Origin of the sequence: Parazoarcus communis SWub3 = DSM 12120 (assembly GCF_003226565.1) — a bacterium.
Classification (GTDB): Bacteria; Pseudomonadota; Gammaproteobacteria; order Burkholderiales; family Rhodocyclaceae; genus Parazoarcus; species Parazoarcus communis.
This window is the reverse complement of the sequence record NZ_QKOE01000001.1, coordinates 510,868-568,538: the sequence shown is the minus strand read 5'-3', so window position 1 is coordinate 568,538 and position 57,671 is coordinate 510,868. Positions and strand designations below refer to the sequence as shown.

Here is a 57,671-nt window from a genome sequence, read left to right as displayed (position 1 = left end):
ATGGTGTTGATGTCCAGGTTGTTGGTCGGCTCGTCGAGCAGCAGGATGTCGGGGTTGGCGAACAATGCCTGACACAGCAGCACGCGCAGCTTCCAGCCCGGGGCGACGTTCTGCATCGGGCCGTTGTGCAGTTCGGTGCCGATGCCCACGCCCAGCAGCAACTCGCCGGCACGCGCTTCGGCGGTGTAGCCGTCGTATTCGCCGACCTTGCCTTCGAGTTCGGCGGCATGCATGTAGTCGTCTTCGGTGGCCTCGGGGTTGGCGTAGATCGCGTCCCGCTCCTTGATCGCAGCCCACAGCTCTTCGTGGCCCATCATGACGACGTCTAGCACACGCATGTCTTCGTAGGCGAACTGGTCCTGGCGCAGGTAGGCCATGCGCTCGTGCGGATCCTTGGAGACGTTGCCTGCACTGGGCTCAAGTGCGCCGCACAGGATCTTCATGAAGGTGGACTTGCCGGCACCGTTGGCACCGATCAGGCCGTAGCGGTTGCCGTCGCCGAACTTGACGGAGACGTTCTCGAACAGGGGCTTGGCCCCGAACTGCATGGTGATGTTGGCGGCGACGAGCACGGTGGGTCCTGATTTTCAGATAAAACAAAGCCTTGCATTATAGCGCAGAAGCACGGCATCGGTGCCGCGGCAAACGCGCAGCGGAGGCTATAGCGGGCATTGCATGAACAGTGCCTGCCCCGCCGCCGGGTCGAGTTGGTAAGGGGCGAAGCCGGCTTGCTGGTAGGTGCGCAGGGCGGCCGTGTTGTTTGACAGCACCTCCAGCGTCAGCTTGCAGCAGTTGCGACGGCGGGCTTCGTCGGCTGCCGCGGCCAGCAGTTTGCGGGCGATGCCCTGGCCCCTGAGTTCGCGCAGCACGACGATATCGTGGATGTTGAGCAGCGGGCGGGCGGCGAAAGTGGAGAAGCCTTCGAAGCAGTTGATCAGGCCGCAGGGTTGTTGACCGTGAAATGCAATGAAGCCGACGAAGTCGGTGCGCTCGCGGAGCCGCTCAACCAGATGGTTACGCGCTTCCGGCTTTAGTGGATGCCCACCGCCCATCGGGTCTTGAGCATAGTGGTCCAACAGGGTCAGGAAAGCGGAGCTGTGTCGATCCGCCAATAGGTCGAGCCTGTCGATGGTCAGGGAGGAGGGCGTGTTCATGGGTGGGTCCGGCTGCTATACGCGGTTGATTGGGTTCGATGATGCACGCTTGAGGGGCAGGGTCGGCGGGAAATGCGTTCCGAGGTTTCCGAACCGGCCTGCGGCGCATAGAATGAAAGCCCCTGGTCTCTTCGCCGCATCATGCCTCGTGTCGCTCTGAAGCTGTATCTGCTTGAGGCGGTCCTCCGCGTCGTGTTCCCCTTGCTGGGGACTGCGCTGCTGGTGGCAGGCGTTTCGGGGGCAATCCATTTCGGCATCCTGCCCTTGCTGGATGCAATGCAGAGTCGCCAGTGGGAGGCGGTGGAGGCTAAGGTCGTGTCGGTCCAGACCGTGCCGGCAGACCTGCTGTTCAATCGCCCCTTGCCCCGGCTGGAGGTGAGTTTTCAGTATGAGCGTGCTGGCGTGACCTTGCTGGCGTCGCGTTATGACCTTCACTACGGTTTTGACCACAAGGAGGCGCTCGTACGCAAACGGGCCGATTTGGCGCCGGGTGCGTCGGTCACCGCCTGGGTCAATCCCAAGGCCCCTGGCGAGGCCATGCTCGAGCGTTCGATCAACTGGCCACTGCTGGCCCTGATGGTGCCGTATGCGGCGATCGCCCTGGTCGGTGGCTTGCTGTTGCTGGGGGGGATGGTTGCGTGGAATGACGCCGGCCCATTTCGCCGGCGCATCCTGCAGTCGCAGCGCGAGGATTGAAACCCGCGCTTGCATGCTTACAGATAACGGGCAATGAAGCAGGGTTGGCTTGAGTCGGCACCGGCCGGCAGGGGGAGCCACACACGGCGTCCGCTGCCGGGCACCAACGGTAGCGAGGTGCCGTCGGCCTGCTCGATACGCTCGATCGTGGCACTCAGGTTCCCGGAAGGCAGCAGAAACTCCAGTTTGTCGCCGACTGCGAAGCGGTTCTTGACTTCGACCTCGGCAAGTCCGCGAGCGTCGTCGAAGCCGATCACCTCGCCCACCAGCAGGCTGCGCCCCGATTCGGAGTGGCCGCGCAGGTAGTTCTGGTGTTCCGGCGTGTGGTGACGCTGGTAGAAACCGTCGGTATATCCGCGGCTGGCAAGACCCTCCAGCTCGCCCAGCAGGCGGGTGTCGAAGGGGCGGCCGGCTACGGCGTCGTCAATGGCGCGCCGATATCCCTGGCTGGCGCGGGCGACATAGTAGGGGCTCTTGGTGCGGCCTTCGATCTTCAGTGAGTCAATTCCGATCTCGACCAGACGTTGCACATGCTCGATGGCACGCAGATCCTTGGAGTTGAGAATGTAGGTGCCGTGTTCATCCTCTTCGATCGGCATCAGTTCGCCCGGGCGGCTACCTTCTTCCAGCAGCCACACCTTGCTGCCTCCGATGTGGCGTGGACCACCGCCCAGTGCACTGCCCAGCGCAGTGCCGACGGTGCCGAAATCGGTGGGGTTGCCCAACGGCGTGTTGCCGCAGGATTGCACGTCGCCGGCTGCGTTCTCGCCCGCTTCATGAAGCTTGTAGTCCCAGCGGCAGGAGTTGGTACAGCTGCCCTGGTTGGGGTCACGGTGGTTGAAGTAACCCGAAAGCAGGCAGCGGCCGGAATAGGCGATGCATAGCGCGCCATGCACGAAAACCTCGAGCTCCATGTCCGGGCAGGCGTCGCGGATTTCGGCGACTTCGTCGAGCGACAGCTCACGTGACAGGATGATGCGCTTGACGCCCATCGATTGCCAGAACCGCACTGAGGCGTAGTTGGTGGTGTTGGCTTGCACCGACAGGTGGATGTCCATATCCGGCCAGCGCTCGCGCACCATCATCATCAGTCCCGGGTCGGCCATGATCAATGCGTCCGGTTTCATGTCGATGACCGGGGCCATGTCCTCTTCGAAGGTGCGGATCTTCGAGTTGTGTGGGTAGATGTTTGCCACCAGGTAAAAGGCCTTGCCGGCGGCATGGGCTTCGGCAATGCCGGCAGCGAGTACGTCGAGCTTGCCAAAGCTGTTGTTGCGCACGCGCAGCGAATAGCGCGGCTGGCCGGCATAGACGGCATCGGCCCCATAGGCGAAGGCGGTACGCATCATGTCGAGCGAACCCGCGGGCGCGAGCAGTTCGGGGCGGCGGTGAGAGGTGTTCATGGCTGCTGCTTGTGCGGACAAAGCGGCATTTTACGCGCAGCCTGGGTTTCCTGCCTTGTTGCCGGAATAGCGGGAGCAGGGTGGGTTCAGCGGGCGTCCAGGGTTTGCAGCCAGTTCATGACACCGTGCCCTGCGACCAGTCCGCTGGCGAAGCAGGCGGTCAGCAGGTAGCCACCGGTTGGCGCTTCCCAGTCCAGCATCTCTCCGGCGCAAAACACGCCGGGAAGGTCATTGAGCATCAGGTGGCGGTTCATCGTCTCGAAGCGCACCCCGCCGGCAGTGCTGATTGCTTCGTCGATCGGGCGTGGTGCGCTCAGCTTGATGGGTAGCGCCTTGATGCCTGCCGCCAGTCGTGCAGGGTCGCCAAGGATGTCGGCAGGCAGGCACTCGCGCAGCAGGCCGAGCTTGACGCCTTTGAGTCCCGTCTGACTCTGAATGTGGCTGGACAGCGAGCGGCTGCCCCGAGGGCGGCACAGATCTGCAGACAGGCGTTCCAGGCTGCGTGCAGGGGTCAGGTCCAGCGTCAATACGGCGTGACCTTGTGTGCGGATTGAGTCGCGCAGCGGCGCCGACAAGGCATAGATCAGCCCACCCTCGATACCGGTGGCGTCGATCATGCATTCTCCGCTGCGTTCATGGCGCCGGCCCGCAGGGTCGGTCACCATGGCGCGAACCGATTTGACCGGTTGGCCGGCAAAACGCTCGCGGAAATGGGCGCTCCAGCCGGGGGTGTGGTTGGCGCTGTCGATGCGCTCGAAGCCACAGTTGGCAGGCTGCAGGTCCGCAACATCGATGCCGAGCGCCCGTAGCGGGCCGACCCAGGCGCCGTCCGAACCCAGACGGGCCCAGCTGCCTCCGCCCATGGCCAGGATGACGGCCCGGGCGTGCACGTGTTGTTCGCCATCCGGACTTGAAAAGCGCAGGCACTGTTGCGAAGAACGGGTGTACTGCGTCCAGCCCAGCCAACGATGTCGCACGTGGATGCGAACCCCCTGCTTGCGCAGCCGGCTCAGCCAGGCGCGCAGCAGCGGAGCGGCTTTCATCTCGGTCGGGAACACGCGGCCTGAGCTGCCGACAAAGGTTTTCACGCCGAGCGAGGCTGCCCACGCGCGCAGGGCGTCCGGGCCAAAGACGTCGAGCAAGGGAGCGATTTCGGTGGCGCGCTCGCCGTAGCGCGACTTGAACGCGTCGACGGGTTCGCTGTGGGTCAGGTTGAGCCCGCCGCGCCCGGCCAGAAGCAGCTTGCGTCCGACCGAAGGCATGGCATCGTAGAGCGCAACCGGCAGTCCTTGCGCGGACAGCACCTCGGCGGCAATCAGGCCGGATGGTCCGCCGCCGACGATGACAACGGGCAGATCGACTTCAAGTGGCATCGACAAAGCGCTGGCGGAAGACTTCGGGGACCGGCGCAATACGGCGGGCCTGGTAGTCGAAGAACACAATGCCGGTCTTGCCGCGGGCAATCTCTCGACCGCTGTCGCGTTCGCGCATCCGCCACATCAGATCGCAACCGTATTTGTTGAAGTCCTGCGGTGCGATCTCGACGATGACGGTTTCACCGTGAAAGGCTTCGGACAGATATTGAAGGGCGGCATCCGAGACGATGACGCCGCGACCGTCTACGTCGAGTTCCTTGTGACCCATGGAGGCAAAGAAGCGGCAGCGCGCTTCGGAAACCAGGGTCAGCAGCAGGGCGTTGTCGAGGTGGCCTGCCGCGTTCATGTGACTCAGGTAAAGCGTCAGTTCGGTCGAGAACGGAAAGGCGTCGGGAAGTTCGATCTGAATGCGGGGCATGGGTAGGTCTGATTGCGGTGGGCGGGCTGCAGCGTAGCGCGCCGGAATGCCGAGTTCAAGCCATGCCCTTGCCGAGAGCCGTTTGTGTCGGCGACAGTGACGTCAGGAGGATGACAATGTCGCCGCGGCAAGTACTCAGGCCTGAGGTGGAATGCGCAGGACCTGACCGGGGTAGATCTTGTCGGGGTGGCTGAGCATGGGCTTGTTGGCTTCGAAGATCGCCATGTACTTGTTGGCGTTGCCATAGTGAGCTTTGGCGATGGCAGACAGGGTGTCGCCACGCACTACGGTATGGAACTTTGCTTCGGGTTCAGCCTTGAGCACCGTCATCTGGTCCTCAACCTGCGAGACGCCCTGGACGTTGCCTGCGGCAAGCAGGATGCGTTCTTTGGTGGCCTGATCGGGGGCACTGCCGCCAACCGTCACCGTGCCCGAGGCGCCTTCGAAGCGGATCGTCAGGTCAGGTGTGGCCAGCTTCAGTGCATCGATGTAGTTGCGGATCGCTTCGGCGGCCTTGGTGTTGGCCAATGCGGTACTTTCTGGTGTCGGTGCCTTTGCGGCGGCGTCCTGGGCGGCCTTGGCTTCGCCACTACCAAACAGCTTCTCGCCAGCATCCTTGATGAAACTGAACAAACCCATTTTTCTGCTCCCCTTTGACTTGAAGGCTGATGACGTGTCGACATTGCTCCGACGGTGAATATTGGCACAAATTGATCAGCAGGGGCGGGGTGTGTGAGTCAGTGTGACGATTCGGGAGGCTTGGGGCGTCGTCGTGCTGCGGCCAGCAGAAGTTTGTCGAGCTGGCGCGCGAAGGCTTGACGGTCTGCCTGACCGAATGCGGGCGGGCCACCGGTGTCGACGCCGGTGCTGCGCAGGGTGTCCATGAAGTTGCGCATGTCGAGCAGCTGGCGGATGTTCTCCTTGCCATAGCATTCCCCGCGCGGGCTCAAGGCTTGCGCATCGCGCTCGACCACCGCGGCTGCCAGCGGGATGTCGGCTGTGATCACCAGGTCGCCTGGCTGGACGCGGTCGGCGATGTACTTGTCGGCCTCATCGAAACCGCCCGGCACCTGGATCATGCGGATCGTGGGTGAAGAGGGGGTGCGCAGGAACTGGTTGGCAACCAGGGTGAGTGGCAGGCCGGTGCGTGCTGCTGCACGGAACAGCATGTCCTTGATGACGGCAGGGCAGGCATCGGCATCCACCCAGATATGCATCGTGTTCATGGCGGGTGTTTCCACTTCGTATCCAGGAAAAGCAGCAGCCCCTGCCTGTAAGGGCAAGGGCTGCAGGTCATGCGTCCGGAGCTGGTGCTTAGCGGCGGCGGGCGGCGGGCGGCGGGGGCGAGCTGCCATCGCCGCGGCCCGGCAGGTGACGGAAGGTGATCCGTCCCTTGCTGAGGTCGTAAGGCGACATTTCGAGTGAAACGTTGTCGCCGGCGATGATGCGGATGTGGTGCTTGCGCATCTTGCCACCGGAGTAAGCGATCAGGGTGTGACCGTTGTCGAGGGTGACGCGATAGCGTCCGTCGGGCAGGACTTCGGTAACCGAGCCGTGCATTTCAATCAATTCTTCCTTGGCCATTTTCGGGCTCCTGATAAGTGTGCCGGTTGCCCCGTTGGCCGGGGCTGAGCCGGGTCTCGCCGCTGCCTTGACGGGCTGCATGTCAAGATCTGCCGGACCTGCACTGTGCAGACAGGCCAATCAGATCCGGCTGAGCGAGCATCTGTGTAATCGGTGACGACCCCGGTGCAACAGGGGGCGGGCAGGGTAGTGATGGTATTGCCACCCCGCACTGGGGCGATCGATGATGCATGATCGCAACGGTGTTGCTTGCCGGGCCTGTTCGGCGCGCAAGCTTGGGTCCGGATGGTTGCTGGGTCGGCCGATTGCACCGCACAGGCTGCTCGGGGGCCGGATGTGGACCGAAAACCGGGCGAACAGCAAGAAACAAAAATAGCCAGACCGATGTCCAGCTATCTCTTGATGATTCGGGTGGGTGCCGCGATGGACGCTGCGACCGGGAAACGAGAGTGTGACAGCCTGTGACGCCGGGTAGCCGGCAAATATAAATTTTTCACCGTTGGCTACAACGCCCAATAGTATAGCGGGTTGACTTGCCTTGATTCAAGGCGCCAGCAGGATTGTGGTAATAAAAACAAAAAGGGCTGGAGATCAACTCCAACCCTTTGATTTTCGTGGTAGGCCGTGCGGGATTCGAACCTGCGACCAACGGATTAAAAGTCGTTAAACCAATAATCTGACAGGCGAAGACGAAAGCAATTCATCTGAAAAAACAGCGCCTTACCCGTGTTCGTCCGCGGTAGTCCGTAACCAACCGAAAACCCGTCTGCCTCCCAATCTGCCTCCAGGTGACCAACGGATTCTTCGAACGGACACAGTCAAACACAACCGCAGATTATCCACAGTTGGCCCGACTCGGTCAACAGAGCCTAGGGCTGCTTCAGGGATAAAACAGCATGGCTATCCATTGATGTCTATCAACCCGACACAAGAGGTCATCATGGAAGTCATGAACAAGCAAGCAGTCGCAGCCTACCTCGGTATCTCCGAGCGGACCCTGGAAAACCTGGTGAAGTCACGTAAATTGCCCGAACCGGTGAGGCTCGGCAAACAAGCGTTCTGGGCGGAGGAGGTTGTACATCGGTATCGAGCCGGACTGTTTGAGAAGCAACTGCAGTTCAACCCGGTATTGGGGCTCAGAATGCCAGTCGGCACTCGCCTGGCACAGAAGAGACGGAGCGAAGGTGTTGCGGCCTGATTGAGCAGGAAACAATCTGATTGCACTTGAGATGGGCTTCGGGGGGCGTGTGACCTCCAGAGCCCATCTTTGCGCGGGGTTTACGGAGAAACTCACGACAAAGGGGCCAGGGTGTGTCACGCGATGGGCCAGATTGCATCTTCGGACCAGGAGCGTGGGACTCATCGAGCCACAGATGTCAGCGTCATCAGGTGACTGAACGTGGTGCCCGAGTTGGGCAGTCGTTGCACATATCGCTGTCTGTTGCTCAGCGCTGGCACCGTCACCCCGTCGGGCCGGCGGCGCTTCCACTCCACACGAAAAAGCGTCTTCACCTTTTTCACTTGCTCACGCACTCCAGCAAAGCCGGGCGTCGCATGAATCGACGCGATGAACTGCTGCACCTCGAAGTCATTTCCTTTTCTGCAAACTTCGAGTGCGCGCAGGCGCCAACCTTCGTACGCCTCGTTCGTCAGCCGCCATGTCCAGGCGGCGCGGTCGCTACCGGTGCGAGGTCTTTGCAACAATTCATAGTCGCCAAGCGTCAGGCGCGAGTCTCGGGCGAAGGCATCCTGTAGCTTCTCCAAGCTGCGGGCCGCATGCGGCCCGGGTGTGACAAGCAGGCAGAATACGATAGTGTCTGTATGCGGCTTCCACAGGAGCAGGTCTGCGGACGCGAGTCCGCTCGCACGCTCGCGCAGCTTCTGATTGCGATGCAAATGGACGTTGTAGAGCCGCGCGAACTTCGCCACGAGGGCTTTCGCGCGGTCCAGTCGGACCTCGCCCACGGCATACCAGCGGTAGCCACGGCGGACCTGGTCCGCGATTCTTTGCATGAAAACGGTCTTGCGGTCGAAAACCAGGGGGTCGTAACGCATCTCTCGCTCCTGAAAATGGGCCTCACGGTGCGTGCGCAAACAAGCGAAGCGCTCCGCGAAGCGGGTTTCAGGCGTATAGCGACAGCGAAACGTGCGAGAGCATATAGGTTTCCAAAAAGGCGACAGCCAAATAACAAACGCACGGCAGAGCCGTGCGTTTGTTCGCCTGAGGCACCATCAATGAGGAAGGCGAGTCTGTTCAAGCAGCAAGACGTTGTTCCCGGCGATGGCGTCGGACAGCCTGCATCACCGCAAGACGCACCTCAACGAGGGGGTAGCGCGAGAAAGCCTCGAGTGCCTCGGAAAGCGGAACTGCGCTTCGCAGGGGGTCGATGCCGACGCGCTCGCACCAGTTGAGGATTCCCGCCTCGCAACTGCCTGAACTGCGGGCGTCGTTCAGACTGACCATGCAGTCGTGCCGACTGTAGCGTTTGATAAATGCAGCCACGTCCATATCCAGCGCGGATTGTATGGTCCGTCGAGGTTGCCCCGTTTGGGCAAGCTTGCGCCGCAGTCCTGCCAGCGCCTTTGCTGCAGTATCCGCGTGGTGGGTCATCTCCCCCTTTCGGGCGATGAATCCGTGCTCGGTGATGACTGAATAGCCTTTGCCCTGACGCGCCCAGATGGCTTTGAAGAGCTTGACCTCGGGCATGCCGGAAGCGATTTCACACGCATCCAGGGTCATCAAACCATCCAGTTCAGCGAGATTGCTTCGAAGGATTCGTGTCATCCATCGCACCGGAAGCGTAACCTCGTGGTGGTCTTCGTTCGCTCTCCACTCCTTGAACCGGCCACGATAGGTATCCCAGTTCGCCCCGATGGAGACGGTGTATCCAACTTTCTCCCAGGCGTCAGTGAGTTTGACCGTGAAGGTTGTACCGCCTGCCGCGCCGGAACGGAACAGCGAAAAGGCAACGTCCTCCACCTGGCGTCGACGGTATTCAACCAGCCGGCTAGCGGGGGTTCCGGCGGGAAGCACGACCGGTTGTTGCGAAGCCTTTCGTGCCCTTGTCGGCCAAGATTTCCCGGTGTGGGCGATATTCCTGCGTTTCTGACGATTCTTGCGCTGGGTCTCGTGTTCCTCACGATTGTTGAGTACGGCCTCGACGTACTCGTCTCGACCGGGTAGGCCTGCTTCGCGAATCGCTGTCCGGATTGCTTTCTTTGTATCGAGCGCCTCGTTGGCAGCCAAAAGGTGAAGGATTCGGGTGATGCCGGTAGCAGCGATGTTGTTGCGTTGACTGGTACGAACTTTAGACATGATTGACCTCGCGGTTTGGTTGGTTGCGAGGCGTCTAGGAAGTCCGTTTATATTTTTCAGGGGCTCCTTCGATTTGTTACAATATGTTACATATGGCCTTGTGACATGAACATTTCGCATACGGACGAAGCGAGTGCTGCCGAGGACAAATCAGGATGGACGTCCGGTATTAGGCGGGTTTCGAACGGGCGACAGCCCCACAACGAAAAAACGCCTGCCAGGGGCGGGCGTTTCACACTTCTGTGTCCGGTCCCCCGGAGACACCGGAGGGCAGATGGTCAGGACCTGTGCCGGAGGATGTATTCGAGCGCACGTGCGTACGCTTCGTTGATGAAGAGGTTGTAGCCGTGTGCCCGACTGCCTACGAAGACCTTGCCGACTGCCGGGCAGATACGATGGGCCGCGGAGGCATGGGCTGTGCCCCACAGAAGCTTGAGCGCATGGCGCGCGGGAACACTTTGATGTTGAAACGCGATGCCTTTGACACGCCAACAAACCTCACGGGTCACCGACCATGGAAGACCGAGCGGTCCCATGAACGCGTCGAGCAGGTCCTCAGCCTCGTGTCCTGCATGGTGAAGCTCATACTCGAAGTGGGCAATGCGAAGTGAGCCGAGTTCGGTCAGTACAGACAGGTCGGGGACCGGAATACTGTCCGCGAGTGCGCGCGAGAGCGGGGCGATGTCGCAGTCGTCGAGGTTGTTCTTCCCATTGAGATGTCGAAACCCGCTTTCGATTCGCTGATGAAAGCGGCTGATGGCAATGTCGATGAGGGGGTGTGTGCCTCCGCTATCGAGATTGACGGTTTCGACCCGACTGGCCCGTGGCAGCCCAGGCTGAATGACGAATGTTGCAAGGTGTGTTGAGTTTTGGGTGTCGGATGGTTGCGGCATGTTGGCGCTCCTCGGCGATTTGGAGCTTCGTTTAGGCCGCGGTTTTATATGCGGATGACGATTCGTCGTCTGCGGAACGAGGTCAGCTACCTACGGATAGCACGCGGGCTGTGCTGCCGCAAAGCCAACATCCGTCGTTCCTCCTGCTTCAAAGTCAGTTCGACACACATCGACTCCGTTGTCTGTGACGGTTTGCCGCAGGCACCGCTTCACGTGGCTATACGTGACGACACTCGTGTACTGCTAACACGAGCTGGACGACCTGCCAACACAGAACCGTGTCGGGGGCCGCCAGCCCCGCGACACGATTGCCACAAGCCGGATGGCTTGATACCTCCAGTTGCCAGCTGGAGCAGACTGCGGCAGCTGCTTGCTCTTAATCGAGCTCGAGCACGCAATAGGCCAGAGTGATTTCTGGTCTCGCAACGGGGCGCTTCGGGCTGCAATGCCCGATTCGACCCCAATCAAGAAGAGAGATGGGTTTGGGCGACGTGGACATGTGGCTGTCGGGAGGAAATGCCCGACAGGCCTGTCATAGAGAACGTGGGTAACCAGTCCCACCTCGGGGCTGCTCGAAAGGGTAGAACCGGGAGGCGCCGTGGTCAGGTGAGGCCGCCGTAATGCGGCAGGGGTATGAGCGAGAGTGGAGTACCCAGGCGCGGCGGGCGCAAGCTCGCAGCCTTCCTGATAGCTGAAGCGGATAAGGGCTCCGAAGAGGAGTCTTGCTGGGTGTGATGCATGTGGGCGGCCAGGGGCCGTTTAAGCCAGTGTTGATGAGCGCTATCGAGCGTACCGGAGCCGTCCTGGAAACCTGGGCCCGGAAAAACCTGCTCCTGCGTTACGCGGGAGGGGTGAGTGGGGAGACCCCGCAGAGCATTCGATGGCGTGAGACAGCATGCTAAGCACAAAACTCTATGACTAACACGGGAAACACCGATTCCGGCGCATTGGCAATGCGCGTCAACGGAAGGTGTGGGAGACCGACTGAGTAGCGATAGCACCTGAAGGTGTGAGTCGAGCCCTACTTGCTGACTGGCTGATGAGTGAGTCAGGGCGAAAGGTCGGAGCAGTCGAAGGTGGCAATTTTTCACCGTGGCAGGTGATGTCGTGATGATTTCCGGCGATGAGGTGGCACTCATTGTCGGCCCGCCTGGCAGCGGGGTTACAAGGCAGTAGAGCGTGCGGTCGCAGGTCTTGCTGACGCCGTTCATTGAGTCGCCCCCGGTTTTCCCCGGGGGCTTTTTGTTGCACGGATTCTGGTTCAACCTTGCGGACTCAAAGTGCTTCGCTGGTGGTGGTGAGGATAACGCCAGTAAATTGCCACGATGGACGCGGCGGTGACCGAGGATAGTCCGGAATTTCAACGTTGAAACCGCGGCCAAACGATGCCCCACCTCTTCCTGTGGATGGAGGTAACAGCGGTAACGGGCACAGCGATTTCAACGTTGAAATCGTCGATTCCCTGCCAGGCGACGAAGCGAATGGCCAAGAGCCCTGCCATCTGGAAGGAAGGGGCTGCGGCCGCAGCATCAAGCGCGGCGCAAGCCCTTAGTTTAGAAATAGTAGAGATGCCGCTCTGGCCCGCAAACTCAAGCTGCACAAGGGTTCAGGCGAGGGCGCCTGTCGTCGATATTCCGAAGGGCTGTCGCCGCTTTTCCGAGGATGTGGCGTTGTCGGTGCGCTTGCTCGACCCACGGCGGATGCGATAGACACGTTTGCCGTCCCTGCCAGGCGTCACCGAGACATCCCACCCAGCCAGACCGCCCAGCGCGCTGAGTGCTGAGCGTAGCTTGGCGAAGCGGTTCCTCTGCGTGCTGCCTTCGGCGTTGATGCCCCACACCATCCTTTCCAGGCTCTCCACGCGAAAGCGCAACTCCCGGCCCTCGCGTATCTGGGCAGATAGGCGAGCGTGCAGTGCCTGGGCTGTATGGGTGGGCAAGGCAAGCCGCTCGGACAGGCTGACTTGGCAGTAATGCACGCCTTGAATCGCCGCAGCCAGTCTCCGATTCACCGCAACCGCAACTTGACCGTCCTCGCAGACCATCCAGGAGATAAGTCGGGATGAGCCTTCCAGGCGACCCTGACGCAGCCACAAGGTTACTTCGACCAGTCGCTTCAACATGGCCTTGACCTGTCGGATGGCGGCGCCACCAGTGTCGTGGCCGCACGCCCGACACAGTGCCGCAAAGCTGGTGAAGAGCACCCGCGTGTCGCCTGACAGTTCGCTCCCACTCGCAGCCAGTCCAGCCCAAAGCGCTTTTCCGACATCGCTACCAGTGCTCGGTGCCAGGATTGCGCTTGCTTCGAATAGCCCATGGTCGTTACTGAGCTTCTCCAGAATCGCTAGAAGCAGGGTCTCCTCGGGAATCCCCAATGCGTCGGGGCCGCGCCAATGCAGTTCGACGCTCCCGTGCTGGGTCCGGACGTCAAGCTTCTGCCGTTGCCCGGCCTTGAGCGCGGGCAGGGGTCGGAAAAGCGGCGACATTCCGGTGGCGGGGTCATGTTTGACGATGCGCCGCTCAGACATAAGGGGCCTCCCGCGATATCGAGCTGCGCTTCCTGCCAGTTCTGGTAGTGAGCCTGTCCGGCTTGTCAGGCTCGAAGCTGCCATCGGGTGTGCGCCGAAGCAGTAGTTCCGGCAACGGCGGGCCGTAGTTCGATTTGCTGAGCAGGAGCCGAACGTAACCTGCCCGGTCGTCGTAGGCGATACCGTGCCGTTTGGCTGCCTCAACGCTTAGCGGTAGCAGGTTCGCTTGCCAGCGCACGCCATCGGTCAGCGCGCTCGACCCCCGTGCTGCCTGTTGCACCTCGCCGAACTCGGCAGTGGCCGCGGACTTGTTCATGTGATGCGCACACAGCACGGTCGCCCTTGCCCGAGCGGCCAGGACTTCGAGCTTTTGCACGAGACGGGTCATGTCGGCGGAGCTGTTCTCGTCACCATCATGGAAGCGTCGAATCGGGTCGAGAACGATGAGGTCTGACCCGGCTGTCAGAGATACGAGCTCGTCGAACAGCGTCGTGTCGTCCGAGTTGCAGATGTTCGTGTCGAGGCCCCCAGCGGGCACGATGACGAGACGTTCCATCAGCTGCTCAACTGAAAACGCATCCGGTTCGGCCGCTTGCCCTGCAACGTCTCCAAGTGCCGCTACATGGTCGTGCAGCCGACAGGCCATCACGGCTGCATGTTCCTCAGCCAACATCAGCGATACTTTCCGTGGTGGCTGTGCCGGGAAATGACCGCCGAGCAGGGGCTGACCAAGTGCCAGCTCGATACCCAGTTGAAGCAGAAAATTCGTTTTTCCAACACCACCCGGCCCGGCAAGGAGTCCGACGCTACCCTTCAGCAGGTTCGGTAGGACAAACTCGAGTTCGGGGCGTGGTGCAGCAAGAATTGCATTGAGATTGAGGCGAGGCCACGTCTTCATACGACCTCCTTATGTGGGAGGATGCAGGCCTTCAGCCAAGCGTCGGCATCCTCTACCCGCCACCGTAAGAGGCGGGTACCTGGGATGTGCAGTCGGGGCGGTACCGCCAGCGGGTTGCGCCTGAGGTCCTTCTTGATAGTTTCGGGGCTTCTGCCGAGCAGGTCGGCGAGGTCATTTAGGTCCAGTAGTTTCAGTTCATTCATTTTGTGCTCCGTTGATTTGCGGGAGCACGCGCGGCTACAAACCAGCACGTGCCTTCACGAGCCACAAGGAGTGGCTTGCTGGTGTAGGGCGAGGTTTTATCCGTATGCGTGGACGGTCAGGCCGTCTGCTGCTGTAACAGGTCGCTATACGGTTCATCGACAACCGCAGGAGCTACCGAAATGCAAATCCGAACCCGCAAGAACACCTTGACGCTCATCCGCATCAAGTACGACCCGACCATCAAGCGCGGTCGCTCAATCTGCCTTGGGTCGCTACCAATAAGCGCCGAATCCATCCCGCCTGACGTCGACGCGAAGCTGACAGAAAAGGAAAGAGCCAAGCTCAACGCGGTTCTTGCCGGGCACCGTGCAACGCGGGAGATTGAACTGCAGGAAATCGCCGCCAGGATGCTGCCGCTGACTATCCACCGGGCGGCGCTCTGGTATGAACGTCAGCAGCGCTCACCCGAACTCGCCCGCCTGGCGCAGACAAGTCGCGACCGGTTCTCGGAGCTCCTCGCAGCGATGGTGCGTGCGGGGGTGGGCAGGACCCGCAATCGCAGGAAGAAGTCGTCTGTCGCCGAGTAATCATCTTCATGTCGCTATACGAGTTGCAGGAATGGCCCTGCATTACCGGACAGGACATGAAGATGAAGAAAAAGGGTAACGAGCGAGCCCAGGCTCGCAAGCAAGGACATGAGACGACCCAGCAGCGCGTAGAGCGTCTCTACGATAGTGATGGTGGTCCGCTTCTGGCCTGGCTGATTGACGAAGCCCGTTGCCGCGGTATGGCGATGAATGAGCTGGCGGCTGAGTTGGGCGTGACTTACGGCTATATCAACCAGCTGCGCTCTGGCATTCGACAAGTCTCGTGCATTGGCCAGGAGTTTGCCGATTTGAGTGCCCGATTCCTGGGCGTGCCGGCTGTCGTCGTAAAGCTTCTCGCCGGCCGTATCCGGATGTCGGACTTTGCCTGGCCGCAAGAAGGGGAAGAGATGCTGATTGAGCGGGCGTATCGACAACTGAAAGCCGACAGGACCGCCTCTCAGCACCTTCCCGCGAACGATGCTGTCTTGAGCCTCGAAGCCAAACGGGCGCTGGTGATGCTGTACGGTGAGACCAGCGGCGCTGACGTTCTCGGCCTTCGCAAGCTCAGCTGGATTCTCGAGTACTTGCAGCGCCCCGCGCTGATACACAACGAGAACGAAGTCGAGTCGTTGCTGCGTAAAGGAGAGCTCAGTCCCAGCCCGGCGCTCTATGACTGAAGACGGAAGCTAGCCTGATTCTCTGCGGACCCCAACCGGGTCCGCATTTTTTCGACCGGAGGCATGGTCGCTATACGCGTTGCAGGACATCCATTTACTCAGGAGCAACGTGTATGAAAAATACCTTTGACATTAATCAGGGCCGTGCCTTCCTCGAAGCCGTTCGTCAGCACGACACGGTGGGGAAGGGGGTCGCCACAGAACTCTTACTGACCGCGAAACGCCGCAACGACGACTTCGCAGGTTGTGCGGCAGGCGTTGGGGTCATGCAGACCACGCTCCTGCAGTGGGCTTTTGGTATGCGTGACATCTTTGGAGCCGGTGCTGAGCTCGTCGAGCGGATTCAAGACTATCTCTATGTCGACCTGGGCGTACTGCAAATCGCAGTGGGCAGACTGACCGTGCAAGACTTTGAGGTCAGTACGCCGCACCGTCCGTGCGACGACATCCGAGGCCACGCCGAAACCTGGCTGGCAACGGACTACGCCATGGCGCTGCGGCAACTCGCCGTGGAGTTCGCGTATCCGCAGATGCCCCGGGCGCTGGCGGACTTCCCCCCGCTGGAGCTGGTGAATGGTGAGGAATCCAGCCAGGAGTGGGAGGCGCTCGAATCCGACCTCTCGCACGGGAATGCACTGCTGCGTTGGGTTGCTCACACGGGCAAGACCGTCTGCTGCACCCCGTACGGCATGTGCAAGCACCTTCGCCGACCGCCCTGTTGGGTTCATCTGATATTCACTGGCCGCTTGTCGGCGGCTCATCTCTCGAGTCCTAACCTGGAAAGGCTCGCTCACTTTCTGTCGGTTCCGCAAGCCGCGGCCATGGCAGCGGCGGGTCAGCTGGGCCAAGCGGTCTCGTCCTGATGTGTGTCCGTTGCCGACGCCCACTCGGTAGCTATAGGTCGTGCAGGGCATCTGCGAAATCAGAGGAAACGTGATGAATATTGAGAAGTGGATAAGTGTGTCCCGAGGGTATCTGCTGGGGACTGCCAAGGTCGCTCAAACCACGTCTGAGTACCGGTCGGATGACCGGGAGGAAAGGAGGCCACAGACTTTTGAGCCGTGCTCGACGGAGGGTCGGTTGGTTATGGGAGAAGCTGAATGATGGACACCATGTCGAAACACCCCCTGAGCGCGTTCATGTCGCCGGAGGGGCGGACGGAAGTGACCGAGCACGGAGATGTTCAGCTTTTCGCGAGCGTGCTCTTTCAGCCGCGGGGTTTGGACGATGAACTCAGCGAGGCGATAGGGGGATTCTTTGGCGCCTTCGAATATCTCGTCGGCGCGCATGTCAGTACTGGATTCCTCGACAACCTGGGGCGGGAGGAAGTCTGCAAGCGGGATGCTCGGGTCCTGACAAACGGGGCAGACGGTCATGTAATGGTGTTCCGTATCCAAGTTGGAAACGCCCAGTCAGTGGTCTGCGTTCCGATGGCGAACCGGGGGCTGGTGGAGTACCTGACCGGTTGCGAGCGAACTGGCTTCATGCCCGTGGTGGGGTGGTGTCCCGAGTGTGACGTCAAACTGCTCTTGCACGTTCCAGTCGAAAAGGCGGACATCAAGCAGCTGAAGGCGCTTGCTCGACAGGCTGGCCAGAACCCTTATGACATCGAGTGTTTGAGGCTTGCCGACCTGGCGACCCGCCTGGCTCACCACGAGCGGACGTCGATGATTGAAGGCTTTGACCTGGAGGAAAGGGTGATTTCCTGCGTCGTGCCGCGCATGCAGCACTGACAAAGACTCCATGATTCGGCGGCGAGCTTCGGCTCGCCGCTTTTTTCCGCTCTGCGTCGGACGAAAACAACTTCCCGGCGCTACGCGCGGTCCAGGATATTCACGGTTGCGGTAAAAGATAGCGAAGACGTCTTCTGGTTGCGGTGAGGACTTCCCCGCAGCCGAAACGGATGCCGGGGCCGACTCCCGGCATCCTAGAGTGCCGCGTAGGCTACTCGGGCAACTGGCTTATCAGACGCTCAATGACCACTACCGAGGCCGCTGCAGGGGTGTAGTTAAGGCTTTTTTTGAGCAAGGGGTCCATGTCACGGCAGAACCCCACCTTGTCTGCCAGGCAGCCCTCGAGGTGCGCCAGGAATTCGCTGCGAGGTACCGTTGTGGATTCTTCTTTCATATAGTGCCTGAATGCATCGAGTACCTGGGCCGTGTCTACCGGCAAGGCCGATTGGGCTGTGAGCGCCCAATATAAGTCAAACAAGTCCCGCCCCTTCTTGCGTTGAAACGTGGCCCTCATCTTCGTCGCCAGCATTTCGTTCACGTTGAAAGACACGATGGAGGCGGCACGGGGCTCACCTCGGAAGGTCAAAGAAAAGGGCAGGCGCTGCAACTCGAACCGTGGCGTGCGCTCCGTAACATTCACCTCGACCTCAATTGTTAGTGTCCTTGCGGGCTCTACGACGCTTTGGACCTTGAAAACGCAACGCAGAATCCGGGAAGGCTTCGCGGCATTCCGGACAGCCAGCTTCAACCAGGCCCACGTCGATGACTTCTCCTTGCCCAGGACCGGGCGAAGGACCCGCGTCAAAGCCCTTTTGATATGTGACTCTGGTCGCTCCCCTACAGCCACAAGGTCGATATCCTCCGAGTAGCGCACTGCAGGAGCCAAGTGCACCTTGTGGAGTACTGTGCCGCCACGCATCGCCACCTGGGAGGACAGAAACGCGTCGTTGAATATGGCGGTCATCGCTAGACTGAGCAGCAGGTCCTGTTCCACTTGGTAGAGTTCAGGCCACTGCACCGTTTGCTGGTGAGCCAGGACATCCTGGTGCGTTAGTGCAATAGGTTGAACGGTCATTTCAGTCCTATATTGTCATCAACTTGCCAGGGTTGTTGCCCGCACGAGCCCATCGTGGGCGTAGCGGTCTGCAAAAGCACGGTTCGCAACTTTGACGGCAAGCTGGTCTGGATGAGCTTGGCGAACCGGTTTGCACTAAGGGTGTCGAGGACGTAGCCCATTCTCTGTCGCACGACCACAGGAGCAAGCGGCAAGGCGCGGCGCCACCCTTCGACGGTCATCACCGGCAGTAGGCCTGCGATAACTTCAGCCGCTCGTGCGACACCGCCAACGCAGTGCTGGAACGCCAGCAAGTCCAGGGCGGTCGCTTCGGGGCTGCTCACCGCAAGCGGCGCCGCTAGCCCCTTGATTGTGGATAACGGAGTGTCGAGTAGGCGCTGCTTTACGTGGAATTCGATGTGTAGGTTGCCGACATCGAGTGCGCGCGTCGGCACAGTTGTCATGACTTGTGTGACCTGCACCGCCTGTTGGGCAGAGCCGTGCAGGGCTGCGGCAGACAGCAGGCCAACATAATAGGGCTGCTGGCGCAGCCGACAGTAGTCGGCGAGCCAATAGGCGATAGGTGGGGCGCCTCGCAGTCGGTACTCAGGGGGAACGACGAGATAGCAACTGGGGCGACCCGGTAGTCGAACCACTCTGTCGGCCAAGTGTTCTAACTGACGCTTGACGGCCAAGGTGGTCAGCCCGCTCAAGGCCACCAGTTCGGGCTGACTGGCGACAAGGCGACCTCGCCCTTGGAACTCGTCCAGCAGACGGGATACCACTCCGTGAGCGCGGGTGGGAGAGAGGGTAGAGTCAATAGCGGGCATTGTTCAGTATGTTTGCAAAAAGTACCTAATTTAGGTGCAATTTGCAAACCATTTTGAGCGGGGAGTCGGTGTCCTGTGTTGTCCAGCGACGCTAAACCGACGACAAACCCTGCTCCAGCAGCCCCCGGATGCGCTCCCGCAGGCTCTGTGGCGCAATCACTTTCACCGCTGGCACATGCCGCATGATGTCCATTGCCAGTTCGGTCGGATTGCTGAAGGGCACCTGCAGCCGATATCGGCCATCGTCCAGCACCTGACCTTTCTGGTCGGGGTGCCACACTTCCTTGCTCACCCAGCGTGCCTGTTCAGAAGTGAACTCCAACTCGGCCCACTCCACCTGCTTGCCTGAGAAGATGCCGTAGCCACCGTCGAGGACCCGGGCAATGTCCTTGTCGCTCGCTTCCTTGGCTTTCTCGGTCGAGAGGGTCACGCTGCGGATGGCATCCAGCGCGAAGCTGCGCAGCTCATTGCGCAAGTGACACCAGGCGTCCAGATACCAGGCCTCGCGGTAGAAGGTGAGCCGCTGCGGGGAGACTTCCCGGGTGACGGTCTCGTCCCGTGCCCGCACATAATGGTCGATGGTAAGCCGCCGACGCTGCAGAACGGCGGTCGCGATTGGGGCAAAGTGCTGGGAATCGTGGGTGCGTCCGGCCTGGCGGTGGAAGCGGATGCGTTTGTCGATATCCTCGATGGGCAGCTCGCCTTCGCCGAGGATGGCACGCAGGCGGGTAAGCAATGGCTCAACGTGCGCAGAAAGAAGTCCCGGCTCCAGGTTCTTCAGCATCTGCCGCATGGTCAGCAGGGCGATGACTTCGGACGCGTTGAACCAAAGGCCTGGCAGTTCATAACGCGGACCGGAGGCGGGGGCATCGAACCGGTAGCCGCCCGCATCACGGTCCCACACGATAGGCGCATTGAAACGTTCTCGGAGGTACTCCAGGTCGCGTTTGAAGGTGGCCAGTGACACCTCCAACTCGTCCAGGAAGGCTTGCACCGGTACAACCCGGCGTTCATTGAGCAAACGGTCGATGTGATAGAAGCGTTCGGTGCGGTCCATGCGTGTCCTCGCGAATCATCACAGAAGCATACCGGCTTTGCGATACAGCAGCGTCATCGTCTCGCGCATGTCCTTGTGCAGATAAGTCCAACCGCGGTCGGCAATCTCATCCGGGATGCCGAACAGCGCTTCGGCCACACCCCCGGCAATGGCAGCCACCGTGTCGCTGTCACCGCCGATGGAAATCGCGTTGCGAATGGCGTCTTCGAAGTCGGTGGCGGTCAGCACACACACCAAGGCCTGCGGCACCGTCTCCTGGCAGGTTTCGTTGAAGCGGTAGGTCGGCCGGATGTCGTCTGGCGTGCGCTCAAGGTCGTAACCGAAGCGCTCGGTGATGGCGACCTTGATGTTCTGCGGCGTGACCCGGTGGCGTGCCAGGAAGATGGCCAGTGCGGTGGCCTCGGCTCCCTTGAGACCTTCTGGGTGATTGTGCGTTACCTCCGTTACCTGTTTCGACAGGACAGAGACCTCATCCACCGAGCGGGCCAATAGTCCAGCGGGTGACACTCGCATTGCCGCGCCATTGCCGTAGCTGTTATAGGGTTCCAGCCCCGGTGACTGCAGCCAGCGCGAGAACATCCCGCCCCAGCCGCCAACCTCCCAGTAGCGCAGCCCCCAGTCCTTCAGCGCCTCACCCGCGTGGCGCTCATTGACCAGCGCATCCGCGACGGCCAACGTGCAGATGGAGTCGTCGGTGAAGAAGGCCTTCGGATGAAAGAGCGGGCCGAAGTTTTTCCGTCGGTCATTCTGGAACTCGTAGACCGACCCGACGATGTCTCCAATCACTGCTCCAAGCATGGTGGGCGCTCCTTCAGTTGCGGTTGATGCGATGCGTGCGATGGCCGACCGTCACGACGGCGCCGTCGGTGTCGACGACCGCATACACATCGAGCGCGGGCTCAAGCCGACCATACGTTTCGGCTCCCAGCATCCTGCGCAGGCGTTGGCGACTCTTGTGCGTCAGATACACCACGCGCGCGCCACGCTTGTCGTACTCATGCGCGCCATAACGCATCAGCAAGGGCAGAACGTCCTCGGGGATGCCGCGCTGCTGCAGGCGGCGGGTGGCATGATGAGTCATGGGCAGGTCGAACATGGCGGGCCTCCACGTGCTGGGTCAAGGTAGTGCCATTGTGCAGAGGGTAGTGGCTCACTACGCGAGCTAGAGCAGCCGCATTATCGCAGCAGGTGGCCGGTCGCTATACCTGGCTCCAGGTCACAAGAGGATGAACAAGGTGAATGTGATGAGAAATACCGATGCCATCGAGCAACTGGCGCGTGAGGTGGAGCAGCATCCCGACTACAAGGTGCTGCGCCGTCTTCAGCCCCGGCGCAGTTTTGGCGTCTGGGATGGCGAAGAAGGGGTCGTGCAGGTGGCCATCGTCGACACCGAGACGACCGGCATGAATGCGGACCGGGACGAAATCATCGAGCTCGGGCTTGTTGTCGTGGCGGTTGGGGCACAGTCAGGGCTGGCATTCGAGGTACTGGAGAGCTACGGCAGTTTGGAAGAACCCCGTGGCCCGATACCACCGGAGACGACCCGGGTGCATGGCATCACTGACGCAATGGTGGCCGGTCAGCGTATCGACGACCTGCGGGTGGAGGCGTTGCTCAAGAATGTTGGGCTTGTCATCGCCCACAACGCGAGCTTCGACCGGCGTTTCCTGGAGAAGCGGCTGCCTGTCTTTGCCGGACTGCCCTGGGCGTGTTCGGTGAAGGATGTCGCCTGGTATGAAGAGGGCTTTGGCTCGCAGAAGCTCGACTACATCCTGATGCAGTGCGGCTACTTCCACGAGGCGCACAGGGCCGAGGCCGACTGCCTGGCGTTGCTGGAGGTGCTTCAGCGCCCGCTGGAGAAGGCAGGCGGCGTGGCCATGCGGCAACTCCTCCGCGCTTCAACACAGAAGAGCTACCGCATCTGGGCGGTGAACTCGCCCTTCGAGGTGAAGGACGATATGAAGGCTGTGGGTTACCGCTGGGATGCGGTCATGCGATGCTGGAACCTTGAAACCAGTGAGGGCGCACTGGAGGAAGAGCTGCAGCGGCTGAAGCTGTTGGCCTATCCCAAGCGGCCGGCAAAGATATCGGTGGAGGTGCTTGATGCACGGGTTCGGTTCAGTGACCGTCCGGGTATCAGGGAAGAACGTGTGATTTGAAACAGAACTGATTCCGGAGGCGGCCCATGTGGCCGCCTCTGTCTTGTCGTCCTTCCTCAACACAGCTCCGCAGCAAACCGGGGTGCCGCGGTGGCAAAGCGTTCTGCGGTGAGCGGTGCGTCCGGAAAGCGCTGCCGGTGCCGTTCTCCCTTCACCTCATAGTCGATGCCAAAACAGTCCGCACCGAGAAGTTTCACCTGGACACTCAGCTGCGAGCGCGTGTCCTTGAGGAACTGCTCCTCCAGCTCGGTGGAAAGCATAGGCAGGGCAGCCCAGTCGGCTTCCTCGACCCAGCCCATACGCCCGACGCCACCGATGTAGCGAATTCGCTTGGGCCGCAGGCGGAAGAACATGAAATCCAGTGCGAGCAAGTCTTCAGTTTTGGGTAGGTAACGCAGGTAACGCGCCCTCAAGGCCTCGTTCGGTTCGAAGCGTTCGGCGTCGGCCACCAACGTCAGGCGGGCGGTGTCCTGCACGTCGTCTGCGCCCGGCTGCACGACTGACAGGCTCACCCGCGGGTCGGCCAGCACGTTCTTGGTGTGTTCGGCCAGCGCGCTGATGCACAGCACCGGGTTGTGGGCGGCATCCAGCGCATAGGGGATGACAGTGGCGAAGGGGTAGCCGGGGAGTGCAATCGAATGCGTCGCCAGCGTGCCGTAGCCGCAGAGGTGAAGAAGGGTGAGAGGGGGTTCGGGCAAGAGTTTCATGCGATGTCATCCAGTGATGCCGCTATCTGGAAACTGCGGAAGGATGAATGTCCGGACGGTAGCCGTTCTTCATTGCTGCGACTGTGCTGGCTGGTGTCAGCACCCGGAACTGGCCACTGAGCGTCGGGAGTGGTTGTCGTGCCCCGTAGCCCGAAAAGGACCAGGCATAAGCGTCGCCGCCGAGTAGCAGATAAAAGGTGCCGCTTGAAAGGTGCTTCACCAGCACGCCATCGGGCAACGTCCTGAGCTGGTCAACGCCCAGTAGCGGTCGCTGCCCATCGCTGCGTTCACGCTTCAGACAAGCATCGACCTCACCCGCTTTCACCCCCTTCTCGGGCCAGGCGGCGAGGAAGGCCTTGTAGCGGTCTCGCCGGCACTCCGCGCAGGGACGGTGGCCGGCCGCCAGGGCGGTCGCTTCATCAAGGAAGAAGAGCTCGGTGTACTGGCCGGGTTGCATCAGGGGTCGCTTGCGTTCCTTGAAATCAAGGAGGCAAGTCACCCAGGCGTCCCGCTTCGAGTTCGCCACAATGTTCCGTCTTCCATCATGCAAACAGCCACGGTTGCCCATCAACGTTCCTCGGGCGGGTGAGTGGCAGATGGCTCCCTCTGGATTGACGCGGTTCTGCAAGGGCATGTCCGTATTTCCTTGGTGGTGTGTGCAGCATTCAGGAGAGCTGGTTTGACCCATCATGAGGCATGACTGGCTCACCTGGTGAGCTGCTGGTGGGTGAAAATCATCCAGCGCCATGGGGCGTCGGCAGATATGTTACATCTGCCATAATCCATGCGAATCCAGATAGGCACCTCACATACAACGGCGAACTGATTGATGCTCCCCTATGCCCCCGGCTCCCGCGTCGTCATCCGCGACGAAGAATGGCTTGTCCGCCGCATCGACCCCGCTACCGATGGCGGCTGGCTCCTGACCTGCGATGGCATCTCCGAACTCGTCCGCAGCCAGTCAGCGCTGTTCCTCACCACGCTTGAAGACGAGATTGCTGTTCTCGACCCCGAGAAGACCGAGCTCGTACCCGACGACACCCCTGCCTACAACGCCAGCCTCCTGTATCTGGAGAGCCTGCGCCGGCGCAACGTCGCCAACGACGATAAGGTGCACCTCGGTCACCGTGGGGTCATGAACCTGGTGCCCTACCAGCTCGACCCTGCGCTGCAGGCCCTGCGTCAGCCGCGTTCGCGCATCCTGATTGCCGATTCGGTTGGTCTGGGCAAGACGCTCGAAGCCGGCGTGCTTGCCACCGAGCTGATTCAGCGGGGCAGGGGCAAGCGCATTCTGGTGGTCACGCAAAAGGCCATGCTGACCCAGTTCCAGAAGGAGTGGTGGAGCCGCTTTTCCATCCCGCTGGTGCGCCTGGATTCGGTGGGTCTGGCGCGGGTGCGTAACCGCATCCCGGCCAACCACAACCCGTTCAACTACTTCGACCGCAGCATCATTTCCATCGACACCCTCAAGAGCAACCTCGAGTACCGCAACTACCTCGAGAACGCCTGGTGGGACATCATCGTCATCGACGAATGCCACAACGTTGCCGCCCGTGCGGGTGAAAATGGACTCTCGCGCCGTGCCCGGCTCGCCAGGCTGCTCGCCACCCGCTCGGACACGCTGATGCTGCTCTCGGCCACGCCGCACGACGGTTCGGCGCGCAGCTTCGCTTCGCTGATGAGCCTGCTCGACCCCACCGCCATCTCTGACCCGGACGACTACACACCCGACGACTTCCGCAGCAAGGGGCTGGTCATCCGCCGCTTCAAGAAAGACATCCGCGACCAGGTCAGCGCCGACTTCCAGGAGCGCATCACCAACTGCCTGCGGGCGCCTGCCAGCGCGCAGGAAGAAGCCGCTTACCGCGCCCTGCTGGAGATTCCCTTCACCCAGGGTGGCGAGCACAAGACCGGCAAGCAGCAGGAGCTGCAGCGCATCGGGATGCAGAAAGCGTTGTTCTCCAGCCCGGCCGCGGCGCTGGAGTCGACCCGCAAGCGCATCGCCTTGCTGCAAGGGAAGGCCATCCCGACCGCTGAGGAGGCGAGCGAGGTCGAAGCGCTGCAGTATTTTGAAGAGACGCTCGTCCCGCTGGCCACAGACCCCGCGGCCAGTCAGTTCAGCAAATACCAGCGCCTCAAGCAGCACCTGCAGTCGGCCGACTTCGGCTGGGAGGTGAAGAGTGCCGAAGACCGCCTGGTCATCTTCTCCGAGCGCATCGAAACCCTGCGCTGGTTGCGCGAACACCTCACCACCGACCTCAAGCTCAAGCCCAACCAGCTCGAAGTGCTGCACGGCCAGATGGCCGACACCGAGCAGCAGGAGCTGGTCGAGCGCTTCGGCCGCCTCGATGACCCGCTGCGCATTCTGCTGTGCTCGGATGTCGCCAGCGAAGGACTCAACCTGCACTATTTCTGCCACCGCCTGGTGCACTTCGACCTGCCCTGGTCGCTGATGGTCTTCCAGCAGCGCAATGGCCGGGTCGACCGCTACGGCCAGAAGCATCAGCCGCACATCGTCTATCTGTTCACCGAGACGGTGAACGAGAAAATCAAGGGCGACCTGCGCATCCTGGAAATCCTCGAAAAGAAGGACGAGCAGGCCAACTTCAACCTGGGCGACCCGTCCGCCTTCCTCAACGTCTTCGACCCGGACAAGGAAGCCGAGAAGGTTGCCGACTTCATGGCCGAGGGCCTCAGCCCGGAAGCGGTGGAGGCCACGATGGACGAAGCGGCGGCTTCGGATACCGGCAATGACGGCGACTGGCTGATGACCCTCTTCGGCGGCGGTGCCACGGAGGACGCGATGCCAACAGGCGCCGCGGGCAGCAGCCTCGACCACATCGCCGAGCCGGCTTCGCTTTTCGACAGCGACTACCATTACGCCAAGACCGCGCTGACCCTGCTCAACCAGGGGCAAACCTTGTGCCAATGGAACGCCGAGGATACCGAGCGCCTCATCGCGCTCACCGCGCCGCTCGACCTGCAGGACCGTCTGCGCCAGTTGCCGCGCGAGGCCCAGGCCGACAATGACCACTACGCCCTGTGCGCCGACCCCAAGCGCATGGCAGACGCCATCGAAGCAGCCCGGCAGGCGCGTGCCGAGCAAGACACCTGGCCCAAGCTGCACTACCTGTGGCCACAGCACCCCATCGTCGAATGGCTGGGCGACCGCGTGCTTACTCACTTCGGCCGCCACCGGGCGCCGCTCTTGCAAAGCCACAAGCTTGCGCCGGGTGAGCAGGCCTTCATCCTCATGAGCCTCATCCCCAACCGCAAAGGCCAGCCCATGCTGGTCGAGTGGCAGGTGGCCAGCCGCGTGGGGCAGGGCGCTTTTACCTTGGAGCCTTTCGACACCTTCATCGCCCGCGCCGGCCTCAAGGCGGGCGGCCTGCCCAACCGCGGGCACACCCCGGAACTTGCCGCCACCACCCAGGCCATGCAGAGCGCCTTGCCCGCTGCGGTGCGCACCATGCATGCTTACATGCTCCAGCAGCAGGCTGCCTTCTCAGTCGAGCTCGCCCAGCGCCTCGAAGGCACGCTGGCCGACTTGCAGCGCCTGCAGGGTCGCCAGTTGGAGCAGCTCAGCCTCGACCTCGAAAAACAGCTCGAAACCGTCAAGCGCGGCCGCTTCGAACAGCGTAGCCGTGACATTCACCGCGTCTTTGATGATTACCGGCGCTGGGTGGAAGACACCCTCACCACCGAGCCCCAGCCCTGGATTCAGGTGCTCGCCGCCGTCTGCAATCCCAGTTCCACCGCTGCCGTTGCCGGAGCCTGACCATGCCTGTACTTGAAGCCGTACAAACCTTCGCCGGCATCACCAACGAAAACGAGTTCTACAGCCACCACTACCTTGCCGAAGTCTTCAAGGGCGACATCAAGGCCCGGCTCGATGCCTGGGAGGCCGCCGAAACCAGCCAGACCGACGAAGCCGGCGATGAACGCCACCGCGCGCCCCACAAGCGTCTGCAAGCCTGGGCGCAAAAGTGGTTTGCCCTGCGCAGCCAGGTGCACCGTGCGGCCGATGCCGCCGAGCGCTGGCGCCTCTTTACCCAGCTGCAGACCGGCCTGCTGCAGGCCCTCGGCCACGCCGCGCCGGGCAAGCTGCCCACCGCGCACGAACTCGCCACCGGCCAGCCCTTGCCTTTCTGGCAGCTGCAACTGCCGCAGCTCGCCATCATCCCCGCCTACCAGCCCGGCGCGGAGAACGAAGACCTGCTCGACCACGGCCTGCTGAGTCTGCACTACGGCGGCGAGCAGGTGCCGCAAGCCCTGCGTCATGAAACCTGGGCCGACCTGCTTTCCGACACCGTTTTCGGCGCCGACACCCCGCCGCGCTACGTGCTGCTGTGCGGGCTCGACGAGTGGCTGCTGCTCGACCGCTACAAGTGGCCCAACAACCGGGCGTTGCGCTTCAACTGGGCCGACATCCTCGACCGCAAGGACGCCGACACCCTCAAGGCCTGCGCCGCGCTCTTGCACAAGGACTGTCTCGCCCCTGGCGAAGGCAACAGCTTGCTGGAGAGCCTGGACGAAAACGCCCACAAGCACGCCTTCGGCGTCAGCGAAGACCTCAAGCACGCCCTGCGCGAAGCCATCGAGCTGCTCGGCAACGAAGCCGCTCGCCAGCTGCGCGAGCAGGCCATCGCAGCCAAGAAAGGCATTTTCAGCGGCAAGGACCAGCTCGATGCCGGCGACCTCAGTCTGGAATGCCTACGCCTGGTCTATCGACTGCTCTTCATGTTCTACATCGAGGCCCGCCCGGAACTCGGCTACGTGCCCATCGGCAAGAGCGACATCTACCTCAAGGGCTACAGCCTGGAGAGCCTGCGCGACCTCGAGATGCAGCCGCTCACCACGCCGCACGCCCGCGAAGGCTTCTACTTCGACGCCACCCTGCGCCGTCTCTTCAGCTTGGTAGCCGAAGGCACCGGCCTGAGCGGCCCAACCCAGCAGGCGCTGGGTGTGGCTGGCAACAACAGCGGCAGCACCGTCGCCGGCGCCCGCGAAACCTTCGCCCTCGCGCCGCTGGACAGCCGCCTGTTCGACGACAGCACCCTGCCGCTGCTGGGCAAGGTCCGCTTCCCCAACCACATCTGGCAGACCGTCATCCGCCTCATGTCGCTCACCCGAGGGCAGGGCCGGGGTCGGCGCAGTGGCCGGGTCAGCTACCAGCTGCTCTCCATCAACCAGCTCGGCGCGGTGTATGAGGCGCTCTTGAGCTACCGCGGCTTCTTCGCGTCCGACGATTTGTACGAGGTCAAGCCCGCGCCCAAGAAGGGCAAGGCTGCCGCCGAAGACGATGACGCCGACAGCGACGATGAAGGCAATGACGAGGACAACGACAGCGAGGCCGCCGACGACAGCGCCGGTCGCGGTCGCCGCAAGGGCAGTGGTGCCGCCTCCGACGCCGACAAGCTCGACACCGCCTGGTTCGTGCCCGCCAGTCGCCTCTCTGAATACAGCGAAGACGAGCGGGTGTATGACCTCACCGACGCCGGCCACCGCAAGCTGCGCATGTACCCCAAGGGCAGCTTCATCTACCGCCTGGCCGGCCGCGACCGTCAGAAGAGTGCCAGCTACTACACCCCGCAGGTGCTCACCCACTGCCTGGTCAAGTACGCGCTGAAGGAACTGCTCGCCCCGGAAAACGGCCGGGTGAAGCAGGCCGACGACATCCTCACCCTCACCGTCTGTGAGCCCGCCATGGGCAGCGCGGCGTTCCTGAACGAGGCGGTCAACCAGCTTGCCGAGGCCTATCTGGAGCGCAAGCAGCAGGAACTCGGCCGCCGCATCCCCCACGACCGTTACCCGCAGGAACTGCAGAAGGTGCGCATGTACCTCGCCGACCGCAATGTGTTCGGCGTGGACTTGAACCCGGTGGCGGTGGAGCTGGCTGAAGTCTCCCTGTGGCTCAACGCCATCTATGGCGAGCTGGACGAAGAGGGCAACCCGGTCACCGACGCCCAAGGCCGGCCGCTGCCCGCGCGCGTGCCCTGGTTCGGCTACCAACTCTTTGCTGGCAACAGCCTCATCGGCGCCCGCCATCAGGTGTATAACGCCGCTGCGCTCAGGAAGGGTGCCAAGCCCGCCTGGCATGAGGAACCTCCGCGCCGGGTCACATCGGAGAACCCGCGCAAGCCGGACGAAATCTGGCACTTCCTGCTGCCGGACCCCGGCATGGCCAACTACACCGACAAGGCCGCCAAGGCCCTGTATCCGGAGGACTTTGAGCGCCTGAAGAAGTGGCGCAAGGACTTCACCCGCCCCCTGGAAGCGCACGAGGTCGCCCGCCTGCAGCAGTTGAGCGAGCGCGTGCAGGCCCTGTGGCAGGAACACACCCAGGCCCTGGCCCGCGACCGTGAGCGCACCGAAGACGCCCTCGACCTCTGGCCGCATGTTGCTGGTGCTCAGGCTAACGCTCCTGGCGAGGCCATCACCCGCGCCCAAAAAGAAGCCATCCGCCGCGCCGGCCTCTTCAACGAAGATGGCGACTACGCCACCCCCTTCCGCCGCCTCAAGCTGGTGATGGATTACTGGTGCGCCCTGTGGTTCTGGCCTATTACCGACAGCGCCCATCTGCCCAGCCGTGAGGAATGGTGGCTGGAGGTTGGCGCCATACTGGAAGGCAGCGTTGTCGACATCACGCCGAATCCTGGGTTGCAGCTGACATTTTCCCAGCCTGTTTCCAGGACGCCTGGCCCTGTGAACTTGGTTTTCGGTGCTTCTCAACAAAGTTTGGCGGGTTTTGAGAATCTTGATGGAGAGGCGCAGGGGGGGGAGCAAAGGCATCTGCACGACAAGTTCGGCCAGCTGCGCATCAGCAAGCTGCGCCAGCACTTTCCGCGTATCGGGGAGGTCGAGGCAGTCGCCGCCGCCCAGCGCTTTCTGCACTGGGAGCTGTGTTTTGCGGATGTGTTGCTCGCGCGCGGCGGCTTCGACCTGATTCTGGGGAACCCGCCCTGGCTCAAGGTGGAATGGAACGAGGCCGGTATTCTGGGTGAGAAGAACCCGGTGTTTGCGGTGCGCAAGGTCAGCGCCAGCGACCTGGCCAAGCTGCGCGCGCAGGCCTTCGCCGACTTCCCCGGCCTGCAGGTGGCATGGACCGGGGAATTGCAGGAAGCGGAAGGCACGCAGAACTTCCTCAATGCGGTGCAGAACTACCCGCTGCTGAAGGGGGTGCAGACCAACCTCTACAAGTGCTTCATGCCGCTGGCCTGGGGGCTGAGCAGTGGGCAAGGGGTGACGGGGCTGCTGCATCCGGAAGGGCCGTATGACGACCCGAAAGGTGGCAATTTGCGTGAGGTGGTGTATGCACGGCTGCGGCGACATTTCGGCTTCGTCAACGAATTGCAATTGTTTGCCGAGGTAGACCACCACACCAAGTACAGCGTGAACATTTACGGCTCGCTTTGCGACCAACCCGGCTTCGACCACCTCGCCAATTTATTCACCCCGATAACGGTGGACACCTGCTACCTGCATGACGGCAGTGGCGTGGTCGGGGGCTACAAGAACGACGCCGGAAAATGGAACACCGCCGGCCATCGCGACCGCATCGTGCGGGTCGATGAAGTGGCGCTCGCCACCTTCGCCCGCCTCTACGATGAACCCGGCACCCCGGCGTGTCGCGCCCGTTTGCCGGCCCTGCATGCCGGAGCGCTGAACAGCGTGTTGCAGAAACTCGCCGCCTATCCGCGCCGGCTGGCGGATTTGGGTGACGATTACTTCTCGACGGTGATGTTCGACGAAACCTATTCGCAGCGGGACGGCACCCTCATCCGCCGCCCCATCAGCGATGCCGGCTTCCCCGCCAGCCCGGAAGACTGGGTGCTCTCCGGCCCGCATTTCTTCCTCGCCAACCCCTTCAACAAAACGCCGCGCAAGGTGTGCACCGCCAACGGCCACTACGACGTCCTCGACCTCGAAACCCTGCCCGACGACTACCTGCCGCGCACCAACTACCGCCCCATGGCCGACCGCGCCGAATACCTGCGCCGCACGCCCCGGGTGAGCTGGGTGGAAGAGGGCGAGACGCAGGGAAGGCCGGTGACGGAGTTTTTTAGGCATGTCCACCGAAGAGCAATTGGTGCTTCCTCGGAGCGCACTGCTTGCCCGGCAATACTACCGCCCAAGGCAGCGCATATTGATGGGGTCTTCTCGATTACTTTCCGAAAACTGCACCAGAATTTGAGCTTTGCGATTGGGATGACTTCAGTTGTGGTTGATTTCTTGGTCAAATCAACCGGTAAGAGTGACCTTCGGGGTGACTTGGCTGACAAGTTGCCACTTATCGAGGCAACTCCTTCTGCGTGTAGCCGCTTTGTGGCCCTCAACTGCCTCACCACCCACTACGCCCCCCTGTGGGAAAAAGTCTTCGACCCCGACTTCGCCGACCAGCGCTGGAGCCAGCCCGACAACCCGCGCCTGCCGCAGGACTTCTGGCCCAGCCTCACCCGCGACTGGACCCGCCACTGCGCCCTGCGCAGCGACTACGCCCGCCGCATGGCGCTGGTGGAAATCGACGTGCTGGTGGCCCAGGCCCTTGGCCTGACGCTGGAAGAACTGCTGCTCATCTACCGTGTGCAGTTCCCGGTGATGCAGGGCTACGAGCGCGACACCTGGTACGACATCCATGGCCGCATCGTCTTCACCAACAGCAAGGGCCTGGTCGGCGTCGGCCTGCCGCGCAAGGGCAGCCGCAGCAGCCCCAAAACCCGCATCACCACCCCCGACGGCAAGGTGCGCGAAGGCAACTTCGGCTGGGAAGACCTGTGGACCTACCCCGCTGAAGGCGCCGACGAGGCCACGCTCAAGCAGGGCGGCACCCCCAAAGTGCCCGACGGCACCGTCATCACCCAGTGGGTCACCGACGACACGCTGCCCGGCGGCCCCCGCACCGTCGAACGCACCTTCATCGCCCCCTTTGCCCGCGCCAACCGGGAAGAGGATTACCGTATCGCCTGGGCGTTTTTCGAGGAGCAGATGCCTCAACGTGTGGGCTCCGAGCTCACTCGATAGTGCGGGATTTCCGAGAAGCGATGCTGAAAACTTAGACCAGGAATAGTGATAGCGTGGATATCAAGCTTATTAAGAAGACCGGTGTCCCTAAGGCTGAAGTTGAGGCGCACCAGCAGATACAGAAAGAGTTTAGTAGCACTTCCTTCAGCAACGGGTGGCGTGGCTACGCCTCTTTCGCCATCAGCCGAGGCGGGAGAGGAGCTGGCGATGATGATTTTGATTTGGTGTTGCTTACGCATAACGTTGTCATCGTGGTCGAGCTTAAAAACTGGCACGGTAGGTTGTTGGAGTCTGACGGACAGAAGTGGTACGTGGATGGCGAGTCGAGGGATACGTCCCCGGTCCTTAAAGCCAATCTGAATGCAAAGCGACTCGCAAGTTTGATGAAGCAGAAACTTGGGACGAGCTACACGCCATTTGTTGCCTCTCTCGTTGTGATGCACGGTAACGTCAAAGAGACGAAGCTCACACCCGATGAGGAGAAGTCGGTCCTGACGATGACCGAGTTTCTGTCGCTGCGTTACGAACAGGTTTTCAAGCAGTACTTTTGGAAGCGGCCAAACTTCAACCCTCTGGATTATTTAGAAAAATACGACGAGTTCTTCGAGGGGCCCTCATTCAAGCCAAGGGACTATCTGGTCGATGGGTTTCGGCCAGAGAGTGCCCCCATATTCGTTCACCCGAAGAAGCTGTATTCAGAGTTTCGGGCCAGTGCCAAGGATGACCCACTGAAGCACGCGTTGCTGCGCCAATGGGACTTCACAGCGATTGGGCTTGACCTCATTGGCGAGCGCGACCGAGCTTTTGTGGGCCTTCGGGAGCAGCGGGTCTATGAGTATGTTGCGGAGAAGAACGAAGAGCTTTCTCTCAGCCTGATGCGCCCCATCAGCCGCAAGTCTGAACGGGATGTGACTCTCGACTTCGCTGAGCTGTTTTCGCTCCCGGGCCGTGTGACACGATTAGAGGAGTTTAAGCACTCGGTACTTCCGAAGCTCTCCGCGGACGAGCGGCTGAGTCTGGTGAAAGCGGTCTTTCACAAGTTCAGCGAGTTGCATGACCTGAATGTGGCACACCGTGACATCGGGGACCACAGCATTTGGTTGGACAGGTCAGCGAAGGTCGTCTTGTCAGGCTTCCCGGCGGCCTACTACCCGGAGATGAAGACGGTCGGTGCCTTCCGCGAAAAGGTCAAGGTAGAGCAGTCAGTCCTGCCTGAAGATGACCAAAGCGATGCTGCGGCGACTCCCTATCGTCGCGATGTTTTTATGCTTGCAGCCTTGGCGCATCTCATTCTGTTCGGAGAGCGCCCACCAAAATCGACGGATACCTATGTCTGGTCAGACAGAGCCGAGGCAGGCTTCAGTACTGCGGTCACTGAGGTTATCAAGAAGGGGCTTTCGCCAGCATCAAGTGAGCGGTACCTCAACGCTCGAGAAATGTTGGAAGCGTTGAACGCCGCGACCGCAAACGCCCCGCTTCAGATTGTCGATGTTGCTGCCTTTGAATCCTACCGCGCCAACAGTAGGGAACGTGATTACGAAGAGACCGACATATTTGAGGGAGCCAAGGAGTATTTGTACTTCCGGTCGACCACGGAACACGGCGACCACTTTGTCAAGGTTTGGTACGGAGTAGAGCCAGACCCAAGGAAGCCGGACCTGTCGTTGCGCCTTTTGTCTTTTCTCGAGCGTGCGCGTGTAGTCAAGGGAATGAAGATTCCGGGGCTGCATGGCGTCGTCGATTTTGGCCTGTCCAGAGGGAGCCTATTGTTGGTGACAGACTGGGTCGAAGGACAGTCTCTTTCGACTTGGCTCTCGGCATCACCTTCATACGAGGCGCGCTTGCGGGTTGCCCGGTCACTCGTGCAAACCCTAACAAAGCTTCATGCGGTGGAACTTTTCCATGGCGATATAAACCCTGGCAACATTGTGGTTTGCCCTTCTGGTGATGCGGTGCTTGTAGACGTTTTGGACTTCAGAAGAAGCCAAGACGATGCTTACACTACTGGATATCTGCCAGATAACTACAAGTCGCTGAACCCGACAGAGCGAGACCGATACAGTCTTGCGGCCGTACTCGTCGAAGTCTTGGATTCCAGCCGCAGTGCGCCGACTAACGGTAGCCTCCCGATTCCTCGTGTTTATGAAGAGTTGGCGAACCTTCTCGGCGCCCACACGCTGTCAACCCTTGACCCGCTCTCAAAGGCGTTGGATAAGGTTGGAGAAGGCGAGAAGTCAGAAGCGCAACGCTTCACGGTAGTCGTTCAGAACCTCGCTTACGTCGGAGTCCCTGCAGGTGTGCTGCGGAGCGACAACGGAGCTTTTCACGTTGCGGCTCAACGTGACCGCCAGTCTAAAGGGTGCATCCGCTTGTACGTGACCGGCGTTGGCTGCCAACTCACCCTGATATGGAATCCAGCGAAGGAACTCGTCGAGTCGGTGAAGGTGAGCCGCCTGTCCCAGAGCCAGCTGTTGCGCTCCCAAACGATGAGAGATGCGTCTGTCCGCATGGAAATTCAGCTCGTCGAGGGACCCGCATCGGAGGCTCAGGACCTTGTCTTGTTTTTACTGGACGATGCGCAGGTCAAACGGCGGCTCCCGGCCGGCGACGCCGGTACGCAGGCGACAGATACGGATTCCGCCGCAGAGTCTGAGGAAGAGGGCGAAGCCTTGGCTTCCGTAAACGCCGGCCCCGTTCCAATACGGGAGCTCTGGAAGACGCTTCTTGATGCTGAGGAAGATGCCTTCTTCACAGTCACCGTTGCTGGGGATAAGAGAAGCAACCCTGAACGCCCCGGGCAACTCTTGATTCCGTATCACGCCGATTCCGGTGTCTTGAACTACGAGCCGCCCGATGTGGTGGCCGTTGAGAGCCAAGGCAGCGATGGAGTCTGGAGGCCCTGTGGTCAACTCAATTTGCGTGATACGACAGTGGGTGCGTACGCGGAGTTGGCCATCGACCAAGCGCATGTCCGTGCCAACTTCAAGATAGGTAGTCGGTTGCGTCTCATGAGTACTAACGAGAAGGCGTCATTCACGCGAAGGCGGTTCGCAATTGAGCGAATCCTTCAGGACAAGGCGGTAGTGCCGAACCTCATCTCTTACTTTGACGCTGAACCTTCTGCCGAGCTGGTGCCGCTGAAATTCTCGGCGCCTTCCGACCAAGACTTGGAAGTATATTCAGAACATGGGAAAAGCCTTAATCCAAGTCAGCGTGAAGCATTCAAGCGCGTTCTTGGCAACGGACCTGTGAGCCTTCTTCAGGGGCCGCCAGGCACGGGAAAAACCTGGTTTATCGCGTCTTTGCTGCACTACTTGATGACGAAGGAGGGGGCACGGCGCATCCTGCTTGTTAGCCAAGCGCACGAAGCCGTCAACAACGCTTTAGAGAAGGGTATGGAGGTCTGCCGCACCATGGGCGTGGACTTCAACGCTGTCCGACTTGGCGCGGAGTCAGTAGTCTCCGACGCGATACGGCACCTGCATGCTTCATCACTCGAAAACGCATATCGAGAGTCGTTCAAGGCGGAGCAAAAGGAGCGGATTGTTGAACTTGCGACTGCATTCGGGCTGCCGAAGGGATATGCCTCTGAAATGGTTGACCTTCACCAGAGGCTTGGGATGTTGTGCGACCGAATTGAGACCTTACAAGGGCGTACTGTCAGGGAAGACGAGCGGTCTATAGCGTTGATAGACGCACGAGTGCGTGCGCTGAAGGAATCGCTATACGACATCGCTGCTGACTTCTATCAGGTCGATGCACAGGTATCTCCAGTCGAAATCTTGAACAAGATTCGTGACGGTCTGGCCCAAAAATACGAAGTTCGCTCGCAGGACGCCATCGAAAGGCTTCTCCGGATAATCAGATTGTCTGAGGATTGGGTCGCTGCCTTGGGTTCGTCTGACGCTAACTTCGCCGAGTTCTTGGCCAAGTCTCGGACCGTTGTTGCGGGCACTCTCGTCGGTGTCGGCTACCGTGGTGCGGGAGTCGTCCAAAACATCTACGACTGGGTCATCATCGACGAAGCCGGGCGTGCTGCGCCCAGCGAGTTGGCCGTTGCGATGCAAGCTGGTCACCGAATCCTTCTGGTCGGTGACCACCTCCAGCTGCCGCCGACTTTCTCGGACCAAGTTCGCGAAGCAGTTCGTGAGCGCTATGGTGTTGAGGACAATTCATCGCTTCTTCGGAGCGACTTTGAGCGGCTCTTTAACTCCTCCTATGGTAAGCAGGTCGGAACGACATTGTTGTCCCAATACCGGATGGCGCCCGATATCGGCGAGCTGGTGTCGGAGTGCTTCTACGGCGGCAAGCTTGAAACTGGCAGGGGCTCTCCGCCCGAGTATTACGACTTGCTTCCCGAGCATCTCTCAAAACAAGTGACCTGGATTGACACCTCGACGCTTGGTCGCCGTGGCTACGAGCAGCAAAGCGAGGCCCGCGACGACACCTGGAACACTGCGGAGGCGCACGTGGTTATGAAGTTGCTGCAGCAGATTGTCGAGTCCGATGACTTCATGGCGTTTATGGCGGAAGACCTCAACCCTCAAGAGCCACCCATCGGCATTATCTGCATGTATAGCAGGCAAAGGTCGCTCATCGACAAGCTAAAGGCCGAAGCGGCTTGGCTCGGGTCCGCGCGACGTCTCGTAAAGGTCGATACGGTGGATAGTTATCAGGGTAAGGAGAATCGTATCGTCATCCTCTCCACTGTCCGAAATAACCCAGATGGGAGGATTGGCTTCCTACGCAGCCCCAATCGGGTGAACGTTGCCATGTCCCGCGCCATGGAGCGGTTGTTTGTAGTGGGTTCCAGAAAGCTGTGGCAGGGAAAACACGCAGATACCCCGCTGGGACGAGTGCTCAAGTACACCGAACAACTCGCCGAACAGGGACGCGCATTGGTCCTGCCCGCCGAGCAACTGGGAGAAGGAGCATGAGATTTCCATCTGAGTTCAATCGCGTGACCTTCGGGCTTCCCGTGGAGACTTTTCGAGTCGATGCATACATCGCACTGGAGGAACGTCTCCCTGTTGTGACTGAGTTTGTTCTGCGGCTTTTGCATATCTGTGGTGCGGTCAACATCAGCGCGTTTAGGAACTACTTCGGCTTCACGGACAGCGAAGCATTGGCTGTCCTTGACTCATTAGTTCGGCAGGGTTTGCTTGAGGTCTTAGAAGAAGACGTTCAACTGAGTAGATTTGCAATTGAGCGTTTTGAGGAGTCTGGGGGTGACCATCCGCGGTTCAGTAAGGTTGAACTTCGAAGCGACACGGTGACCTTTGACCTCATTTCATTCACCCCCCTGCGGCACCCAGCAAACGAAGCCATAACCGATAATCCCCTGAAGCTGGAAACATCAGATGAGTCGATTAGCGAAAGTGCTGAGCGCGCCCGCATGGCCTACCGCCAGCGCTTCCCCGAGGTGGCGGCGCTTCGTGGCGACCTGCGAGACCGTTCATTTGGCGTGTACTCGGTCGAAGACGTTGAGAGTAGGCGTCGCACCTACATTCCCATTCCTGTCAGTTTTGCGCTTGACAGCGATGGCCAGGTTCAACGGCAGATTGACCAGACATTCGAAAGAGTTGCGCCGCCTGAACTAGTGCAATTCGTGAATGAGCAAGTCACGGCAGCGATTCCCCGGACTATCGCCCTTGGCGGCTCCGAACTCGAGGAGTTCATCGATACCTTCGACTTGCCGCTACTTCGACAGTACCTTCAGGGCAAAAAATTTGACTTGTTCCGGTATCTCACCGAAGTTCACGTGACGAGAGCAGTACGATACCCGGTAGGCATCGAGGCCGTCTTCGGTAATCTTTACCTGCAAGAGAACCGCGAACGAATCGTTGCCCGGATTAAGGAGCGTCGCCTCGGGCACCGTCGGCACGGACCATTACTCACATCACTGGCGTGGCTTACCCCCGATGACCTGCTTTGGGGGCGAGGGGACGCCTTTTCCCAGACCGTGTTGGGTTTCTCGACGCTACTGCGGGGCGATGGGGGCGCTGACAACCTCCATGTGTTGAGTTACGCCGAGCAGGGGCAGGAACAGGCTGTCTTGAGTCGTTTCCGGGTGCAAGGGCTGACCGAACTTCACTTCTCGCGTCCTCTTCCCCCGGACGGCATGCTGATGGGGGGACGGCTGGAACTGATGCTATATCCCGCCGGCTTCATGGCCGCAGTCATCCACTTGCCTAGTCCCGGGAATCCTGGGCTTTGGATGCCTATTGGCTTCCTCTCTGCGACTCCAAAACATTTGGACCTTGCGCAGAAGTTGTTGCGAAAGGCGATGGGTGGAAGACGTTATGGTCGCAAGGCGCGATTTTCGGTTAAAGGAGCTGAGGCGTCTCCCATGACGTTCGAAGATGGACTTCCGTTCCTGAACTACTGCGGCTTGGTCGGCCGCAAACACGACGAAGCAGAGCCTGAGGAGTCCTGAGCTTGCTTCCATCCCTTCTCGCTCGAGATATACAGACCGGGCTAAAACAGTTTCTCGTCGCCGCCTTCGAGCCTGCCGACCGCTTCATGCACGGCCTGATGAGCCGATTTGTCGAGGATGACGCTGCCTGGCTGAAGGGGCCTTATGTGCAGGTCGGCCTGCCCTTCGTGCCGGGCGCGGCCGGGCGGGACTTCTTTGCCGGCTTCCAGACCGAGTTCCCTGCGTTCAGCCACCAGGAGCAGGCTTGGCAGCGCCTCTCTAGCCAGCACGCGGCGGCGAACACCCTGGTGGCCACTGGAACCGGCAGCGGCAAGACCGAGTGCTTCCTGTATCCGGTGCTGGACCACTGCGCCCGTGCCCGCAAGGAGGGCGAGGGCGGCATCAAGGCGCTGGTCATCTACCCGATGAATGCACTGGCCACCGACCAGGCGCGACGTATTGCGGAACTGGTGGCGAGCGTGCCGGCGTTTGCGGGGTTGCGTGTTGGTCTCTATGTAGGGGGTAACACGGGTAACGGCGGTGACGGGATGGTGATGACGCCGCATTCGGTCATCACCGACCGGGGTACCCTGCGCAAGCACCCGCCCGACATCTTGCTGACCAACTACAAGATGCTGGACTACCTGATGCTTCGGCCGATGGACCGCGAACTGTGGGCGTCGAACACCCCGACCACGCTGCGCTACGTGGTGGTCGATGAGCTACACACCTTCGATGGTGCGCAGGGCACCGACCTGGCGCTGCTGCTGCGCCGGCTGCGGGCACGCCTGAAGATAGACCCGAAGCACCTGATTTGCGCCGGCACTTCTGCCACGCTGGGTGGAGGCTCGGACACTGCGCCGCTGCGCGAGTATGCCCGGCAGGTTTTCGGGGTGCCCTTCGAGGCGGACTCGGTGGTGGTGGAAAACCGTCAATCGGTCGGGGTGTTTCTCGAAGACGCGATGGTGGACTTCATGTTCAGCTTCCATCGCGAATGGGTCGAAGCGCTGGACCCCGCGCACTACCGGTCGCCAGAGGATGCGGTGGCCGCGTGGTTTGGCCTCTTCTTCCCGGATGAGCAGCCGCCGGCGGATGTGAGCGCCCCCGCGTGGCGCAAGGCACTTGGGTCTTTGCTCAAGCGCCACCAGTTGTTTGTGAACCTGCTCAAGTTGCTCAAGGGCGGGGTGGCGAGTTATGACACCTTGACGGACGCGTTTGCACGGAACATGCCTGACGCCAGCAAGGGCGAGATTCGCCAGGTCCTGGATGCCCTGCTGGTCCTGATGGCATGGGCCTTGCGGGAGGGCGGCCAGCCCTTGGTGACCCTGCGCGTGCAGGTGTGGGTGCGGGAGTTGCGGCGCATGGTGGGCAAGCTCGCTGCCGACCCTGAAGAGCTCAGGCTGCGCAGTGAGCGGGATTTGCCGGGTGAGCGCGACGGGGTGTACCTGCCCATGGTGCAGTGCCGGCAGTGCCGCACCACCGGATGGATTTCGCGCCTGGTGCAGGGCAGCAGCAAGCTCTCTACCAACCTCGAGGAAATCTACAACACCTGGTTCTCCCGACGTCCGGAGGCAACACGCTTCTACGCGGCGCGCAGCATTGGTCGGCCACTGGCCGAGGGCATCGAGGAGCAGGTGTGTGTGAGCTGCGGCAACGTGCAGCAGGGCAAGGAGGCGTGCCTCGCTTGCGGACATCAGACTCTGATGCCGATTTACCGTGTGACGGCGCAGCAGACCCGCGTGGTCGGGCAGGCGCAATACACCCACCACGACCCGACCTGCCCGGCTTGCGGCGAACGTGGCGAGCTTCAACTGCTGGGTGCGCGTAACGCGACCTTGGGCTCGCAGGTGGTGGAGAACAGCTGGGCCAGCCCCTTCAACGATGACAAGAAGCTGATTGCCTTCTCCGATTCGGTGCAGGATGCCGCGCACCGCGCAGGTTTCTTCGGTGCCCGGACCTACATGAACAATGTGCGCACCGCGTGGGCGCATGTGATGGATGAAGTGGAGCTCAAGGCGATGGCTTGGCCGGCCTTCATCGAGCGGGCGCATGCCCAGTTCAATGAGCCGGGCTCGGTGCTGCACATGGAGCCGGCGCGGCTGGTGTCGGAATTCCTCGGCCCGAACATGGCCTGGCAGCACGACTGGTCGGTCGAGCTGCTGCAGAAGAACCACTTGCCTGCCGAGAGCCGCTTGCCGGCCAAGGTGAAGAAGCGTCTGGTGTGGCAGCTCTTCAGCGACCTGACCTATTTGAGCCAGCGCGGGCGGACGCTGGAGCGTATCGGCAAGGCGGTGCTGGCGGTGCCCTGGGCGAGACTCGAACCTCTGGCCGCGCGCTTGTTGGATGTGTTCCGCGAGCAGTACGGTGCGCAGGGCATCGAGCAAGCCACCATTGCCCAGTGGCTGTGGGGGATGCTTACCCGGATGCGCCAGCGTGGCGGAGTGATGGACCCTGAGTTGCGTGTCTATGCTGAAGACGGCAACGTTTTTGCGCTCACCAAGACGGCAGGCCGGGGGGAATGGTTACCCGGAATGGGGGCGAACACCCCGCGGCCCATCTTTGTGACGCTTGGCAAGCACAATGATTTTGACAAGCTCGTCGGCTCTGGCCGGCCGACCTGGTACGAGCGCTGGGCGAGCGTGGTACTCGGGCAGCAGATGCTGTTGGCCAAGGGGATGGCGGCAGACCTCTACGGTGAGCTTGTCCGAATGCTGGTGGCCGAGGGGGTACTCATCAGGTCCAGTCATCATCTGGGCGATACCCTGGCGCTTAATCCTGATGAACTGACCTTGTACGGTGAGGTGGCCTTTGTCGCGACCGAGGGAAACAAGCGCCGCATGGCGGTGCCGCGCGAGGATGCCGGGCATCTACTTGGGATGCCCTGCCTGGATGCTCTGGATTCGCGCTACGAAGCACTGATTCCGGATGCGGAGGAGTGGTGGGCGCAGCGCTTCAGCCGTGGCGACCTGCGGCGGGTCATTCCGGCCGAACACACCGGCTTGCTGGAGCGTTCCATGCGCGAGGCGCTGGAGAACCGCTTCAAGGACAGGCAGCCGAAGCCCTGGTACGAGAATCTGCTGTCCGCCACGCCGACGCTGGAGATGGGTGTCGACATCGGCAGCCTGTCCTCAGTCTTGCTTTGCTCGGTGCCGCCCAATCAGGCGAGTTTCCTGCAGCGAGTGGGCCGCGCAGGGCGACGCGATGGCAATGCGATGACCACCACCCTGGCCGATGGCAACAGTCCGCACGACCTGTACTTCTTTGCCGAGACCGAGGAGATGATTGCCGGCGAAGTGTCGCCGCCGGGCGTCTTCCTGCAGGCCGCCGAGGTGCTGCGCCGGCAACTGTTCGCGTACTGCATGGATGACTGGGTGGCGGGCTTGGGAAGCCAGAACGCCCTGCCGGACAAGACATCGCAGGCGCTGGACGTGATGGAGGCGGGCAAGCTCGACCGTTTTCCCTACTTGTTCATCGACCATGTGCTGGCCCACGAGGAGCAACTCTTTAACGGCTTCATGCAGCTGCTCGACGGAGATGTGGATGAGGTGGTGCGGGCGAGGCTGCTGGATTTCATGCAGGGGCAGGGCGAGACGGATGGTTTGCGCACCCGCTTGATGAAGGCGCTGACCGAACTGCTGGAAGAGCGGCGCAGCTACAAGAAGCGCAAGGACGAGCTCGACAAGGCGGTCAAGCAGCTCAGGCAGAAGCCACAGGATGAGGCGACCAAGGCGGAAATCGACAATCTGCTGCGTGAGCGCGACAAGTTCATCGAGCTCATCAAGGAAATCAACACCCGGGACCTGCTGGGGACGCTGACCGACTACGGACTGATTCCCAACTATGCCTTCCCGGAAGCCGGGGTCCAGCTCAAGTCGGTCTTGTGGCGTCGCCGGGCGTCTGATGAGCCGGGACAGGGGAGTTACGTAACGCTCAATACCCTAAAGTACGAGCGCCCTGCGCAGTCTGCCTTGTCCGAGTTCGCCCCGGAGAACCGCTTCTACGCCAACCAGCGGCGCGTGGAGGTGGACCAAATCAACATGAACCTCGCCCGGACGGAGGACTGGCGCTTCTGCCCGAGCTGCCATCACATGCAGAACCTGAGCGTGGAGCCGGATGTTCATTCGGTGTGCCCGCGCTGCAACGATTCGATGTGGGGCGATGCGGCGCAGCGCCGGACCTTGCTGCGTTTTCGTCAGGCGATTGCCAACAGTAACGATGCGGAAGTGCGCATCGACGACAGCGCCGAAGACCGGGAACCGAAGTATTACGTGCGCCAGCTGATGGCGGACTTCCTGCCGGACAGTGTGCGTGCGGCCTGGCAGATTGCGGACGACGCACTGCCCTTCGGTTTCGAGTTCATCTCCAGGGTGACATTTCGCGATGTGAATTTTGGCGAAGTCGCCAAGCCGGGTGAAGCCTTCAAGGTGGCTGACAAGGAGGCGTCACGTCCGGGATTCCGACTGTGCCGGCACTGCGGCAAGGTGCAGAAGCCGCCCAAACGCAATGGTGAGGCGGCGGAGCAGACCCACAGCTTTGACTGTCCCAAGTACGGCAGCAACGCCCCGGCCAACTTGCTGGAGTGTCTGTACCTCTATCGCGAGTTCGAGTCCGAGGCCTTGCGCATCCTGGTGCCCTATACCCGGAATGGGGTCGATGAGCGGGTAGTGCAGTCCTTCATGGCGGCGCTGCAGTTGGGGCTGAAGCGCCGTTTTGGCGGCAGGGTGGACCACCTGCGCATGGTGCAGCAGGATGAACCCGGCAAGAACGGTGGGCCGCGCAAGTACTACGTGATGCTCTACGACTCGGTGCCAGGCGGAACGGGTTATCTGCACCAGTTGCTGGCACACGATGCCGGTACGCTGGCTGAGGTATTGCGCATGGCGCTCGATGCGGTGACCCACTGCGCCTGCAATACTGACCCGGAAAAGGACGGCTGCTACCGTTGCCTGTATCAGTACCGGTTGGGCCGTAGCATGGAGAAGGTGTCGCGTGACAACGCCAAGGCGGTGCTGACCGACCTGGTTGGGGCGCTGGACCAGTTGCAGCGGGTCGATACGATTTCGGACATCTTCATCAACCCGAACTTCGATTCGGTACTTGAGGCGCGCTTCATCGAGAGCCTGAAGCGGCTCAGTGGCGTTGGCGGGCTGCCGCTGGTCAAGCTTGTGCAGGACGTGGTCAATGGCAAGGCCGGTTGGGTTCTGGAGGTGGGGAGTCAGCGTTATCGTGTCGAGCCGCAGTGTGAGTTGGGGCCGATGCTGAACCTGAGTACCTGGAGCAAACCGGACTTCGTCATCTGGCCGTGGTCGGCGAGTTCGAAGCGCAAACCGATAGCGGTGTTCTGCGATGGCTGGGCGGACCACCAGCACTGTTTGCGGGAAGATGCGCAAAAACGCAGCGCCATTTTGGCTAGCGGGCAGTGCTGGGTATGGTCGGTAACGCATGATGATGTGAAAGCAGCGCTCGCCGGTAGTCTTGACCATGACCTGGAGTCACCCTTGGTCGCGCTTTCGCGCCACGATGGCAGCATTGCCCCGGCGCATATTCCGCGTGCCCAGGAGAAGGCCTTTACCCAGCATGCGGTGGCGCGCCTGCTTGCATGGCTGGCGACACCCGGGGGGAGCGGGAACGATGCTGGTGCGGTGGCGCAATTACAACGCAATGCGCTGTGGTTGGGCTTTTTGATGATTCCTTCAACGGCAGCTGACAAGACGGCTTGCGAAAGCCAGCGTGCACAGTGGTTGTCACGCTTGCCCGAGACCGTGAAGGCGCCTGGTAGCGGCTTTGCACCCAGTGTCGCGGTGAATAGGGGGCCGAGCACCTATGTCGGGTGGTGGCCGCTTGCGTGGGGGCGCCCGACGCCGCCTGAATTTGGCTGGAGTGCTCCGGGCATCGTGGTCCTGGATGAAACCGTCGCAGAAGGCGCCGAGCAACTGCACGCCGCGTGGCGCCGTTGGCTGCAGCTCTTCAATGCGATGCAGTTCCTGCCTGGCACGTTGATGGTTACCGGAAGTGGACTCGATGGTCATGACTACGAGGGGCTTCAGTCCGGTGCGGACTCGTCGGGTGCACCGGCCGCCGGAGGTGCTGCTCAGGCCGCTTTGCTCGCGGTTTGGGAGACGACTTTGCAGCAGACGCTGGCCGAGTTGCGTCCGGGACTGCACCGCCTTGCAGAGGCTGGTGCGGCAGTCCCCGAGGTGGGGCTGGAACTGGCAGACGAGAAGGGCAGGGTACAAGCCGATGCGGAGCTTGCCTGGCCAACAGAAATGCTGGTCGTGTTGCGTGATGACCAGGCTGACCTGAAAGAGGCATGGGTTGCGGCGCAGTGGACTGTGGTGGAACTGGACGAAGGCCTGGTTACCGCGGGCGGCGCCCCTTGGCAGGGTGCGGTGGCGGCTGCGCTGGGTCTGGCTCTGAACGATGAGGACGAACAATGAGCTTCAAGCCGAAGGTCGCGTTGGCACAGGACTTCCTGCTGCAACTTGCCCGCTTGCCGGTGTCGATGCATGCCAAAGTGATGAAATGGGCCATTCAGTTCCAGGCGGACCCGACGAGTTCCGGTATCAACTACGAGAACATCAACGGTGCCAGGGACCCCAACCTGAAATCGGTCCGGCTCGACAAGGACTGGCGCGGCATCGTATTCAAGCCTTCGAAGGGCGACGTCTATGTGTTGCTCTATGTCGACCACCACGACGATGCCTATCGCTGGGCCGAGAACCGCAAGCTGACCATCAACCCGGTGACCGGGGCCATGCAGATGGTGATGCTGGAGCATGTGGCCGAGCAGGAGGCCGACAGGGGCGCGCTGGAGCAGAATGCTTCGGAATACGCTGCGCCGACGCAGTCTGTCGAGCCGGCCCCCTCGCCGCTCTTTGGCGAACTCTCCGACACTGAGCTGATGAGTCTCGGGGTGCCGGAGGAGCTACTCCCGGTCGTACGCAAAATCAGCTCTGAGGAGGCGCTGGACGCCTTGCAGCCCCGATTGCCGGCCGAGGCCTATGAGGGCCTCTTCCTGGTAGCCGCGGGTGACAGCGTGAGCCAGGTATTGCAGGCGCGCGAGACCCGGGTGGACCAGGCCATCGACACCAGCGACTTTGTCGCTGCACTGGCGACGGCAGAGTCGCAGTCGCGCTTTGTGGTGGTCGATGACGATGAGGCCATGCAGGCCATCATGAACGCGCCGCTCGCCCAGTGGCGGGTCTTTCTGCACCCGACGCAGAACAAACTCGCGCGCGGCGACCGTAGCGGTCCGGTCAGAGTGCTGGGTGGTGCCGGCACCGGCAAGACGGTACTCGCCATGCATCGTGCCAAATGGTTGGCGGAGAACCGGGCTTTGGGTGGCAAGAAGGTGCTCTTCACCACCTTCACGCGTAATCTCGCCCTCGACATCGAGGAGAACCTGAAGACGCTGTGCAGTGCGGACACGATGGCGAAAATCGAGGTGAAGAACCTCGATGCCTGGGTGGGTGGTTTCATGCGCGCACGCAAGCTGGAGCACCGTATCGTTTATGACCGCAAGCAGGACGGGGCGCTGCAGGCTTGGCAGGCGGCGCTGGCCACAAAGGACGCTACGCTCGACCTGCCTGACAGCTTCTACTCGGATGAGCTTGAGCAGGTTGTGCTGGCGCAGGGCCTCACGACGCTGGACCAGTATCGCACGGCGCGCCGGGTTGGACGCGGCGTGATTCTGAGCCGTGCCAAGCGCGATGCGGTGTGGCCAGTCTTCGAGGAGTATCGCGGGCAACTTGCGTCGCGCAAACTCAAGGAAGTTGATGACGCCTATCGCGAAATCGCCGAGATGATTGCCATCGAGCAGGGCTCGCAGCTTGGCTACGCAGCCATCGTCATCGATGAGACCCAGGACTTTGGGCCCCAGGCCTTGAAGCTGCTGCGCGCGATGATTGCGCATGGACCCAACGACCTTTTCTTTGTCGGTGACGGTCACCAGCGAATCTACAGCCGCAACCGCGCGGCGATGAGTCGCTGCGGCATCGACATCCGCGGCCGCTCGCGAAAGCTTTACCTGAACTACCGCACCACGGACGAAATCCGCCGCCAGGCCGTGGCCTTGCTCGAAGCTTGCGAAATCGATGACCTCGATGACGGACACGACGAGAGCAAACGATATAAGTCGCTATCGCATGGGCCTGCACCGGAGGTCCGCATGACGAGCGGTCTGGAAGAAGCCGCGAGAGTCACCATCGCCTTCATCCAGCAGTGGCGAAGTGTGCAGGCCGAAAACGAGAGCCTTTCCTTCTGTGTGGTGAGCTACAGCGAGAAGAGTCGTGATGCGCTGGGGCAGCAACTCCAGTCTGCTGGTATTGCGTCCGTTCCCATCACTGCGCAGAGCAATCATGCCGATGCGCGCAACGTCGTGCATCTGGCCACGATGCACCGGGCCAAGGGGCTGGAGTTCGACTGCGTCATCGTGGTGGCACCGGAGAATTACCTGGGGCCGGCTGAAGAGACGGCAGGCCAGCGCCGGTTGTTGTACGTAGCGTTGACGCGGGCAAAACGTGGGGCGCTTCTGCTGCAGGTGTGAGTCCGAGCCTTTACCTTTAATCTGCCTAAGCAAATACGCGCCAGACCATCGAGATGGAAATTGACGACTGAAGAAATACAGATTCAATCGTACGTAGCGGGGCTTGATGTGACTGCACTGCGTGCGCTTGTCCTGGACGCTGCGAGGCGCGACGACGCCCTGCGCAAGAAGCTGTTAATGGCGGCGACCGTGGCCGAGAGCTCCGGGCTTTCCGACCTGCGCAAGGTGGTCAAGCAGGCTACCCGCACCAACGGCTTCATTGAGTATCGCGAGGCGGGTAACTACGCCAATCGCCTGGAAGGCCTTGCGGAACTGCTGTCGCAGCGCATCGCCGACGGCCAGCCGGAACTCATCGAAGTCATCGAGGAGGCTATCGCGCTCGCGGAAGATGCCTTGCAGCACATTGACGATTCCGGCGGCGAGGTGATGCCGGCGATTGTTGAGCTGCGAAAAGTGCATCTGGCTGCCTGTAACGCCCTGCATCCCGACCCGGTTTCCCTGGCAGAGCGCCTGTACAGTTTTCAGATGGATGGTCAATGGGACACCTTTCATGAGGTGCTCCCGGACTACGCGGAAGCGCTGGGCGAAGAAGGGCTGGCCGTCTATCGGCAGCGGGTCGAGCGCGAGTGGGTTGCATTGCCGACCCTGGGTCCCGAGCACTATCGCAGCGACTGGAGCACGCGACGCTTCCAGGTGGAGTCGGCGATGAAGGATATCGCCCGCTGTGTGGATGACTTCGAACTGCTGGTGGCCATCCAGGCGAAGAATCTGTCTTCCCCTTCGTGCTTCCTGACGCTGGCCGGATTGTTTCGTGAGCAAGGCCGCAAGGACGAGGCGCTGCGCTGGGTGGAGCAGGGGATTGCGGCGTTTCCGAATGAGCGCAATGACGACCTCTTGAGCCTTGCCATCGAACTGCAGCTGGCGCTTGGGCAGCATGCGGAGGTCGAGCGACACACCTGGCAGCGTTTCGAGCAGGCCCCTGGCTGCGGCCCCTTCTTCAAGTTGATGGAAGTCGCTGGCCTGATTGAACGCGAGACCGCGCTGCGCAAGCGGGCGCTCGACTTCCTGTGGCAGAAGGTCGCTGAGGAAGAAGCCGCCGATAGTCATGTTCGCCGCAGTCCCTGGGACAAACCCCGCCGGGGTGACATCGTGTCCATCTTTCTGCGCGAGGGCGATGCCGAGGCCATGTGGCGCGCGTTCAGCGGCGGGAAAGTCGATGCCGGCCTGTGGGAGCCGGTCGCCGATGCGCGGAGCAAGACGCATCACGAGGATGCGATAGCGCTCTACAAGCGCCTGTTGCCGCATGTGGTCGAGGGTGGTTCGCGCGGCTCCCACTACGGGGAGGCGCTTGCCATCGTCAAGAAAATCCGCGCGCTGCGGGTGGCGCACAAGCAGTTGGGCATTTTCGGCGACGAACTGGGGGAAATCCGGCTGGAGTGGAAGCGCAAGCGGAACTTCATGAAGCTGTTGGATGCGCTGTGACCCCAGAGCTGCTGGAGTTGCTCGTGACCCGGGAGATGCCCTTTGGAAAGTACAAGGGCCGACTCATTGCAGACCTGCCCGGGCATTACCTGGCCTGGTTCGCGCGGGAGGGGTTCCCCAAGGGGCAACTCGGACAACTGCTTGCCCTGATGCACGAGCTGGACCATAACGACTTGCGCGCGCTGGTCGAACCGCTGCGAAAGCGGCCAGGATGAGGCATCAGTTTGCCGTCGGTAGAGAGGAAAGAGGGAGGACGAATGTCGCGAAAAACCGCCGTGAAGGCCTACACCCTTCGCATCGAGCTTCAGGACATTGAGCCGCTTATCTGGCGTCGGCTGCTCGTCGATGGCGACTCCACGCTGAGCAAGCTGCACCACTACATCCAAGCCGCGATGGGCTGGACCGACGCCCATCTGCATGAGTTCGAGATTGGCGGCAAGACCTATGCAACACCGCACCCGGATGACGACCCGGAGCGGGACGTCATCGATGAGCGCAGAGTCCGGCTGGACCGCGTAGCGACCACCGGCGACCACTTCTCCTATCTCTACGATTTCGGCGACAGCTGGCAGCATCGTGTTGTGGTCGAGCGTGTTGAGTCTCTTGACGGAGACCAGCGCGGCTACGCCTATGTGTCGGCGGGGGAGAGAGCCTGTCCGCCTGAGGATGTGGGCGGTGCAGCGGCTTACATGGATTTCATGGACCAGATTTCGCAGCGACCGCTGGATGAGGAAGGGTGCCGGCTGCTGCAATGGGCCGGCGAGGATTTCGACCCGGTGCGGTTCGACCGCCATGCGGCCAATGCGGCCTTGTTGCGGATGGCCTGGAATCGGTGGGTTTGAGGTCAGTGGTTTGTTAGTCGACAGGCGCTATCAGGTCCGGGCTGTCGTTTTTGACGTTGCCGACAGCCTTGGAGACTGGGAAAAGTGCAACCGGGACGACAGGGGGTGATGAAATGAGGCTGTCGAGGTGTTCAGGTTCGGTTGCCCTGGCAAGCCATGTTGAGTAGTCCTTTGGGGCAAGAATGACGGGCATTCGGTCGTGCAGGGGGCGGATGGCGTCGTTTGCAGCGGTTGTGATGACGGAGAAGGTGTCGGTGGTCATGCCGTCTGCTGGGGCCCATCGCTCCCAAAGGCCTGCAAAGCCGAAGAGGCCGCCGTCGGCTGGATGGATGTAGTAAGGCTGTTTCCCGTTTTCGGCGGCTTTCCATTCGAAGAACCCGCACGCCGGGATGATGCAGCGCCGTGCTTTGTATGCAGCCCGAAACGAAGGCTTCTCTGCGAGCGTCTCGGCACGGGCGTTGATGAGTTTGGCTGCGATGGAGTCGTCTTTTGACCAACTCGGAACCAGACCCCAACGCAGTAGATGCACGACACGTTCGCCGTTCGGACGCTGACGCACGACTGGGAGCGTCTGGAGTGGCGCGGCGTTGTAGTGGGGGCCGAATCCTTCGGGAAGCTCGTCGATGCTTGCGTCGAACTGCTCGTGCAAGCGTGAAGTGGGGCCGTAGAGGGCGTAGCGACCGCACATGTGCGCTCTCTTGTGGGTGTCGGAGGGTTCATCATCGGCTGTGAAGGCAGTCGCTGCAAGGCTTGGGCGTGGCCTTGGGGCTGGGGCCTTGATTGGTAGGCTTGTAGGCTGGCGAGAGCTGTACGAAAATACAGCCATGAACGACTGCCACCCACTTCTCCACTCCGACCGAGCTGATGTAACACCGCTTGTTGCCAGTGTCTCATCGTCTGACTTCACCCAGCGGCGAAGACTGCGTTCTCCGGGGCCAGAGGATTTCCCGGAAACGCTTTGGCCTGACAGGAACGCGACAACCCTCGCCATCCCGCTGGCTGCCGGAAAGGTCTCGGCAGGATTTCCATCGCCGGCGGCCGACTACGAGGACAAGCGGCTCGACATCAACGATTACCTGGTCCGTAACGCCGTTTCGACCTTCTTCTTTCCGGTCCAGGGCGATTCGATGCAGGGCGCGGAAATTTTCGACGGCGACATCCTGGTGGTCGACAAGAGTGTCGAGCCTCAGCATGGCCACATCGTGGTTGCTTTCGTCGACGGCGAGCGGCTGGTCAAACGCTTGTACAAGCGGGGCGCCCGGGTCGCGCTGGTTGCTGAGAACCCTGCCTACCCAACTATCGAGGTCACCGGCGAAATGGAGATGGTGGTTTGGGGCGTGGTGGTCGGCAAATTCAAGCGCCTTCTTTGACTGCTGCGCTCTGGGTAACACAGGTAACGAGGTAACGCAGTGGCAGTGTTTGCGCTGGTCGATTGCAACAACTTCTACGCCAGTTGCGAGAAGCTTTTTGACCCGAGGCTCGAGGGTAAGCCGGTCGTTGTGCTCTCGAACAACGATGGCTGCGTAGTTGCACGCTCAGCCGAAGCCAAGGCGTTGGGTGTGCCGATGGGGGCGCCCTGGCATCAACTGAGAGAACTGGCGACGCGCGAGGGCATCATCGCGTACTCGTCAAATTACTCGCTGTACGCCGACATGAGCAATCGTGTCGTGGAGGTACTCGGACAGTTCTCGGCGAACCTTGAGGTCTACTCGATTGATGAGAGCTTTCTCGACCTGTCGGGCTACCACGGGCTGAACTCGGCTGGCCTGCATGGCTACGGCGTTGAGATTCGTCGTCGAGTCGCCCAGTGGCTCGGGCTGGCGGTGTGTGTCGGTATCGGCACATCGAAGACCCTCGCTAAGCTGGCCAACCACTGCGCGAAGAAGGGACTTGCTGGACGGGACGGTGTCTGCGACTTCACGGTGATGTCGGAAGCTAAGCTGTCGAACCTGTTCGCGACCATCCCCGTTGACCAGGTCTGGGGCGTCGGACGCCGCATCTCCGACCGGTTGCATGAGATGGGTATCGAGACCGTGCGAGACCTGAGGGATGCCGATGCAGAGACGATTCGAGCGCGCTTCTCGGTGGTGCTGGAACGCACGGTGCGCGAACTGCGCGGGGTGTCTTGCGTCGACCTGGAAGAGGTCGCTCCTACCAAGCAGCAAATCATGAGCAGTCGGTCGTTCGGGCTGTACGTGTATGACCTGGATGAACTACGGGAAGCCGTAGCGAGCTACATCGCCAAGGCGGCTGAGAAACTACGCGCGCAGGACAGCCTTGCCGGCGCCGTCCAGGTGTACATCCGCACCAATCCCTTCACACCGAAGGAGCCTCAATATCAGCGAGCGGTCACCTTGCCGCTGCCCGAGCCCACCGCCGACACGCGGGTGCTGAGCCGGTTCGCCATCAACATTCTGAAGGGCATCTACCGACCAGGTTATGCGTACCAAAAAGCAGGGGTGGTGCTGACTGAGCTGCAGCCGCGCAAGCTGCGCCAGCAAAGCCTTTTTGCCCATGAAGCGGGGGATGAGCGAGCGCAGAGCGTGATGAATGCGATGGACAGCATCAACGCGAAGTGGGGAAGGGGAACGGTGCGCATTAGTGCTGAGGGCCTTAACAACGCATGGCAGATGCGACGAGGCCGGCTTTCGCCGGCCTACACCACGTCGTGGCGGGAATTACCCGCCGTGAAGGCTTGTTAAGCCTTGGCAGCGTTCTTAGTCAAGCCCCGCATACTCCAGCAACTCTTGGCGTGTGGTCGGGTCTTCGAGCACAGAAAGGGATTTGCCGAGATTGCCGGCGATGGCCTCGACCAACTCCGTTCCCTTCTTTGTAAGCGTGACGAGTTGCCCCTCTCCTTCACTACGGAGAGTTTTCCTCCAGCCTTTGACTTTGGTGACCTTCACGAGCTTCTTGGCGACGAGGCCAGCAATGGCGTCGGGAAAGTCAGTTTCGTCGAAGTAAATCTGCCCCGCACCAGGAAGTACGCAAATACCATCGAACGAATCAACAAGTTGCTGGCAACCGTCAGGTACAGCTTCGCCCACGCAGGCCTCCCAGTTTGAGTGTGCAAGGGTCGCGAGTGTGCAGAGCTCACGCATGGTCATATCTTCATATTCATTGGCGCAGACTGGGTAGGTGACTGCGCGTACGACTCTGCCCACCGCGCGCTTGGCACTCATTTCGTATGGAATGTCTTCGGATGAAGGTCGGACGTGAAAGGAGGCAGCCGTCCCTTCTTCGATGAGTGTGTCAAGCATGTTCTCCACTTCCTCGGGTGTATTTTTGGTCATCTGGAAAACTCCTTTTTGTTGCTGTGCGATGGGTTCGGCGTAAGGCGCCGCAGATTGATGAGTGGTCGAAGGGTATCAGTGCTGTCACCCTGGTCCGGAGCAAGTCGGTTGGTGAGCTTTCCCCTGTGTATCGATTGCCCAACTTAAGGCGTATTTTTCTTGATGCCGGTTGCGCTCATGGTGCGCCTGATTCCAGTTTTGCAAGTAACGAGCAAGGTGTGGCTCCATGGCAGAAAACCACCGCAGGTACGGTTCAAATGGGGTCATGTTGAACCAGGCGTCATAAGCGTATTCACAACGCGCGAATTCCGCCTTTAGCGCTTGGTACGTGGCGTCGTAGAGCCTCGATTCTCCAAGGCATTGCAGGGTTTTCTCACGCCAGAACGGCTTGGTCAGGATGTTCGATTCACGGGCTTCAGCCAGGAGCATCTCCTGAAAGAGCTGAGTGGGCTGGAAATAGATGTGATGTGGGATGGCTGTGCAAAGCGGGACGTGGGTGGTGCGACGATTCCCGTTCGCATGGGCCTCGGCGCCGAACATCAGGGTGAGCAGTCGTGCCCATTCTTTTTGCGATAGCCCGTTTTGCGGCGCTGGCTTCGACGCGTTTTCCAGGACCTCGTCAAAGGTCAGGTCGCCCTTGGCGTTATTGGCCTTGGCGCTCATCGCGACCAGGTTGCCTCTGGCGTATGCGCCATTACTGATGAGACGGTCGATGGAACAGTCCGTCTCCGTGCCCGTTCCGGTTGTCAGTGCAACCAGCGTGACAGGGCACGTTGCTGGGCGGATACCTTCCAAGAAGTCTGGGGAGATGTCGTCTGTGAGGATGAAGTCTCGCTTGAGGGCGCTGAGCCGCAGCGCGAGCCATTTGTTGACGGCCCAGTTGCGGGTGGCCTTCTTGCGGCCTCGGTAGCTGTCATAGCCGCGGAAAAATTCAACCGGCAGGCTGCCCGCGCGAGGGCGTCGCAGATTGAAGCGGGCATGGTCAATCCCGAGCTCGTAAGCCTTGCGGGACAGCTCGGTCTTGGTCGATTTTTGCTCGCCAGCCTGCGCAGGTACGGTCATTCGAAATCTGACAAAAAATGGCGCAGGCCCCCATGGGGGACCTGCGCTCGCTACCGACCGCTTACGCGGCCAACAGCTCGCTCTCATCACATACCGGCAACAGCTCCGCCGGAATATCGAACATCGTCACCTTGCTGGACTTGTAGCCTGCACCCAACCGCTGCGTGCTTTCCTCGCCGCCGGGCAGGCGACGAAGCGTCAGCGACCAGCCCCCATGCTGCCACTTCGTGCCACGGAACAGCTTGCGCAACTCCGCATGGTCGGCACTGTTGGCCACCATCAGGACCCAGCGCCCTTTTTGGAGGGCGACCCGAAGGCCAAGCTGGGTCAGACGGTGTTGCAGTTCCAGGGAACCTGTGGGGTTCTCGCAAATGCTCGTGATGGCTTCACCGATGGACATCGGCCGACGCACCACGTACTCGCCAGTAAAGCGCGGTAGGGGCAGCACGCGCGAGATAAGGGCCTCCAGGCAACGGACGTGGTCCGATTCTTCACGTTGTTCGACGTAGCGGCCGAGTCCGCACAGACCAACCAGCGTCTGCGCATCATCTTGCGTCGCCGCTTTGTCCGACACCATCACCCAGTACCCTGCAAGCAGGGGGCCGACGGTGTCAGCCAGTCGGGCGTCGCCGCCATTTAGCTGCACGGCGTCCCGAATGACCTCAAGCGACGCCTGGAGGACACTCCACTGACGCACAGCCTTGACTGCCAGCCGTGCGCCAAGCTCCCGAAACTCGCTCATCGACGGCAGCGCGCTGCCTGCCGTCTGGTCACGTTTCAGCGCCTCGAAAATTGCCCACCGACTGAGGTCGGCAGGTTCGAACTTTCCGGGGCTGATGCCGGCTGCCAAGAAGGGGGCGCAAAAGCGATACGACTTGCTCGTGCCACCCGGGGTACCGACGATAATTCCTGAGTCGGCCTCTGCTTGGCTGTAAGCATTGCGTGCAATCGTCAGCGTGTCCTTCCACTTGACAGGACTGGTGTCGGCCTCCGCCTCGTCAATGATGACCGAGCGGGTGGTTCCGCCAATGGTTTGATACAACCCTGCCTTGGTCGGAAGACCAGTGAACTTGTGATTCAAGGAGCCGAGCATTTCGCTCAGCGCATCAAGCAGCACGGTTTTGCCACTGCCCGCCTCTGCGGTGATGAAAACGTGTGGGCGTCGTGCGAGGGACGGTGCAAGCACTGCACACACGAACCACCCCAGCAACATCTCCGGAACCATGTCGTTCTTCCAGTTCATGCTGCCAAAAAAGCGCAGCACACGGTCGACGTCCTTTTCGCTGGCACTGGCGGTATCCCGCTGGAAGCCAACGCTACCCGACTTTGGGTAGATTTTTCCTTCGACTGCACGCCCTTCGAGAGCCTCCCCGTCGTTTGTCCACAACTCGTCACTGTTGACGATGAGTTTCTCGCCGTTCGACGAGGGCCATACGCCGCAGCGACGCTCACTGCTCTCCTCGTAGAGACCAGCCGCCTGACACTGGGTGATGACATCGGTTGCCAGGCGCTTGTGATTGAAGACCAACTCCTCCTTTTTCTCATGGAACTCGAGATAGTGCTGGTCGCACCACTGCGCGCCGAAGACGCTTTTCAGCGTCATCTCGTTCATGTTCGACGGCCGCAACTGCACGACACGCCCTTGGATTAGCGAGAACACGACCGACGCGTTTCCAAGATAGCCCAAGGCTACATAGCCACCTGTGACGGTGGAGGAGGTGTTCAGGGGGGCGCCGTTCAGTCCGATGATGTTGTTGCTCACTTGGATGTTCCTCTCTTCTAGTCCGCAACCCCAAGGCTGCGGCACGTCTGTGGATGCGCTGTCCGCTCGGTACATTGAGCGTCGCGCGGGTCGGACCTTTCGGCTCGAAGTAGACGTAGAGAAGCTGAACGGGCACCCGTGAAACCTGGACCGGGTGCCCTGGCGCTGCCCCCTGACGGGGGGAGTGTTGATGTTCGACTTGTTAAAGAGCGAGAAAACTCGCTTCCCGACCCGAGGGTGGGAAAGGCTCTTTAACGAAAGTGAAAGTGCGGAGAACTCCGCGAGGGACGGGCAACCCAGCCGCCCTCGGTCAAACCGGTCGGGCCTGTGGCTTTGCGTCCGGGACTTACACCCCGTTTGCCTTTAATGATGTTAAATATAACAAAAAAACTGTTTTTAATGAATTAGAGCTTCGTGGTATGTGAAATTTTTCACGGAAATCTCGGAGGTAGAGGTGTGATAAATCCGTTCGTCTCTATGGGGCGAATCGGGTAACAGCGGTAACCAGGAGCAGGAGGGAGTTCGGACGTCTGTTGCCGACCGAGACGTGTGACGGAGGTGGGACTTTGCGAGGGGCGTGCCTCCTCTGCATGCCTAGAACCCGTCGCTACTAAGTCGTCGGTTCCTTGAGGCTCTTACCCTTCGCCTTTGACGTCATGGCGCGTTCCGCCTCATCAAGCTTGTCCCAAAAGTCAGCGATACGCGCCTCGAACTCGCGCAGGTTACAGCCTGGCCGCAGGTGGAGGTTGTTGAGACCGGTACCTTCCAGGTAGTGCTCTGTCACGCCTGCGCGTGTCAGCTTGTTCCAGAGAACCTCTTCTTCAAAGCTTAGGAGCTCGGGGTGGGTCAGAACCATCTTGAGGAGCCGCTCGCCTCGGTGCGGTGACCACAGCCTATTGATGATATCGCGGTCGTAGCGGACGTCTCTTGAGTTCTGGATGCCGTCGAACGGGTCCTCGAGTACCCGCTGGATGGCCATTTCCACCGTCTGTGCGACTGACCGGTTGTGGAGTCGGGCCATGAGTTCAAGGCCGAACTTCAGCTTCGGATTGATTCGGATGGTGATGACCTCCGACTTGTTCCGGGAGCCGAGGTCCACACGGCCCCCCTGCGGTTTTTCCATGTTGATAGCCAAGTGTGAAGATGGCCGCACTATACCTGATGTAATCAAAAGTTGACTTTCAGTGGCTGAATGAAATACAATGATTACATAGAATAATTTGGTGTGGCTCCGGTAGCGGTTACCGGGCTGCAATAACCGCCTCCAGACTGGGAGGTAATCGAAAATTGGAGATGTAAATGAATCAAGCAGAAATCAGCGTGCCGAACCCATATTCAAACGAGCAGCGCGCTGCGATGCAGGAGTGGTTTTTTCAAGTGTGGGAGGATGGGAACAAATGCGAAACGAATCTAGTTGAGAGCTGCCTGAAGGCTCACGAAGGCAGCATGGTTTCCCGTGAGTTCGCAGCAGCCGTTTCGCTCGCAAGGTACTTTGAACTCATCAACAATGCATCCATTGGCTTGAAGGGTCGTTTCACTGCTGAGGAGGTGGAGTCTTTGCTCGATGCCTTTGATTGTCCAACCTTCGATGTTCAGGCTAGGGGGGTAATGGCCAAGCGCTACCTCGATGCTGTGGGCTTAGGGTTCCTCGATGACGAGGAGGTTGAAGCATTGGAAGCTCGCTCGGGTGCGGCTCGCGTGTATACGAAGCTCACGCAACTCACTGAGGTCGAAGAGCTAGCTCTCAGCGATGTTTTGGAATGTGCTTCGGCTGGCCGGGATGAAGGGCGAAATTACGCGATGAGCCGCTTGACGGTGACCGAAGCTGAAGTGGTGTGATGCGTTCGGCCCTCGGGGCGGCACAGAACGGGCTTGTAACCTGTACCTCCGTGCCCCCGAGTGCGAGAAATCGACGGCCTCTCGCGGTGTTGGAGAGGCCGTCGTTGTATTGATGCGGCGCCTTACCCTGGGGAGGC

At 60.9% G+C, this 57,671-nt stretch carries 45 protein-coding genes and 1 riboswitch (2 of these 46 only partly in view); of the genes, 19 read left to right on the top strand and 26 right to left on the bottom strand.

Annotation, left to right across the window (positions count from 1 at the left end; translation table 11 throughout):
- Positions 1-572, bottom strand: partial view of an ABC-F family ATPase gene (locus tag DNK49_RS02635; RefSeq protein WP_110522744.1) — the start only. It extends 1,054 nt beyond the left edge of the window; 572 of the gene's 1,626 nt are visible here — the first part of the coding sequence; its start codon is at positions 570-572; its stop codon lies off the left edge, out of view.
- Positions 573-659: 87 nt separating this feature from the next.
- Entirely contained in the window at positions 660-1,154 is a 495-nt protein-coding gene (locus DNK49_RS02630; protein WP_110522743.1) for a GNAT family N-acetyltransferase, read from the bottom strand.
- A 141-nt stretch (positions 1,155-1,295) separates the two neighbouring features.
- Between DNK49_RS02630 and DNK49_RS02625 the strand changes: the two genes are divergently transcribed.
- Positions 1,296-1,850, top strand: coding sequence for a DUF3592 domain-containing protein (locus DNK49_RS02625; RefSeq protein WP_110522742.1), 555 nt, complete (start codon positions 1,296-1,298; stop codon positions 1,848-1,850).
- Positions 1,851-1,867: 17 nt separating this feature from the next.
- Here DNK49_RS02625 and trhP read toward each other — a convergent pair whose 3' ends face one another.
- The 6 genes from trhP to infA all read right to left on the bottom strand — a co-directional run bounded on the left by trhP (position 1,868) and on the right by infA (position 6,631).
- Positions 1,868-3,253, bottom strand: coding sequence for a prephenate-dependent tRNA uridine(34) hydroxylase TrhP (gene trhP / locus DNK49_RS02620; protein WP_110522741.1), 1,386 nt, complete (start codon positions 3,251-3,253; stop codon positions 1,868-1,870).
- 86 nt (positions 3,254-3,339) lie between these two features.
- The gene (locus tag DNK49_RS02615; RefSeq protein ID WP_110522740.1) at positions 3,340-4,626 is read right to left on the bottom strand and encodes a TIGR03862 family flavoprotein; all 1,287 of its coding nucleotides are present in this window, start codon (positions 4,624-4,626) and stop codon (positions 3,340-3,342) included.
- The gene (locus tag DNK49_RS02610; protein ID WP_110522739.1) at positions 4,616-5,047 is read right to left on the bottom strand and encodes an acyl-CoA thioesterase; all 432 of its coding nucleotides are present in this window, start codon (positions 5,045-5,047) and stop codon (positions 4,616-4,618) included. Before DNK49_RS02610 ends, DNK49_RS02615 begins: the two co-directional genes overlap by 11 nt.
- A gap of 135 nt (positions 5,048-5,182) precedes the next feature.
- Positions 5,183-5,686, bottom strand: coding sequence for a peptidoglycan-binding protein LysM (gene lysM / locus DNK49_RS02605; RefSeq protein WP_110522738.1), 504 nt, complete (start codon positions 5,684-5,686; stop codon positions 5,183-5,185).
- Positions 5,687-5,784: 98 nt separating this feature from the next.
- The gene (locus tag DNK49_RS02600; protein WP_110522973.1) at positions 5,785-6,264 is read right to left on the bottom strand and encodes a YaiI/YqxD family protein; all 480 of its coding nucleotides are present in this window, start codon (positions 6,262-6,264) and stop codon (positions 5,785-5,787) included.
- Between the two features lie 97 nt (positions 6,265-6,361).
- On the bottom strand, positions 6,362-6,631 hold the full coding sequence (gene infA, locus DNK49_RS02595) for a translation initiation factor IF-1 (protein ID WP_110522737.1): 270 nt from the start codon (positions 6,629-6,631) through the stop codon (positions 6,362-6,364).
- Positions 6,632-7,571: 940 nt separating this feature from the next.
- Between infA and DNK49_RS02590 the strand changes: the two genes are divergently transcribed.
- On the top strand, positions 7,572-7,829 hold the full coding sequence (locus tag DNK49_RS02590) for a helix-turn-helix transcriptional regulator (protein ID WP_133255075.1): 258 nt from the start codon (positions 7,572-7,574) through the stop codon (positions 7,827-7,829).
- A gap of 161 nt (positions 7,830-7,990) precedes the next feature.
- Here the strand turns inward: DNK49_RS02590 and DNK49_RS02585 are convergent, their stop codons facing one another.
- From DNK49_RS02585 to DNK49_RS02560, 5 genes are all read right to left on the bottom strand, one after another.
- The gene (locus DNK49_RS02585; protein ID WP_110522735.1) at positions 7,991-8,686 is read right to left on the bottom strand and encodes a hypothetical protein; all 696 of its coding nucleotides are present in this window, start codon (positions 8,684-8,686) and stop codon (positions 7,991-7,993) included.
- Positions 8,687-8,885: 199 nt separating this feature from the next.
- Positions 8,886-9,947, bottom strand: a complete 1,062-nt coding sequence (locus DNK49_RS02580) for a hypothetical protein (RefSeq protein ID WP_110522734.1) — start codon at positions 9,945-9,947, stop codon at positions 8,886-8,888.
- Between the two features lie 278 nt (positions 9,948-10,225).
- A complete protein-coding gene (locus DNK49_RS02575; protein ID WP_110522733.1) occupies positions 10,226-10,840 on the bottom strand; it encodes a hypothetical protein in 615 nt (204 codons plus the stop codon).
- A 1,606-nt stretch (positions 10,841-12,446) separates the two neighbouring features.
- Positions 12,447-13,367 carry a replication protein C, IncQ-type gene (gene repC, locus DNK49_RS02565; protein WP_168952946.1) on the bottom strand — a complete coding sequence of 307 codons (921 nt, stop codon included), beginning with the start codon at positions 13,365-13,367 and terminating at the stop codon, positions 12,447-12,449.
- A complete protein-coding gene (locus DNK49_RS02560; protein ID WP_110522730.1) occupies positions 13,360-14,265 on the bottom strand; it encodes an AAA family ATPase in 906 nt (301 codons plus the stop codon). Before DNK49_RS02560 ends, repC begins: the two co-directional genes overlap by 8 nt.
- 383 nt (positions 14,266-14,648) lie before the next feature.
- On the opposite strand from DNK49_RS02560, the gene DNK49_RS02550 reads away from it, so the two are divergent.
- The 4 genes from DNK49_RS02550 (at position 14,649) to DNK49_RS02535 (ending at position 17,466) form a co-directional block, all read left to right on the top strand.
- The gene (locus DNK49_RS02550) at positions 14,649-15,056 is read left to right on the top strand and encodes a hypothetical protein (RefSeq protein ID WP_110522728.1); all 408 of its coding nucleotides are present in this window, start codon (positions 14,649-14,651) and stop codon (positions 15,054-15,056) included.
- Between the two features lie 56 nt (positions 15,057-15,112).
- Positions 15,113-15,733 carry a hypothetical protein gene (locus DNK49_RS02545; RefSeq protein WP_133255074.1) on the top strand — a complete coding sequence of 207 codons (621 nt, stop codon included), beginning with the start codon at positions 15,113-15,115 and terminating at the stop codon, positions 15,731-15,733.
- Between the two features lie 113 nt (positions 15,734-15,846).
- Positions 15,847-16,596 (top strand): hypothetical protein, encoded by a 750-nt coding sequence (locus tag DNK49_RS02540; RefSeq protein ID WP_110522726.1) that lies wholly within the window; start codon positions 15,847-15,849, stop codon positions 16,594-16,596.
- Positions 16,597-16,833: 237 nt separating this feature from the next.
- On the top strand, positions 16,834-17,466 hold the full coding sequence (locus DNK49_RS02535; protein WP_110522725.1) for a hypothetical protein: 633 nt from the start codon (positions 16,834-16,836) through the stop codon (positions 17,464-17,466).
- Between the two features lie 211 nt (positions 17,467-17,677).
- On the opposite strand, the gene DNK49_RS02530 is transcribed toward DNK49_RS02535, so the two are convergent.
- From DNK49_RS02530 to DNK49_RS02510, 5 genes are all read right to left on the bottom strand, one after another.
- Complete coding sequence (locus DNK49_RS02530) at positions 17,678-18,541, bottom strand: nucleotidyl transferase AbiEii/AbiGii toxin family protein (RefSeq protein ID WP_110522724.1); 864 nt, start codon at positions 18,539-18,541, stop codon at positions 17,678-17,680.
- Positions 18,538-19,305, bottom strand: a complete 768-nt coding sequence (locus tag DNK49_RS02525) for a type IV toxin-antitoxin system AbiEi family antitoxin domain-containing protein (RefSeq protein WP_165843253.1) — start codon at positions 19,303-19,305, stop codon at positions 18,538-18,540. The genes DNK49_RS02530 and DNK49_RS02525 overlap by 4 nt, the downstream gene beginning before the upstream one ends.
- 136 nt (positions 19,306-19,441) lie before the next feature.
- Positions 19,442-20,407, bottom strand: coding sequence for a helix-turn-helix transcriptional regulator (locus tag DNK49_RS02520; protein ID WP_110522722.1), 966 nt, complete (start codon positions 20,405-20,407; stop codon positions 19,442-19,444).
- Between the two features lie 18 nt (positions 20,408-20,425).
- Positions 20,426-21,205 (bottom strand): ADP-ribosylglycohydrolase family protein, encoded by a 780-nt coding sequence (locus DNK49_RS02515; RefSeq protein WP_110522721.1) that lies wholly within the window; start codon positions 21,203-21,205, stop codon positions 20,426-20,428.
- Between the two features lie 13 nt (positions 21,206-21,218).
- Positions 21,219-21,503 (bottom strand): hypothetical protein, encoded by a 285-nt coding sequence (locus tag DNK49_RS02510; RefSeq protein WP_094269320.1) that lies wholly within the window; start codon positions 21,501-21,503, stop codon positions 21,219-21,221.
- A gap of 130 nt (positions 21,504-21,633) precedes the next feature.
- Between DNK49_RS02510 and DNK49_RS02505 the strand changes: the two genes are divergently transcribed.
- The gene (locus tag DNK49_RS02505) at positions 21,634-22,566 is read left to right on the top strand and encodes a 3'-5' exonuclease (protein WP_279386399.1); all 933 of its coding nucleotides are present in this window, start codon (positions 21,634-21,636) and stop codon (positions 22,564-22,566) included.
- Between the two features lie 56 nt (positions 22,567-22,622).
- Here the strand turns inward: DNK49_RS02505 and DNK49_RS02500 are convergent, their stop codons facing one another.
- Together DNK49_RS02500 and DNK49_RS02495 are read right to left on the bottom strand one after the other, a co-directional pair.
- Positions 22,623-23,273 (bottom strand): HugZ family pyridoxamine 5'-phosphate oxidase, encoded by a 651-nt coding sequence (locus tag DNK49_RS02500; protein WP_110522720.1) that lies wholly within the window; start codon positions 23,271-23,273, stop codon positions 22,623-22,625.
- A 22-nt stretch (positions 23,274-23,295) separates the two neighbouring features.
- On the bottom strand, positions 23,296-23,772 hold the full coding sequence (locus DNK49_RS02495; protein ID WP_207806867.1) for a hypothetical protein: 477 nt from the start codon (positions 23,770-23,772) through the stop codon (positions 23,296-23,298).
- 330 nt (positions 23,773-24,102) lie between these two features.
- Here DNK49_RS02495 and DNK49_RS02490 point away from each other — a divergent pair, with 330 nt between their 5' ends.
- Genes DNK49_RS02490 through DNK49_RS02450 form a run of 9 tightly spaced genes read left to right on the top strand, consistent with a single transcriptional unit; the run spans position 24,103 to position 49,578 of the window.
- On the top strand, positions 24,103-27,051 hold the full coding sequence (locus tag DNK49_RS02490) for a DEAD/DEAH box helicase (protein WP_110522718.1): 2,949 nt from the start codon (positions 24,103-24,105) through the stop codon (positions 27,049-27,051).
- A gap of 2 nt (positions 27,052-27,053) precedes the next feature.
- Entirely contained in the window at positions 27,054-32,294 is a 5,241-nt protein-coding gene (locus DNK49_RS02485) for a DNA methyltransferase family protein (RefSeq protein ID WP_110522717.1), read from the top strand.
- Positions 32,295-32,347: 53 nt separating this feature from the next.
- On the top strand, positions 32,348-37,231 hold the full coding sequence (locus tag DNK49_RS02480) for an AAA domain-containing protein (RefSeq protein ID WP_110522716.1): 4,884 nt from the start codon (positions 32,348-32,350) through the stop codon (positions 37,229-37,231).
- On the top strand, positions 37,228-38,730 hold the full coding sequence (locus DNK49_RS02475) for a hypothetical protein (protein ID WP_110522715.1): 1,503 nt from the start codon (positions 37,228-37,230) through the stop codon (positions 38,728-38,730). The genes DNK49_RS02480 and DNK49_RS02475 overlap by 4 nt, the downstream gene beginning before the upstream one ends.
- A 2-nt stretch (positions 38,731-38,732) precedes the next feature.
- A complete protein-coding gene (locus tag DNK49_RS02470; protein WP_110522714.1) occupies positions 38,733-45,146 on the top strand; it encodes a DEAD/DEAH box helicase in 6,414 nt (2,137 codons plus the stop codon).
- Positions 45,143-47,254: a UvrD-helicase domain-containing protein gene (locus tag DNK49_RS02465; protein WP_110522713.1), complete on the top strand. Its 2,112-nt coding sequence runs from the start codon at positions 45,143-45,145 to the stop codon at positions 47,252-47,254. The genes DNK49_RS02470 and DNK49_RS02465 overlap by 4 nt, the downstream gene beginning before the upstream one ends.
- Before the next feature lie 60 nt (positions 47,255-47,314).
- Positions 47,315-48,736, top strand: a complete 1,422-nt coding sequence (locus tag DNK49_RS02460) for a DUF6880 family protein (protein ID WP_207806866.1) — start codon at positions 47,315-47,317, stop codon at positions 48,734-48,736.
- Positions 48,733-48,951, top strand: a complete 219-nt coding sequence (locus DNK49_RS02455) for a DUF3820 family protein (RefSeq protein ID WP_110522711.1) — start codon at positions 48,733-48,735, stop codon at positions 48,949-48,951. The genes DNK49_RS02460 and DNK49_RS02455 overlap by 4 nt, the downstream gene beginning before the upstream one ends.
- Before the next feature lie 42 nt (positions 48,952-48,993).
- Complete coding sequence (locus tag DNK49_RS02450) at positions 48,994-49,578, top strand: plasmid pRiA4b ORF-3 family protein (RefSeq protein ID WP_110522710.1); 585 nt, start codon at positions 48,994-48,996, stop codon at positions 49,576-49,578.
- A 13-nt stretch (positions 49,579-49,591) separates the two neighbouring features.
- Here the strand turns inward: DNK49_RS02450 and DNK49_RS02445 are convergent, their stop codons facing one another.
- Positions 49,592-50,266 carry an SOS response-associated peptidase gene (locus DNK49_RS02445; RefSeq protein WP_110522709.1) on the bottom strand — a complete coding sequence of 225 codons (675 nt, stop codon included), beginning with the start codon at positions 50,264-50,266 and terminating at the stop codon, positions 49,592-49,594.
- A gap of 136 nt (positions 50,267-50,402) precedes the next feature.
- Here DNK49_RS02445 and DNK49_RS02440 point away from each other — a divergent pair, with 136 nt between their 5' ends.
- Both DNK49_RS02440 and DNK49_RS02435 read left to right on the top strand, forming a co-directional pair.
- The gene (locus DNK49_RS02440; protein ID WP_110522708.1) at positions 50,403-50,948 is read left to right on the top strand and encodes a LexA family protein; all 546 of its coding nucleotides are present in this window, start codon (positions 50,403-50,405) and stop codon (positions 50,946-50,948) included.
- Between the two features lie 39 nt (positions 50,949-50,987).
- On the top strand, positions 50,988-52,280 hold the full coding sequence (locus DNK49_RS02435) for a Y-family DNA polymerase (RefSeq protein ID WP_110522707.1): 1,293 nt from the start codon (positions 50,988-50,990) through the stop codon (positions 52,278-52,280).
- Positions 52,281-52,295: 15 nt separating this feature from the next.
- Here DNK49_RS02435 and DNK49_RS02430 read toward each other — a convergent pair whose 3' ends face one another.
- From DNK49_RS02430 to DNK49_RS02415, 4 genes are all read right to left on the bottom strand, one after another.
- Positions 52,296-52,871: a hypothetical protein gene (locus tag DNK49_RS02430; RefSeq protein WP_110522706.1), complete on the bottom strand. Its 576-nt coding sequence runs from the start codon at positions 52,869-52,871 to the stop codon at positions 52,296-52,298.
- A gap of 84 nt (positions 52,872-52,955) precedes the next feature.
- Positions 52,956-53,933 (bottom strand): hypothetical protein, encoded by a 978-nt coding sequence (locus DNK49_RS02425; RefSeq protein ID WP_110522705.1) that lies wholly within the window; start codon positions 53,931-53,933, stop codon positions 52,956-52,958.
- Between the two features lie 61 nt (positions 53,934-53,994).
- Positions 53,995-55,770: a hypothetical protein gene (locus DNK49_RS02420; protein ID WP_207806865.1), complete on the bottom strand. Its 1,776-nt coding sequence runs from the start codon at positions 55,768-55,770 to the stop codon at positions 53,995-53,997.
- Positions 55,771-55,982: 212 nt separating this feature from the next.
- Positions 55,983-56,067: riboswitch (cyclic di-GMP riboswitch) on the bottom strand.
- A gap of 238 nt (positions 56,068-56,305) precedes the next feature.
- Positions 56,306-56,818 carry a hypothetical protein gene (locus DNK49_RS02415; protein ID WP_110522703.1) on the bottom strand — a complete coding sequence of 171 codons (513 nt, stop codon included), beginning with the start codon at positions 56,816-56,818 and terminating at the stop codon, positions 56,306-56,308.
- A gap of 176 nt (positions 56,819-56,994) precedes the next feature.
- On the opposite strand from DNK49_RS02415, the gene DNK49_RS02410 reads away from it, so the two are divergent.
- Entirely contained in the window at positions 56,995-57,534 is a 540-nt protein-coding gene (locus DNK49_RS02410; RefSeq protein ID WP_110522702.1) for a hypothetical protein, read from the top strand.
- Positions 57,535-57,656: 122 nt separating this feature from the next.
- Here the strand turns inward: DNK49_RS02410 and DNK49_RS02405 are convergent, their stop codons facing one another.
- Positions 57,657-57,671 carry the final stretch of a hypothetical protein gene (locus DNK49_RS02405; RefSeq protein WP_133255073.1) on the bottom strand. 465 nt of this gene lie beyond the right edge of the window, so only the last 15 of its 480 coding nucleotides appear in the window; its start codon lies off the right edge, out of view; its stop codon occupies positions 57,657-57,659.

Bases quoted from the DNA above. Each gene is read 5' to 3' on its own strand.
- DNK49_RS02630 (WP_110522743.1), bottom strand. From the start codon at position 1,154: ATGAACACGCCCTCCTCCCTGACCATCGACAGGCTCGACCTATTGGCG.
- DNK49_RS02625 (WP_110522742.1), top strand. From the start codon at position 1,296: ATGCCTCGTGTCGCTCTGAAGCTGTATCTGCTTGAGGCGGTCCTCCGC.
- trhP (WP_110522741.1), bottom strand. From the start codon at position 3,253: ATGAACACCTCTCACCGCCGCCCCGAACTGCTCGCGCCCGCGGGTTCG.
- DNK49_RS02615 (WP_110522740.1), bottom strand. From the start codon at position 4,626: ATGCCACTTGAAGTCGATCTGCCCGTTGTCATCGTCGGCGGCGGACCA.
- DNK49_RS02610 (WP_110522739.1), bottom strand. From the start codon at position 5,047: ATGCCCCGCATTCAGATCGAACTTCCCGACGCCTTTCCGTTCTCGACC.
- lysM (WP_110522738.1), bottom strand. From the start codon at position 5,686: ATGGGTTTGTTCAGTTTCATCAAGGATGCTGGCGAGAAGCTGTTTGGT.
- DNK49_RS02600 (WP_110522973.1), bottom strand. From the start codon at position 6,264: ATGCATATCTGGGTGGATGCCGATGCCTGCCCTGCCGTCATCAAGGAC.
- infA (WP_110522737.1), bottom strand. From the start codon at position 6,631: ATGGCCAAGGAAGAATTGATTGAAATGCACGGCTCGGTTACCGAAGTC.
- DNK49_RS02590 (WP_133255075.1), top strand. From the start codon at position 7,572: ATGGAAGTCATGAACAAGCAAGCAGTCGCAGCCTACCTCGGTATCTCC.
- DNK49_RS02585 (WP_110522735.1), bottom strand. From the start codon at position 8,686: ATGCGTTACGACCCCCTGGTTTTCGACCGCAAGACCGTTTTCATGCAA.
- DNK49_RS02580 (WP_110522734.1), bottom strand. From the start codon at position 9,947: ATGTCTAAAGTTCGTACCAGTCAACGCAACAACATCGCTGCTACCGGC.
- DNK49_RS02575 (WP_110522733.1), bottom strand. From the start codon at position 10,840: ATGCCGCAACCATCCGACACCCAAAACTCAACACACCTTGCAACATTC.
- repC (WP_168952946.1), bottom strand. From the start codon at position 13,367: ATGTCTGAGCGGCGCATCGTCAAACATGACCCCGCCACCGGAATGTCG.
- DNK49_RS02560 (WP_110522730.1), bottom strand. From the start codon at position 14,265: ATGAAGACGTGGCCTCGCCTCAATCTCAATGCAATTCTTGCTGCACCA.
- DNK49_RS02550 (WP_110522728.1), top strand. From the start codon at position 14,649: ATGCAAATCCGAACCCGCAAGAACACCTTGACGCTCATCCGCATCAAG.
- DNK49_RS02545 (WP_133255074.1), top strand. From the start codon at position 15,113: ATGAAGATGAAGAAAAAGGGTAACGAGCGAGCCCAGGCTCGCAAGCAA.
- DNK49_RS02540 (WP_110522726.1), top strand. From the start codon at position 15,847: ATGAAAAATACCTTTGACATTAATCAGGGCCGTGCCTTCCTCGAAGCC.
- DNK49_RS02535 (WP_110522725.1), top strand. From the start codon at position 16,834: ATGATGGACACCATGTCGAAACACCCCCTGAGCGCGTTCATGTCGCCG.
- DNK49_RS02530 (WP_110522724.1), bottom strand. From the start codon at position 18,541: ATGACCGTTCAACCTATTGCACTAACGCACCAGGATGTCCTGGCTCAC.
- DNK49_RS02520 (WP_110522722.1), bottom strand. From the start codon at position 20,407: ATGGACCGCACCGAACGCTTCTATCACATCGACCGTTTGCTCAATGAA.
- DNK49_RS02515 (WP_110522721.1), bottom strand. From the start codon at position 21,205: ATGCTTGGAGCAGTGATTGGAGACATCGTCGGGTCGGTCTACGAGTTC.
- DNK49_RS02510 (WP_094269320.1), bottom strand. From the start codon at position 21,503: ATGTTCGACCTGCCCATGACTCATCATGCCACCCGCCGCCTGCAGCAG.
- DNK49_RS02505 (WP_279386399.1), top strand. From the start codon at position 21,634: ATGAACAAGGTGAATGTGATGAGAAATACCGATGCCATCGAGCAACTG.
- DNK49_RS02500 (WP_110522720.1), bottom strand. From the start codon at position 23,273: ATGAAACTCTTGCCCGAACCCCCTCTCACCCTTCTTCACCTCTGCGGC.
- DNK49_RS02490 (WP_110522718.1), top strand. From the start codon at position 24,103: ATGCTCCCCTATGCCCCCGGCTCCCGCGTCGTCATCCGCGACGAAGAA.
- DNK49_RS02485 (WP_110522717.1), top strand. From the start codon at position 27,054: ATGCCTGTACTTGAAGCCGTACAAACCTTCGCCGGCATCACCAACGAA.
- DNK49_RS02475 (WP_110522715.1), top strand. From the start codon at position 37,228: ATGAGATTTCCATCTGAGTTCAATCGCGTGACCTTCGGGCTTCCCGTG.
- DNK49_RS02465 (WP_110522713.1), top strand. From the start codon at position 45,143: ATGAGCTTCAAGCCGAAGGTCGCGTTGGCACAGGACTTCCTGCTGCAA.
- DNK49_RS02450 (WP_110522710.1), top strand. From the start codon at position 48,994: ATGTCGCGAAAAACCGCCGTGAAGGCCTACACCCTTCGCATCGAGCTT.
- DNK49_RS02445 (WP_110522709.1), bottom strand. From the start codon at position 50,266: ATGTGCGGTCGCTACGCCCTCTACGGCCCCACTTCACGCTTGCACGAG.
- DNK49_RS02440 (WP_110522708.1), top strand. From the start codon at position 50,403: ATGAACGACTGCCACCCACTTCTCCACTCCGACCGAGCTGATGTAACA.
- DNK49_RS02430 (WP_110522706.1), bottom strand. From the start codon at position 52,871: ATGACCAAAAATACACCCGAGGAAGTGGAGAACATGCTTGACACACTC.
- DNK49_RS02425 (WP_110522705.1), bottom strand. From the start codon at position 53,933: ATGACCGTACCTGCGCAGGCTGGCGAGCAAAAATCGACCAAGACCGAG.
- DNK49_RS02420 (WP_207806865.1), bottom strand. From the start codon at position 55,770: ATGTACCGAGCGGACAGCGCATCCACAGACGTGCCGCAGCCTTGGGGT.
- DNK49_RS02415 (WP_110522703.1), bottom strand. From the start codon at position 56,818: ATGGAAAAACCGCAGGGGGGCCGTGTGGACCTCGGCTCCCGGAACAAG.
- DNK49_RS02410 (WP_110522702.1), top strand. From the start codon at position 56,995: ATGAATCAAGCAGAAATCAGCGTGCCGAACCCATATTCAAACGAGCAG.